The 57,671-nt window shown below is 73.1% G+C and carries 46 protein-coding genes (2 of these 46 only partly in view); 21 read left to right on the forward strand and 25 right to left on the reverse strand.

The genetic code is table 11. The features are described from left to right. The 4 genes from glnA (ACLQ3F_RS10775) to ACLQ3F_RS10790 form a co-directional block, all read left to right on the forward strand. Positions 1-52 carry the final stretch of a type I glutamate--ammonia ligase gene (glnA, locus tag ACLQ3F_RS10775; protein WP_355008887.1) on the forward strand. Its footprint begins 1,298 nt before the window's first position, so 52 of the gene's 1,350 nt are visible here — the last part of the coding sequence; its start codon lies off the left edge, out of view; it ends in the stop codon at positions 50-52. A gap of 89 nt (positions 53-141) precedes the next feature. Beyond that, positions 142-567, forward strand: a complete 426-nt coding sequence (locus ACLQ3F_RS10780) for a DUF350 domain-containing protein (protein ID WP_355008888.1) — start codon at positions 142-144, stop codon at positions 565-567. A 273-nt stretch (positions 568-840) separates the two neighbouring features. Beyond that, positions 841-1,533, forward strand: coding sequence for a helix-turn-helix transcriptional regulator (locus ACLQ3F_RS10785; RefSeq protein ID WP_425848371.1), 693 nt, complete (start codon positions 841-843; stop codon positions 1,531-1,533). A 305-nt stretch (positions 1,534-1,838) separates the two neighbouring features. Next, positions 1,839-2,222, forward strand: a complete 384-nt coding sequence (locus ACLQ3F_RS10790) for a VOC family protein (protein WP_425848373.1) — start codon at positions 1,839-1,841, stop codon at positions 2,220-2,222. Between the two features lie 647 nt (positions 2,223-2,869). Here the strand turns inward: ACLQ3F_RS10790 and ACLQ3F_RS10795 are convergent. Further along, positions 2,870-3,340, reverse strand: a complete 471-nt coding sequence (locus ACLQ3F_RS10795; RefSeq protein WP_425848720.1) for a hypothetical protein — start codon at positions 3,338-3,340, stop codon at positions 2,870-2,872. A 186-nt stretch (positions 3,341-3,526) separates the two neighbouring features. On the opposite strand from ACLQ3F_RS10795, the gene ACLQ3F_RS10800 reads away from it, so the two are divergent. After that, on the forward strand, positions 3,527-4,405 hold the full coding sequence (locus ACLQ3F_RS10800; RefSeq protein WP_425848375.1) for a virginiamycin B lyase family protein: 879 nt from the start codon (positions 3,527-3,529) through the stop codon (positions 4,403-4,405). A 103-nt stretch (positions 4,406-4,508) separates the two neighbouring features. Here the strand turns inward: ACLQ3F_RS10800 and ACLQ3F_RS10805 are convergent, their stop codons facing one another. Next, positions 4,509-5,444, reverse strand: coding sequence for a S66 peptidase family protein (locus ACLQ3F_RS10805; protein WP_425848376.1), 936 nt, complete (start codon positions 5,442-5,444; stop codon positions 4,509-4,511). A gap of 101 nt (positions 5,445-5,545) precedes the next feature. On the opposite strand from ACLQ3F_RS10805, the gene ACLQ3F_RS10810 reads away from it, so the two are divergent. The 5 genes from ACLQ3F_RS10810 to mptB (ACLQ3F_RS10830) are packed head-to-tail and all read left to right on the forward strand — an operon-like array spanning position 5,546 to position 13,875. Further along, positions 5,546-6,313 (forward strand): type 1 glutamine amidotransferase, encoded by a 768-nt coding sequence (locus ACLQ3F_RS10810; protein WP_357206589.1) that lies wholly within the window; start codon positions 5,546-5,548, stop codon positions 6,311-6,313. Further along, complete coding sequence (locus tag ACLQ3F_RS10815; RefSeq protein ID WP_425848379.1) at positions 6,313-9,333, forward strand: bifunctional [glutamine synthetase] adenylyltransferase/[glutamine synthetase]-adenylyl-L-tyrosine phosphorylase; 3,021 nt, start codon at positions 6,313-6,315, stop codon at positions 9,331-9,333. The genes ACLQ3F_RS10810 and ACLQ3F_RS10815 overlap by 1 nt, the downstream gene beginning before the upstream one ends. Further along, complete coding sequence (locus tag ACLQ3F_RS10820; RefSeq protein ID WP_425848381.1) at positions 9,326-10,945, forward strand: hypothetical protein; 1,620 nt, start codon at positions 9,326-9,328, stop codon at positions 10,943-10,945. The genes ACLQ3F_RS10815 and ACLQ3F_RS10820 overlap by 8 nt, the downstream gene beginning before the upstream one ends. A gap of 48 nt (positions 10,946-10,993) precedes the next feature. After that, entirely contained in the window at positions 10,994-12,394 is a 1,401-nt protein-coding gene (gene mptB / locus ACLQ3F_RS10825; protein WP_357206595.1) for a polyprenol phosphomannose-dependent alpha 1,6 mannosyltransferase MptB, read from the forward strand. A 14-nt stretch (positions 12,395-12,408) separates the two neighbouring features. Then, entirely contained in the window at positions 12,409-13,875 is a 1,467-nt protein-coding gene (mptB, locus tag ACLQ3F_RS10830) for a polyprenol phosphomannose-dependent alpha 1,6 mannosyltransferase MptB (protein ID WP_425848382.1), read from the forward strand. A gap of 12 nt (positions 13,876-13,887) precedes the next feature. Here the strand turns inward: mptB (ACLQ3F_RS10830) and ACLQ3F_RS10835 are convergent, their stop codons facing one another. The 3 genes from ACLQ3F_RS10835 to glnA (ACLQ3F_RS10845) all read right to left on the reverse strand — a co-directional run bounded on the left by ACLQ3F_RS10835 (position 13,888) and on the right by glnA (ACLQ3F_RS10845) (position 16,764). Then, positions 13,888-14,871, reverse strand: coding sequence for a hypothetical protein (locus tag ACLQ3F_RS10835; RefSeq protein ID WP_425848385.1), 984 nt, complete (start codon positions 14,869-14,871; stop codon positions 13,888-13,890). Continuing rightward, positions 14,868-15,233 (reverse strand): PadR family transcriptional regulator, encoded by a 366-nt coding sequence (locus ACLQ3F_RS10840; protein ID WP_357206601.1) that lies wholly within the window; start codon positions 15,231-15,233, stop codon positions 14,868-14,870. Before ACLQ3F_RS10840 ends, ACLQ3F_RS10835 begins: the two co-directional genes overlap by 4 nt. A 106-nt stretch (positions 15,234-15,339) precedes the next feature. Then, positions 15,340-16,764, reverse strand: coding sequence for a type I glutamate--ammonia ligase (gene glnA, locus ACLQ3F_RS10845; protein ID WP_355007781.1), 1,425 nt, complete (start codon positions 16,762-16,764; stop codon positions 15,340-15,342). A gap of 262 nt (positions 16,765-17,026) precedes the next feature. On the opposite strand from glnA (ACLQ3F_RS10845), the gene ACLQ3F_RS10850 reads away from it, so the two are divergent. Beyond that, complete coding sequence (locus ACLQ3F_RS10850; protein WP_425848387.1) at positions 17,027-17,425, forward strand: RDD family protein; 399 nt, start codon at positions 17,027-17,029, stop codon at positions 17,423-17,425. A gap of 400 nt (positions 17,426-17,825) precedes the next feature. On the opposite strand, the gene ACLQ3F_RS10855 is transcribed toward ACLQ3F_RS10850, so the two are convergent. Then, a complete protein-coding gene (locus ACLQ3F_RS10855) occupies positions 17,826-18,512 on the reverse strand; it encodes a DUF4191 domain-containing protein (RefSeq protein ID WP_145779624.1) in 687 nt (228 codons plus the stop codon). 207 nt (positions 18,513-18,719) lie between these two features. Between ACLQ3F_RS10855 and ACLQ3F_RS10860 the strand changes: the two genes are divergently transcribed. Both ACLQ3F_RS10860 and ACLQ3F_RS10865 read left to right on the forward strand, forming a co-directional pair. Next, complete coding sequence (locus tag ACLQ3F_RS10860; RefSeq protein WP_167362519.1) at positions 18,720-18,890, forward strand: hypothetical protein; 171 nt, start codon at positions 18,720-18,722, stop codon at positions 18,888-18,890. Then, positions 18,887-22,021, forward strand: a complete 3,135-nt coding sequence (locus ACLQ3F_RS10865; RefSeq protein WP_425848389.1) for a helix-turn-helix transcriptional regulator — start codon at positions 18,887-18,889, stop codon at positions 22,019-22,021. Before ACLQ3F_RS10860 ends, ACLQ3F_RS10865 begins: the two co-directional genes overlap by 4 nt. Positions 22,022-22,060: 39 nt before the next feature. On the opposite strand, the gene ACLQ3F_RS10870 is transcribed toward ACLQ3F_RS10865, so the two are convergent. After that, on the reverse strand, positions 22,061-23,779 hold the full coding sequence (locus ACLQ3F_RS10870) for a hypothetical protein (protein WP_425848391.1): 1,719 nt from the start codon (positions 23,777-23,779) through the stop codon (positions 22,061-22,063). Between the two features lie 53 nt (positions 23,780-23,832). Continuing rightward, positions 23,833-24,828 carry a lipoyl synthase gene (gene lipA, locus ACLQ3F_RS10875; RefSeq protein ID WP_355007777.1) on the reverse strand — a complete coding sequence of 332 codons (996 nt, stop codon included), beginning with the start codon at positions 24,826-24,828 and terminating at the stop codon, positions 23,833-23,835. A 454-nt stretch (positions 24,829-25,282) separates the two neighbouring features. On the opposite strand from lipA, the gene aspS reads away from it, so the two are divergent. Further along, positions 25,283-26,569, forward strand: a complete 1,287-nt coding sequence (aspS, locus tag ACLQ3F_RS10880; RefSeq protein WP_357203670.1) for an aspartate--tRNA(Asn) ligase — start codon at positions 25,283-25,285, stop codon at positions 26,567-26,569. Positions 26,570-26,618: 49 nt separating this feature from the next. Here aspS and ACLQ3F_RS10885 read toward each other — a convergent pair whose 3' ends face one another. The 4 genes from ACLQ3F_RS10885 to ACLQ3F_RS10900 all read right to left on the reverse strand — a co-directional run bounded on the left by ACLQ3F_RS10885 (position 26,619) and on the right by ACLQ3F_RS10900 (position 30,984). Beyond that, positions 26,619-27,011, reverse strand: a complete 393-nt coding sequence (locus ACLQ3F_RS10885) for a VOC family protein (RefSeq protein WP_357203667.1) — start codon at positions 27,009-27,011, stop codon at positions 26,619-26,621. A 47-nt stretch (positions 27,012-27,058) separates the two neighbouring features. Continuing rightward, a complete protein-coding gene (gene lipB / locus ACLQ3F_RS10890) occupies positions 27,059-27,700 on the reverse strand; it encodes a lipoyl(octanoyl) transferase LipB (RefSeq protein ID WP_355007774.1) in 642 nt (213 codons plus the stop codon). An 86-nt stretch (positions 27,701-27,786) separates the two neighbouring features. Next, entirely contained in the window at positions 27,787-29,094 is a 1,308-nt protein-coding gene (locus ACLQ3F_RS10895) for a hypothetical protein (RefSeq protein WP_425848394.1), read from the reverse strand. Between the two features lie 57 nt (positions 29,095-29,151). After that, positions 29,152-30,984, reverse strand: a complete 1,833-nt coding sequence (locus tag ACLQ3F_RS10900) for a DUF2079 domain-containing protein (RefSeq protein ID WP_425848396.1) — start codon at positions 30,982-30,984, stop codon at positions 29,152-29,154. Positions 30,985-31,196: 212 nt separating this feature from the next. Here ACLQ3F_RS10900 and ACLQ3F_RS10905 point away from each other — a divergent pair, with 212 nt between their 5' ends. After that, positions 31,197-32,438 carry an extracellular catalytic domain type 1 short-chain-length polyhydroxyalkanoate depolymerase gene (locus ACLQ3F_RS10905; protein ID WP_425848722.1) on the forward strand — a complete coding sequence of 414 codons (1,242 nt, stop codon included), beginning with the start codon at positions 31,197-31,199 and terminating at the stop codon, positions 32,436-32,438. A 90-nt stretch (positions 32,439-32,528) separates the two neighbouring features. On the opposite strand, the gene ACLQ3F_RS10910 is transcribed toward ACLQ3F_RS10905, so the two are convergent. Both ACLQ3F_RS10910 and ACLQ3F_RS10915 read right to left on the reverse strand, forming a co-directional pair. Further along, positions 32,529-33,428 (reverse strand): TIGR01777 family oxidoreductase, encoded by a 900-nt coding sequence (locus ACLQ3F_RS10910; protein WP_425848398.1) that lies wholly within the window; start codon positions 33,426-33,428, stop codon positions 32,529-32,531. Positions 33,429-33,614: 186 nt separating this feature from the next. After that, a complete protein-coding gene (locus ACLQ3F_RS10915) occupies positions 33,615-34,604 on the reverse strand; it encodes an aldo/keto reductase (RefSeq protein ID WP_357259712.1) in 990 nt (329 codons plus the stop codon). A 56-nt stretch (positions 34,605-34,660) separates the two neighbouring features. Here ACLQ3F_RS10915 and ACLQ3F_RS10920 point away from each other — a divergent pair, with 56 nt between their 5' ends. Next, on the forward strand, positions 34,661-35,056 hold the full coding sequence (locus ACLQ3F_RS10920; RefSeq protein WP_425848400.1) for a MerR family transcriptional regulator: 396 nt from the start codon (positions 34,661-34,663) through the stop codon (positions 35,054-35,056). Here ACLQ3F_RS10920 and ACLQ3F_RS10925 read toward each other — a convergent pair. After that, positions 35,053-35,535, reverse strand: coding sequence for a hemerythrin domain-containing protein (locus ACLQ3F_RS10925; RefSeq protein ID WP_425848402.1), 483 nt, complete (start codon positions 35,533-35,535; stop codon positions 35,053-35,055). The genes ACLQ3F_RS10920 and ACLQ3F_RS10925 overlap by 4 nt on opposite strands. 113 nt (positions 35,536-35,648) lie before the next feature. Beyond that, positions 35,649-36,986, reverse strand: a complete 1,338-nt coding sequence (locus tag ACLQ3F_RS10930) for a low temperature requirement protein A (RefSeq protein ID WP_425848405.1) — start codon at positions 36,984-36,986, stop codon at positions 35,649-35,651. A gap of 152 nt (positions 36,987-37,138) precedes the next feature. Here ACLQ3F_RS10930 and ACLQ3F_RS10935 point away from each other — a divergent pair, with 152 nt between their 5' ends. Next, positions 37,139-38,074, forward strand: coding sequence for an SDR family NAD(P)-dependent oxidoreductase (locus ACLQ3F_RS10935; RefSeq protein WP_425848407.1), 936 nt, complete (start codon positions 37,139-37,141; stop codon positions 38,072-38,074). A 61-nt stretch (positions 38,075-38,135) separates the two neighbouring features. Here the strand turns inward: ACLQ3F_RS10935 and sucB are convergent, their stop codons facing one another. Then, positions 38,136-39,968, reverse strand: coding sequence for a 2-oxoglutarate dehydrogenase, E2 component, dihydrolipoamide succinyltransferase (gene sucB, locus ACLQ3F_RS10940; RefSeq protein ID WP_425848408.1), 1,833 nt, complete (start codon positions 39,966-39,968; stop codon positions 38,136-38,138). A 67-nt stretch (positions 39,969-40,035) separates the two neighbouring features. Then, positions 40,036-41,427, reverse strand: a complete 1,392-nt coding sequence (gene lpdA, locus ACLQ3F_RS10945) for a dihydrolipoyl dehydrogenase (protein WP_355007762.1) — start codon at positions 41,425-41,427, stop codon at positions 40,036-40,038. Between the two features lie 178 nt (positions 41,428-41,605). Here lpdA and ACLQ3F_RS10950 point away from each other — a divergent pair, with 178 nt between their 5' ends. Further along, positions 41,606-41,932 (forward strand): hypothetical protein, encoded by a 327-nt coding sequence (locus ACLQ3F_RS10950; RefSeq protein WP_355007761.1) that lies wholly within the window; start codon positions 41,606-41,608, stop codon positions 41,930-41,932. 48 nt (positions 41,933-41,980) lie between these two features. On the opposite strand, the gene ACLQ3F_RS10955 is transcribed toward ACLQ3F_RS10950, so the two are convergent. Continuing rightward, the gene (locus ACLQ3F_RS10955) at positions 41,981-43,555 is read right to left on the reverse strand and encodes a leucyl aminopeptidase (RefSeq protein WP_425848411.1); all 1,575 of its coding nucleotides are present in this window, start codon (positions 43,553-43,555) and stop codon (positions 41,981-41,983) included. 162 nt (positions 43,556-43,717) lie between these two features. On the opposite strand from ACLQ3F_RS10955, the gene gcvT reads away from it, so the two are divergent. Continuing rightward, positions 43,718-44,848: a glycine cleavage system aminomethyltransferase GcvT gene (gcvT, locus tag ACLQ3F_RS10960; RefSeq protein WP_425848412.1), complete on the forward strand. Its 1,131-nt coding sequence runs from the start codon at positions 43,718-43,720 to the stop codon at positions 44,846-44,848. Positions 44,849-44,972: 124 nt separating this feature from the next. On the opposite strand, the gene ACLQ3F_RS10965 is transcribed toward gcvT, so the two are convergent. The 4 genes from ACLQ3F_RS10965 to ACLQ3F_RS10980 form a co-directional block, all read right to left on the reverse strand. Continuing rightward, positions 44,973-46,271: a DUF2314 domain-containing protein gene (locus ACLQ3F_RS10965; RefSeq protein ID WP_425848414.1), complete on the reverse strand. Its 1,299-nt coding sequence runs from the start codon at positions 46,269-46,271 to the stop codon at positions 44,973-44,975. A gap of 67 nt (positions 46,272-46,338) precedes the next feature. Then, on the reverse strand, positions 46,339-47,112 hold the full coding sequence (locus tag ACLQ3F_RS10970) for an adenosylcobinamide-GDP ribazoletransferase (RefSeq protein WP_357206173.1): 774 nt from the start codon (positions 47,110-47,112) through the stop codon (positions 46,339-46,341). After that, on the reverse strand, positions 47,102-49,036 hold the full coding sequence (locus tag ACLQ3F_RS10975) for a bifunctional adenosylcobinamide kinase/adenosylcobinamide-phosphate guanylyltransferase (RefSeq protein WP_425848415.1): 1,935 nt from the start codon (positions 49,034-49,036) through the stop codon (positions 47,102-47,104). Before ACLQ3F_RS10975 ends, ACLQ3F_RS10970 begins: the two co-directional genes overlap by 11 nt. Before the next feature lie 153 nt (positions 49,037-49,189). Continuing rightward, complete coding sequence (locus tag ACLQ3F_RS10980) at positions 49,190-51,010, reverse strand: serine/threonine-protein kinase (RefSeq protein ID WP_425848417.1); 1,821 nt, start codon at positions 51,008-51,010, stop codon at positions 49,190-49,192. Positions 51,011-51,155: 145 nt separating this feature from the next. Here ACLQ3F_RS10980 and ACLQ3F_RS10985 point away from each other — a divergent pair, with 145 nt between their 5' ends. Next, positions 51,156-51,356: a hypothetical protein gene (locus ACLQ3F_RS10985; protein ID WP_007463228.1), complete on the forward strand. Its 201-nt coding sequence runs from the start codon at positions 51,156-51,158 to the stop codon at positions 51,354-51,356. After that, positions 51,356-52,153 carry a site-2 protease family protein gene (locus ACLQ3F_RS10990; RefSeq protein WP_357206177.1) on the forward strand — a complete coding sequence of 266 codons (798 nt, stop codon included), beginning with the start codon at positions 51,356-51,358 and terminating at the stop codon, positions 52,151-52,153. Before ACLQ3F_RS10985 ends, ACLQ3F_RS10990 begins: the two co-directional genes overlap by 1 nt. Positions 52,154-52,312: 159 nt before the next feature. Here ACLQ3F_RS10990 and ACLQ3F_RS10995 read toward each other — a convergent pair whose 3' ends face one another. Further along, entirely contained in the window at positions 52,313-53,311 is a 999-nt protein-coding gene (locus tag ACLQ3F_RS10995; protein ID WP_355007754.1) for an aldo/keto reductase family protein, read from the reverse strand. Between the two features lie 44 nt (positions 53,312-53,355). Further along, positions 53,356-57,671: the 3' portion of a WG repeat-containing protein gene (locus ACLQ3F_RS11000; RefSeq protein ID WP_425848420.1), read on the reverse strand. The gene runs 598 nt beyond the window's last position; only the last 4,316 of its 4,914 coding nucleotides appear in the window; its start codon lies beyond the right edge, outside the window; the stop codon is at positions 53,356-53,358.

Raw genomic sequence — 57,671 nt, forward strand, 5'->3', positions numbered from 1 at the left:
GTACCGCCGTGAGGTCACCCCGTACGAGCGGCAGCGCTACCTGGCCCTGTAGACGCAGGGGCTGACGCCGTTGCGCGCTGCCGCTATCGTCTCGATCACCGCGCCGGTACCCCTCCGGGCGGAGAGTCGGGAGGCAAGTCGGTGCTGGAGGATCTGTTCAGCGGTGCCTGGCAGAGCGTCGTGTTCGGGATCGTCGGCGTCGGCCTCATGGCCGCCGGCTTCGGGCTCGTCGACCTGCTCACACCGGGCCGGCTGCGAGACCTGATCTGGGTCGAGCGCAACGCCAACGCGGGGTTGCTGCTCGCCGCCAACCAGCTCGGCATCGCCGGGATCGTCTTCACCGCGATCCTGACCAGCTACAGCGACTTCGGCAAGGGGATCGCCTCCACCGTGGTCTTCGGACTGGTCGGGTTGGCGATCATGGCGCTGGCCTTCGTGGTGTTGGACCTGCTCACCCCCGGCAAGCTCGGCGAGGTCATCTGCTCGCCCGAGCCGCACCCTGCTGCCCGGGTCAGTGCCGCCACCCACTTCGGGGCCGCGCTGATCGTCTGCGCCTGCATCGCCTGACGGCCCCTCTCCGCATCACCCGGCGGGCGGTCCGCCCGCGTTCCGTCGTGCATGGCTGGTCGTGCGTGGCCGGGTGGTCCGTGGCCGGTCGTTGGTGGGCGGCTGGGCCTCCGTGGGCGGGTGTCCGTGGGCGGGCGTCTGCGGGTGGGCGTGCAGATCTTGGACAGTTTCCGTCAGGTCGTGACGGAAACTGTCCAAGATCTCTGGCCGGTGGGCCGCTCGCGTCCGCGGGCAGTCGCCGTGGCGTCGTACCTCGGCCGTAGCGTGCCGGGTATGAACCGCACCGATCGCCTCTACGCGCTGGTCGAGGAGCTGCGGGCGGTGTCACCACGGCCGCGCAGTGCCCGCTGGCTGGCCGCGCGTTTCGAGGTGAGCAGCCGGACCATCGAACGGGACCTCGCCGCGTTGCAGGAGGCCGGGGTGCCGATCTGGGCCGAGCCCGGGCGCACCGGTGGCTACGTCCTGGACCGCGCCCGCACCCTGCCGCCGGTCAACCTGACCGCCTCCGAGGCGGTGGCGATGGCCGTGGCGCTGCACCGGCTTGCCGGCTCGCCGTTCGCCGGGCCGGCCGCCACCGCGCTGCGCAAGCTGGTGGCGGTGCTGCCGGCCGCCGACGCCGCCGAGGCACACCGCCTCGCCGACCGGGTGCACCTGATCGGCGACGGGCCGGCCGCGCCCGTCCCGGCCACCGTCGCCGACGCGGTCACCGCGCGGCGGGTGCTGCGCATCCGGTACGCCGACCGCGCCGGCGCCGACTCGACCCGTGACGTCGAGCCACTCGGCTACCTCGGTAACTCCCGACACTGGTACCTGGTCGCCTGGTGCCGTCTGCGCGACGAGCTGCGGTGCTTCCGTACCGACCGGATCCGGAGCGTGTGGGCGCTGCCCGACGTGGTGGCCCGGGAGCTACGCCTGACGGATCTCGACATCCCCCACGAGCGGGTCCGCCCGCTGAGCCTGGTCTGAAGCGGGCTCGGCGCTCGGCGACCTGGTCTGGAACCGGTTGGGCGCTCGGCGACCTGGTCTGGAACCGGTTGGGCGCTCGGCGGCCTGGTCTGAAGCGGGCTCGGCGTTCGGCGACCTGGTCTGAGCGGGCTCGGCGTGGCGGCCTCTTCCGAGACCCGTCCGCAGCGCGGCGGGCTGGGTGGGTCTCGTCACCGAGAAACCCGCCGGGTGATCCGAAAACACCGACAGGACGCTGTCGCCAACGGCCCTAAGACTGCTCCAGACGACGGCCGAGCGGCCGGCACGAATCATTCTGGAGGCAGTAGATGTCCAGGTCCACCACGCCCATCACCTGGTTCGAGATCGGCACCGACCGGCCCGAGGACGCGGAGCGGTTCTACGGAGAGCTGTTCGGCTGGACCTTCGAGGAGCAGGGCTCGCCCACCGGCGGGTCCTACCGCGTGACCGGGGCCGGCGGGGACACCGGGATCGGTGGGGCGATCAGGGCGACCGACGGAACGTCGCCGAACTACGCGGTGTTCTACGCCGAAGTCGCCGACGTGGCAGAGACCTGCCGACAGGCCGAAGCTGCCGGCGGCCGGGTCCTGGTACCAGCCCGTACGGCACCGAGCGGTCTCCGGTTGGCCCACCTACTCGACCCGGCCGGCAACCACCTGGGTGTTTTCACGCCCCCGCCCCCGCAGCCCTGACCTCTTCCAAGGTCCCGCTGATGCCCGGGGTTGGCCTTGCCCCCGGGGTTGGCCTTTCTCCCGCGTTGGCTGGCCCCGGGTTGGCTTGCCCCCCGGGGTTGGCCTTGCCCCCGGGGTTGGCCTTTCTCCCGCGTTGGCTGGCCCCGGGTTGGCTTGCCCCCCGGGATGGGGCGGGTCCCTGGTGGGGCTGGCCTTCCGGGTTGGGCTGGTCCCGGGTGGCTTGGTCCCGGGGGAGGTCTTGGCTCTGAGGCCGTCACCCTGAGCGGGGGGCGATGGCCCGGTCAGCCTGGCGGCACCCGCGCGCGTGATCGACTCGGATTTCATGATGTCGGGGTGTCCGAGCGCGCGGGACACCGCGACATCACAGAAACCGAGTGGATCAAGCTGCGACGGGCCCGATCCAGCCTCGGCGCGGACGGTCGGCACGGGCGCGATAGGCGGCCCGGGTCGGACCGGGCACGACAGGGTGGCGGGTCGGTCCGGGCACGGCGGGTCGGACCGGGCACGGCTGGTCGGACCGGGCACGACCGGCCGGCCCGGGGCCAGACCGGCCTGCCGGTGGCGTACCGAGCCCGGCCCCGGCCTGCCCGTGGCGTAGCGAGCCCGGCCCCGGCCTGCTGATGCCTGCCGGGGCCGGGCTCTTCGGACTACTTGCCGGGCGTACCAGCGCCGTGGTGGCCGCCCATGCCGCGGTGGCCGCCGGGGCCGGGGAAGACGCCGGCCTCGACGGCCTTGGTGATGGCGTCGGCCTGCTCCTGGGTGAGCTTGCCGTCCTTGACCGCCTGTTCCAGGCGCTGCTTGATCGCGGCCTGACGGTCCTCGGCGGACGGGCGCTGCGGTCGGTCGGCCGGCCGGTGCTGTTCGCGGATCTTCTCGAGTGCGGCGGTCACCTTGTCGGTGGGCACGCCAAGCTCCTTGGCGAGCTCCTCGGCGAACGCGCCCTGCCGGTCGGCCTTCGCGCCTGGCGCGGCGTCGGGAGCCGGGGCGGTGCTGGCGCTCGGTGTCGGCGTGGGGGTGTCGGCGGCGAACGCGATCGTCGGGGCCGCGATCCCGACGCCGAGGACGCCGGCGGTGGCCAGGCCGGCCAGCAGGTGCTTCCTGCGGATGGTGCGGGACATGCTGTCCTCCAGAGGTTCGGTCATCCTGCGCTGTCATCACCGACAGTGACCGGGTCGTCTGGGCGGAAGCCGTGGCGACCCTGTCAGCGAGCTGATAATCCCGGGCGGCGGTGGGCGAAATCGGTTGTGTGGTCGCTGGCAGAGCGGTCAGGGTGGACGATCCACCGACGGAAAGGACACTGCGGCATGACCGTCGAGATTCGGGAGATTCCACTTGTCGAGCCGGACGCCGGGCCGTACAGCATCACGCCTGGCCCGGACGGCGCGTTGTGGCTGACGTTGGCCCATGCCGGTGGCATCGCCCGGTTGTCGCCCGACGGCGCGGTCCGGACCTACCCGCTGGACCCGGCCGGCGGTCGTCCGTTGATCATCACGGCAGGGCCGGACGGGGCGCTCTGGTTCACCCGCTCAGGGGACGACCGGATCGGTCGGATCACCGTCGACGGTGAGCAGCGCACCATCGCCCTGCCCGCCGGCACCGGGCCGGGTGGCATCGCGGCTGGGCCTGATGGTGCGCTCTGGTACGCCGGGATGACCTCCGACACCATCGGCCGGGTGGGGACCGACGGCAGCCACACCGCATTCCCGTTGCCGGTGACCGGCGGGTTCGCCTCGATGATCACTGCGGGAGCGGACCAGGCTCTCTGGTTCACCCTCAACCAGGCGAACGCCATCGGCCGGATCGATCTCGACGGCAGGGTGACGCTACATCCGCTACCCACAGTGAAGGCGGGCCCGGTCGGCATCACCGTGGGTGTCGACGGCGTCATCTGGTTCGTGGAGATCGGCGCCGGTCAGCTCGGTCGCCTCGACCCGGGCGGCGAGATCGTCGAGTTTCCGCTGCCGGACCGGGCGGCCCGCCCGCACGCGATAGTGGGCGACCCGGACGGCGGCGTGTGGTTCACCGAGTGGGGTGCCAACCGGATCGGTCACCTAGATCCCACCGGACGGATTGAGGGCTACCCCCTACCCACCCCCAACGCCGAACCGCACGGCATCACCCGCACCCCCACCGGCATCTGGGCCGCCCTGGAAATCGGAGCAGTAGCCCACCTAACCCCCTGACCCCTGATGATCATGAAGTTATTGCCGCGACACGCCGTGCCGAGTGACAACAACTTCATGATCACCGGAACAGCCCAGGGAGTCCCCGGGAGCGCCCCTGGGGTTAGTGGACTGCGGGGGCTGCGGTGAGGGTGGCTGTGGTGGTGTCGAGGGTTGCCTCGGTGCCGATGGGGACTGTGAGTTGATTCGGGCCGTGGCCGATGGGGAGGCCGCCGAGGACCGGTACGCCCAGGTCGCCGAGGCGTTCGGTGAGTACGTCGACGATTGTGGTGTCCCACCCGTCGCCGCAGTCGGTGAACTGGCCCACCGCGACCCCGGCCAGTCGGTCCAACGCGCCGGCCCGGCGCAGGTGGGTGAGCATCCGGTCGACCTTGTACGGGGGTTCCTGCACGTCCTCGATCAACAGCACCGCACCGGTCAGGTCGGGCAGGTCGGGCGTGCCGATCGACGCGGCGATCATGCACAGGTTGCCGCCGAGGAGGGTGCCGGTGGCGCGACCCGGGACGCGTACGCCGAAGGTCTCCTCGGTGGGCACTGCGGTGATCGACACGGGTTCGGTGGTCATCAGCGCCGCGTGCAGGGATTCGGCGGAGCGCAGCGGCGTCCGCTCGTCGCGCCAGGCCGCACCGGGGCCGTGCACCCCGGCCAGGCGGGCGCCCCGCCACAGTGCGAACTGCAACGCGGTGATGTCCGAGAAACCGGCCACCACCTTCGGGTCGCGGCGGACGGCGGCCATGTCGATGGCGTCCACGATCCGCTGGGCCCCGTAGCCGCCGCGGGTGCAGATCACCCCGCGCACGTCAGGGTCGGCGAAGGCCGCGTTCAGGTCGGCGGCACGCAGGTCGTCGGTGCCGGCGAGATAGCCGTGGCGCGCGTACGCGTTCGGTGCCGGCACCGGGCGCAGGCCCCAGCCGGTGAGCAGTTCCATGCCCCTGGCCACCCGCTCCGGCGAGGTCGGCCCGGACGGCGACACCAGCAGCACCGTGTCACCCGGGCGCAGCACGGGCGGGCGTACGGCGGCGGTGTCCTCGCTGATCACAACCGCAGAGCCTAACGACCCGGCCGAGGCGGGAACGCCACCCGGCCGCGCGGCCCGTGCCGGGGCGTGATGCCGTGCGGCGTACCGGCTAGCCTCGACGGGTGGCAACCGCGCTGGTGATCGAGAACGACCCGACGGACGACGCGCGCCGGCTGGGTGAGTGGCTGACCGAGGCTGGGCTGGAGCTGTGGGTGGTGCGTCCGCACGCCGGCGACGAACTCCCCGCCGACCTGGAGGGGTACGCGGCGCTGGTGGTGCTCGGCGGCGACCAACAGGCGTACCCGTTGCCGGACGGCTCGCCTGGCGCGCCCTGGTTTCCCGCCGTGGAGGGCCTGCTGCGCAAGGCGGTCCGGTACCGGGTGCCGACCCTCGCGGTCTGCCTGGGCGCGCAGCTGCTCGCCACCGCACACGCCGGGTTGGTGGAGCGCAGCCCGTCCGGGCCGGAGATCGGCCCCGGCGTGGTCGGGCGGCGCGACGCCGCCGAGAACGACCCGTTGTTCCGGTACGTGCCGTTGATCCCGGACGTGCTCCAGTGGCACGCCGACGAGATCACCGAGCTGCCTCGGGGCGCTACCCTGCTGGCCGCCTCCACCCGCTACCCGCATCAGGCGTTCCGCCTCGGTGACCGGGCGTGGGGGTTGCAGTTCCACATCGAGTGCGACGCCGCGATGATCGCCGACTGGGCCACCGACTCGGTCCAACTCGCCGAGCTGGGCTACGACCCGGAGCTGGTCGTCGCGGCCTGCGCCTCGGTGCTGGCCGACGTCGAGGAGGTCTGGCAGCCGTTCGCCGCGCGGTTCGCCGCGTTGGCCCTCGGCGAGTTGGACGACAGCACGATTCGGCGCGGCCTGCCGCTGCTCGGGCACTGATGAGCCGGCCGACCAGGGCGTCGGGCCGACTGGCCCGGTACGGCTTCGGCACCGCCGAAGGCGATGGTGGCGCGCGCGCCGCGGACCTGCTCGGCCCGGAAGGGCTGCGACTGTGGCGGCCGGTCGAGCAGGAGCCGGTCGACGAGGCCGCAGCGGAGCTGCTCTCCGCGCTGTCCCGGGCCGCCGACCCGGACCTGGCGCTGCGCCAACTGCACCGCATCGTGGAGGCCGAGGGCCGTACCACCGCAGGCGGCGCCGAATCGCCGCTGCTCGCGGACGTGCACGCCGATCCCGGGCTGCGGCGGCGGCTGATCGCGGTGCTCGGCGCGTCGGCGGCGCTCGGCGACCACCTGGTGGCCCACCCCGAGCACTATCGGGCGCTGCGGACCGCAGCGGACGGGCTCGCCCCGATCGCTGAGGGGCGGCTGGAGCCGGCCGACGGCGGCAACCCGGTGGCGGCGCTGCGGACCGCGTACCGCCTGGCGTTGTTGCGGATCGCGGCGGCCGACCTGACCGGCGGTCGCGGCCTGGAGCAGACCATGGCCGCGCTCTCCGCGCTGGCCGACGCGACGCTGTCCGCGGCGTACGAGATCGCGGTCGCGGAGCTGGCGGAGGGGACCGAGCGGCCCCGACTCGCGGTCGTGGCGATGGGCAAGTGCGGCGGCGGCGAACTGAACTACGTCTCCGACGTGGACGTCATCTTCGTGGCCGCCGAGGACGCCGACCTGTCCGCCGCGACCCAGGTGGCGACCCGACTGATCTCCATCTGCGGGCTGGTCGCCTGGCCGGTGGACGCCGCGCTGCGCCCCGAGGGCAGCCGCGGTCCGCTGGTGCGGACCCTCGCCAGCCACCTGGCCTACTACCGGCGGTGGGCGCGCACCTGGGAGTTCCAGGCGCTGCTCAAGGCCCGCCCGGCCGCCGGGGACCTGCCGCTGGCCCAGGAGTGGATCCACCAGCTCGCGCCGCTTGTCTGGCGGGCGGCCGAGCGGCCCGAGGCGGTCGAGGACGTCCGCGCCATGCGCCGCCGGATCATCGACCACATCCCGCCTAAGGAGCTGGAGCGCGAGATCAAGCGCGGTCCGGGCGGGCTGCGCGACATCGAGTTCGCCGTCCAGTTGCTGCAACTCGTGCACGGTCGCGGCGACGAGACGCTGCGTCCGCCCGGCACCATCCCGGCGTTGCGCGCGCTCGTCGCCGGCGGCTACGTCGGTCGGGCCGACGGCGAGGCACTGCTGCGCGGCTACCGCTTCCTGCGCAGCGTCGAGCACCGGCTGCAACTCCAGGGCCTGCGTCGTACGCACACGGTGCCCGCCGAGCCGGGCGCGCTGCGCTGGCTCGCCGCCGCGCTGGGTTTCACTGCCACGCCGGGGCGCAGCGCCGTGGAGAGCTTCCGGGCCGAGTGGGTCACCCACGCCACCGAGGTACGCCGACTGCACGCCAAACTGCTCTACCGGCCGCTGCTGGAGTCGGTGGCCCGGGTGCCGGCCGACGGGTTGCGGCTCACCCCGGAGGCGGCCAGGAACCGCCTGGAGATCCTCGGCTTCGCCGACCCGGCCGGGGCGTTGCGCCACCTCCAGGCGCTCACCGGCGGGGTGAGCCGTACGGCGGCCATCCAGCGCACACTGCTGCCGGTGCTGCTCAGCGAGTTCGCCGACGCGCCGGAGCCGGACCGGGGGCTGCTCAACTACCGCAAGGTCTCCGACAAGCTGGGCAGCACCCCCTGGTATCTGCGGCTGCTGCGCGATGGCGGCCCGGTCGCCCGTCGGCTGGCCCGGGTCCTCGCACTGTCCCGGTACGTCGCCGACCTGCTCGCCCGCGACCCGGAGGCGCTGCGGCTGCTGGCCGAGGAGAACGAGCTGGCGCCCCGCGCGCCCGAGGTGCTGCGGGAGGGGTTCCTGGCGGCGGCGGCCCGGCACACCGACCCGGTCGAGGCCACCAGCGCGGTGCGCGCGCTGCGACGTCGCGAACTGGTCCGGGTGGCCTGCGCCGATCTGCTCTGCCGGGCCGGCGCTCTCGCGCCCAGCCCCACCCGGGCGGACGGCGCGAACCGGCCCGCCCGCAAACTGTCCGACATCACCGAGGTGGGTACGGCGCTCGCCGACGTCACCGACGCCACCCTGGCCGCCGCGCTGCGGGCCGCTCGGGCCAGCCAACCGGCGCCGGCGGGGCTGCGGTTCGCGGTGATCGGCATGGGCCGGCTCGGCGGGTACGAGTCGAACTACCTCTCCGACGCCGACGTGCTCTTCGTCTACGACCCGCCCCCGGGCACCAGCGAGAGCGCCGCCAGCGCCGCCGCGCACGCCGTCGCCGAGGAGCTGCGTCGGCTGCTCGGGGTACCCGCCCCCGACCCGCCGCTGGGCGTCGACGCCGACCTGCGCCCGGAGGGCCGCCAGGGCCCGCTGGTCCGCAGCCTCGCCGCGTACGCCGCGTACTACGCCCGCTGGTCGCGGGTGTGGGAGGCACAGGCACTGCTGCGCGCCCGGTTCGTCTGCGGCGACGCCGACCTGGGCGCCGAGTTCGAGGCGATGATCGAGCCGGTGCGCTACCCGGCCGACGGGCTGACCCGCGAGCAGGTCGTCGAGATCCGGCGGATCAAGGCTCGGGTGGAGACCGAACGGCTGCCCCGTGGCGCCGACCCGGCCACCCACACCAAGCTGGGTCGCGGTGGGCTCGCCGACGTGGAGTGGGCTGTGCAACTCGTCCAGCTCCGGCACGCCGGCGCGATCCCGGAGCTGCGCGGCACGCGTACCCTCGACGCCCTCGCGGCGGCCGAGCGGGCCGGCCTGATCGACCCGGCGGACGCCGCGGAGATGGCCGCCGGTTGGGCCCTTGCCGCGCAGGTCCGCAACGCGTTGATGCTGGTCCGGGGTCGGGCCGGCGACCAACTGCCCCGGCACGGGGTGGAGTTGGCCGGGGTGGCCCGGCTGCTCGGCCGCGACGACCCGGGGGAGTTCCTCGACGAGTACCTGCGCACCGGCCGCCGCTCCCGCGCCGCTGCCGAACGGGTCCTCGATGCCTGACGCGTCCCCGCCCCCGACCGGGCGGAGCGTCGCGGGCTGGGCGGCGGCGACCGGGGTGGCGGTGCTGCTCGCCGTCGCGTTCCTCCTCGCTCCACCGATGGGCACCGACCTCGCCGCCCAGGTGGCGCGTGCCGGGTTCACCGAGCGGTACGGGGCCGCGCCGGTCGATTTCGGCTGGTACGGCGGCGTCAACCAGTACGGCTACAGCCTCTTCACGGCCAGGTTGGGCACGCTGATCGGGGTGCGTCCGCTGGGGGCGGTCGCCGCCGTGGTCGGCGCGGGCGCGCTGGGTTGGCTGTTCACCCGCAACCGGGCCCGCCGACCGCTGCTGGCCGGTGTCCTCGGCGCGGTGGTGCTGGTCGGCAACCTGGCCAGCGGCCGGATCACCTTCGCGGTCGGGCTGGCGTTCGGGCTGCTGGCGCTCTGCACGGTCAGCGCGGAACGCCCACCCCGCTGGCTCCGGCTGACGCTCGCCGCCGTCTGCGCCGCCCTGGCGACGGCGGCCAGCCCGGTCGCCGGCCTGTTCACCGGGCTGGCCGGCGCGGCGCTGCTGCTCAGCGCCCTGCGCACCGGTGACGGGCCGGGCCGCCCGCTGCCCGGAGGCTGGCGGGCCGACCGACCACTGGCCGAGGGGCTCGTCCTGGCCGTGGCGCCCGCCGTCACGCTCGCCCCGATGGCGTTCCTCTTCGGCAACGGCGGCACCCAGCCGTACTCGGCCGAGTCGATGCGCATCAACGTCGCGCTCGCGGTGCTGGTGGCGGTCGTGCTGCCGCGTCGCCGTCGGGTGCTGCGCATCGGCGCGGCGCTCACCGTGCTGCTGCTGATCGGGGCGTACTACGTGCCCAGCCCGATCGGTTCCAACGCGCTGCGACTGCCGATGCTGTTCGCCCTGCCCGTGCTGGCCGGGTACGCCGCCCTGCCGGGGCCGTGGCTGGCCGGTCTGCTCGCCGCGACAGTGTGGTGGCAGTCGCCGGTGATGATCAGCGACGTGACCCGGGCCGGCGCCCCGGAGAGCGCCGAAAGTTTCTACCAACCGCTCGTCGCCGAACTCGACAGGCGGCAGCCGGCCGGGCGGGTCGAGGTGGTGCCGCTGCGCGACCACTGGGAGTCCGCGTACCTGCCGCCGACCGTGCCACTGGCCCGGGGTTGGGAACGCCAGGTCGACAGCGACCGCAACGCGCTGTTCTACGACGGCAGCCTGAGCGCGCAGACGTACGAGAAGTGGCTACGGCACGAGGCGGTGAGCTACGTGGTGCTCGCTCCGGACGCACCCGCCGACCGGTGGGGCCGCGACGAGGCCACGCTGATCCGTGGTGGCCTGCCGTACCTGCGGGAGGTCTGGCGTGACCCGACCTGGCGGATGTACGCAGTGGTCGATCCGACCCCGCTGGTCGGTGCCCCGGGTCGACTCGTCACCGCCGACCGCGGCGCGGTCCGGCTGACCGCCCCGCCCGGGGACGTGCCGGTCCGGGTGCGCTGGTCGCGCTGGCTCACACTGAGCGGCCCGGACGGCTGTCTGCGGCCGGGCCCGGACGGGTGGACCGAGCTGCGAATCCGCGCCGCCGGCGACTACTCGATCTCCAGTGGGCTGGTGCCGACGCGCCACTGCTGACCGTGCCTGCCGTCGGCCTCCCACCGACGGGCTGGCAGCATGTCCGGCGTGCCCTCCCACCTCGCGCGCTGGACCGGCCTGGCCGGCTCGATGCTGCTCGCGCTGTCCGCCTTCCTCGGCGGCGCGTTTCCCGGCGGCCCCCTGCGCAGCACCCCGGTCAGCATCTGGCAGGGGCCCAACGGCCCGCTGATCCTCGCCGCCTGGCTGGTCGGCACCGGCCTGATGGCGTACGCCTGGTGGGCGCTACGTGACGGGGGACCCTCGACGCGCTGGGCCCTGGTCACCGTCGGGCTCTGGCTGCTGCCGTTGCTGATCGCACCGCCTTTCGGCAGCCGGGACGTGTACGCGTACGCCTGCCAGGGCGCCAGCTTCGTCGGTGGCCTCAGCCCGTACGAGCAGGGTGTCTCCGCGCTGCCCTGCCCCTGGCTGGACACCGTCTCGGTCATCTGGCGCGACACCCCGGCGCCGTACGGGCCGCTGTTCGTGCTCGTCGCGGGCGCCGTGGTGAAGGCCACCGGGTCGCTGACCGCCAGCATCGTGCTGTTCCGAGCCCTGTCGCTTGTCGGCGTCGTCCTCACCGCGTGGGCACTGCCGGCGCTGGCGCGTCGGGCCGGTGTGCCGGCGAAGCGGGCGGTGTGGCTGGCGCTGGGTTCCCCGCTGGTCGCCGCGCACCTGATCGGTGGCCCGCACAACGACGTGCTGATGCTCGCCGCGTTGGTCGGTGGGCTGGCCGTGGTGGCGGCGCACCCGGGCCGGCGCGGAATGCTGCTGGTCGGCGGGCTCCTCCTCGGGATCGCGGTGGCGATCAAGGTGACCGCCGTGGTGGTGGTGCCGTTCGCCGCGCTGGCCGCCACCGCCGGGCCGTACCGGATCCGCACGTTGATCCGCGACGGCGGCTGGGTGGTCGGCGGCACCGTCGCCACAGTGGTCGGCGTGACAGTCGTCGGTGGGCTGGACTTCGGTTGGATCGGCGGGCTGTCCCAGGGTGGCGCCGCCATCGCCTGGACGTCCCCGTCGACCGCCGTGGGGCAGACTGTCGGTTACGTCGCGGCACTGTTCGGTGGTCACATCGACGCGCTTCCGGTCACTCGCGGAATCGCCGTGGTCCTCCTGGCGGTGCTACTCGTCTGGCTCTGGTGGCGGGCCCGCACCCGCGACCCGCTGTACCACGCCGGCCTCGCGCTCGCCCTCACCGTCGCGCTCGCCCCCGTCGTGCACCCCTGGTACTGGACCTGGCCGCTGTTCGTGCTCGCGGCCACCGCCCAGCGGACCAGATGGTTCACAGTGGTCGCACTGGTCGCGTCCTTCCTGGTGCTGCCCGACGGCACCGGGCTGCCCCGGTACACCAAGACGGTCGGGGCGCCGCTGATGACGCTGTTGGTGATCGTGCTGGTCATCCGGTTGGTACGGTCGGCTCGGGCGGCCCGTCAGCCGGTCGCCGCCGACTGAGGGAAGGTGCGCCGGTGACCGCTCCCGGTGCCGCTCTCTCCCGGTACGCCGGCCTGGTCGGGGCGGTCCTGCTCGCCGTGGCCGGATACCTCGGCGGGGCACTGCCCGACGCCCCGCTGGGCGTGACACCCGCGTCGATCTGGCGGACCCCGGACGGCCCGGCGACGCTGACCTGCTGGCTGATCGGCACCGTGCTGCTGGTCGGGGCGTGGTGGTCACTGCGCGACGGTGCGCCGTCGACCCGTTGGGCGTACGTCACCGCCGGGCTGTGGGCGCTACCGCTACTGCTCGCGCCACCGTTGGGCAGCCGGGACGTCTACTCGTACGCCTGCCAGGGCTGGACGTACGCGCACGGCGTCGACCCGTACACAGTGGGGGTGGAGGCGGCGGGCTGCCCCTGGCTGGACACCGTGGCACCGATCTGGCGGGACACCCCGGCACCGTACGGCCCGGTCTTCGTCCTGCTCGCGGCCCTCGCCGTCGGCCTCGGCGGCGGGCTCACCGGGACCATCGTGGCGCTGCGCGTGATCGCCGTGGCAGGGCTGCTGCTGGCCGCGCTCTGCCTTCCCGCTCTGGCCCGGGCGGCCGGGGTGCCGGCCCGGCGGGCGGTCTGGTTGGCGCTGGCCGGTCCGCTGGTCGGCGTACACCTGGTGGCCGGCGCGCACAACGACGCCGTGATGCTGGGCCTGCTGCTGTGTGGACTGCTGGTAGTGGTCCGGCGACCAGGTCGGCCGGCGGCGCTGTTGCTCGCCGGGGCGCTGCTCGGGCTGGCCGTCACGGTGAAGGCCAGCGCCGTGGTGGTGGTGCCGTTCGCGGTGCTGGCCGGGATGCCCGACCAGCCCACCGTTCGGGCGCTGCTGCGCCACGCTGGATGGCTGGCCGGTGGGCTGGTCGCCGCGCTGCTGGTCACCTCCGCGGTGTCCGGCCTCGGCTTCGGCTGGGTGGGCGGGCTGACCCACAGTGGCGACTCGGAGCAGTGGACGTCACCACCCACCGCCGTGGGTTTCGTGGTCGACTACGCCGGCGCGCTGGTCGGCCGGGATCCGCAGGCGGTGCCGGTGGTCCGAGCGGTCGCGCTGCTGCTGCTCGTCGGGGTGCTGCTGGTGCTCTGGTGGCGGGCCTGGCAGACCCTGCGCGGCCTGAACGACGCGCGCCCTGAGGTTGAGCGTCCTCCGGTGGTGCGGTCCCGGGTGGCGCTGCACGGCGCGGCGTTGGCGCTGGTCGCCACCGTCGTTCTGTCCCCGGTCTTCCACCCCTGGTACGCGACCTGGCCGCTGGCGCTGCTCGCGCTCACCGCCGCCCGCACGACGTGGTTCGTGCTGCCCACCGCTGCGGCAGCCTTCCTCGCCCTGCCCGACGGCACCAACCTGGCCCGCGTCACCAAGGCACCCGGAGCCCTGGCGATGACCGCCCTGCTCCTGACCGTGCTCATCCACACCCTCCGCACCCGCCGTCAACGGCGTCGGGGGGCGCGGGGCTGAAGTGGGTGGGGGTTAGGCCCGCGCGCCGCAGGTGGGGCAGGGTTGGGTTGAGGGCTGGGGGGTGGAGGCCCGGCGGGAGCGGAGCAGGACGGTCAGGAACAGTACGGCGGGACCGGCGAGCGCGACGGCGACAGCGGTCACTGCCAGTTCCGCGAAGGTGACGGCGCCCTGTGCCGCGCCGAAGTTGTCAGCCAGGCCGGGCACCGCCAGGAAACCGGCGGGAGTGAGCAGTGTGACGAGCGCCCAGCCGCCGCGGGTGTCCCCGCCCAGTGCCAGCCCCATGGCCAACAGGGCCCCGACGACCAGCAACAGTCCGCCGACGGTGGGCAGGAAGACTTCCATGGTGTCGCCGTAGTACATGAAGGTCGGGTCCAAGCCCACGAGGAACTGCGTCGCCAGCACCGCCAACAGTGCGGACAGCGCCGGCGCGAGGCGGATCGCCCGGGAGGGTCGATCGGGCAGGGCGAGCCCCAGCAGGCCCAGGACCACCTGCGGCAGCAGCACCATCAGCGGCGGTCGGAGTGTGTCGAGCGCCGCGGCCGCAGGTGGCAGCGCGATCGTGAGCACCAGCGCGAGGGTGATGGCCCGCCGGGCGACCCGGCTCGGCGCGACGGCGATCACCACCGCCGCCAGCAGCCATGCCGCCCACGCGACGACACCGAGCGAGACGAACGGGCCGACGTGGGGGACGCCCCACTCGGCGGGCGGCGGGTGCAACTCTGCCGTACCCCAGACACCGGCCAGGGCGCTGGCGCTGACCAGGGCCAGCAGCGCCGCGAGGCGTACCCCGGGGATCAGGTCGGTGACGCCCGCGGCCCGCAGCCGCTGGCGGAGGCCGCCGCGCATCAGGTCCGCGGCGTCCGCCGGTGCCGGCCAGCGTTGGTCAAGGGCGGCCAGGTCGAGGTAGGTGCCGACGATTTCGGCGCCGCGCGCGCGCCGGTAGTCGGCGGGGTACGCGCGCAGCAGCCGGAAGTAGCGGCGTTCCAGGTCGTTCATGCCAAGCCTCCGGCCGTGCGTGGGGTGGTCGGGAGGGCGGCGCGAGTCCGCTTGGACAGCCGGGCGGTGGCGGCTTCGACGTTGCGGCGCAGCCGCTCGGTCTCGGTGCTCAACGTGGTCTCACCAGCGGGGGAGAGGCGGTAGTAGCGGCGCAGTCTGCCGTCCACCACCTCCTCCCGGTCGACCTCGACGAGGCCGGCGTCGACCAGCCGGTCGAGCGCCCCGTAGAGCGTCCCGGGGCGTAGCGACACGCGGTTGTCGGAGAGAGCGGCGACCTCACCGATCAGCCCGTATCCGTGCATCGGTTGGGCGGCCAGCGCCGTGAGGATCAGGAAGGTCGGTTCGCGCAGAGGCGTGTCCACCGGAGCAATATATCGGACGCGAAGGTATGCCGGGGGGCTGCACACAGCGAGCCGGGCCGGCTCCGCAGTGAGCGGAGCCGGCCCGGCCGGTGTTTCGAGCGACTGCTCAGCAGTCGTAGTACATGGCGAACTCGTGCGGGGTCGGGCGCAGACGCACCGGGTCGACCTCGTTGGCGCGCTTCCAGTCGACCCAGGTGGAGATCAGGTCGGGGGTGAAGACGCCGCCGTCGAGCAGGTAGTCGTGGTCGGCCTCCAGCGAGTCGAGCACTGCCGACAGCGAGCCCGGCACCTGCTTGACGTCGCCCCACTCTTCCGGCGGGAGGTCGTAGAGGTCCTTGTCGATCGGCGTCGGCGGCTCCATCTTGCTCTTGATGCCGTCCAGGCCGGCCATCATCATAGCCGAGAAGGCCAGGTAGACGTTGGCCGACGGGTCCGGGACGCGGAACTCGACGCGCTTGGCCTTGGCGTTGCTGCCGGTCACCGGGATGCGGGTGCAGGCGGAGCGGTTGCGCTGCGAGTAGACCAGGTTGACCGGCGCCTCGTAGCCCGGCACCAGGCGACGGTACGAGTTGATCGTCGGGTTGGTGAAGGCCAGCAGCGACGGCGCGTGGTGCAGCAGACCGCCGATGTACCAGCGGGCCATGTCGGACAGGCCGGCGTAGCCGGTCTCGTCGTAGAACAGCGGCTCACCGTTGAGCCAGAGGCTCTGGTGGGTGTGCATGCCGGAGCCGTTGTCGCCGAACAGCGGCTTGGGCATGAACGTCGCGGTCTTGCCGTTGGCCCAGGCCTCGTTCTTCACGATGTACTTGAAGAGCTGGAGCTGGTCACCGGCGTGCAGCAGGGTGGAGAACCGGTAGTTGATCTCGGACTGGCCGGCGGTGCCCACCTCGTGGTGCGAGCGCTCCACGTTGAAGCCGGTGTCGACCAGGCGGCGCACGATCGAGTCACGCAGGTCGGCGTAGTGGTCGACCGGCGGGACGGGGAAGTAGCCGCCCTTGTACGCGGTCTTGTAACCGCGGTTGCCGCCCGGCTCTTCGCGACCGGTGTTCCAGGCGCCCTCGATCGAGTCGATGTAGTAGAACGACTGGTGCGCCGAGGTCTCGTGGCGGATCGAGTCGAAGATGTAGAACTCCGCCTCGGCGCCGAAGTAGGCGGTGTCGGCGATGCCGCTCGCCGCCAGGTACGCCTCGGCCTTCTTCGCCACGTTGCGCGGGTCGCGGCTGTAGGCCTCGCGGGTGAACGGGTCGTGAATGAAGAAGTTGAGCGCGAGCGTCTTCTGCGCGCGGAACGGGTCGATGAACGCGGTGGCGACATCCGGGAGCAGGAGCATGTCCGACTCGTGGATCGCCTGGAAACCGCGGATCGACGAACCGTCGAACGCGAGGCCGTCGGTGAAGAGGTCGTCGTTGACGGACTCGACCGGCAGGTTGAAGTGCTGCATCACGCCGGGCAGGTCACAGAAACGAACGTCGACGAACTTCACGTCCTCGTTCTTGAGGTATCGCAGCAGTTCCTCGGGATTGGCGAACACACATCCTCCTGGCACGTCCACGGGGTGGCTAGGCTTCTGGCGACGCTAGGGCCGGGGGGTTGCCCGGCCGTGTCTCCGTTGTTTCTGCCGTGTTACGTCCCTCGCGGAGCGTCAGTGGCGCCCCGTCCACGCCTCCGGCCCGCCAGGGACGCCGTACCGACTGTGCCAGTGTAATGACATCTGATCGCTTTGGCCTGAATCGGCACGCAGTGGCGGCGGCACCCGGCAAGCCCTCATCCCGGCGCGGATACCCTTGACCGCTGTGACCAATCCGCACCTCCCGGCAGCGCCGGCCACCGATCCCACCTTCACCGCGCCGAGCCTCGGTCGGCGGTTCGGGGCGCTGATCATCGACTGGGTGCTCTGCCTGCTGGTGTCCAACTTCTTCGCCGACCCGGTACGCGACGGCTGGGCCCCGGTGCTGGTGTTGGTCCTGGTGTACGGCATCTTCCTCGGCCTGTTCGCCCAGACTCCGGGCATGTTCATCACCAAGATCCGCTGCGTGAGCTGGAACGACGGTGGCCGGATCGGCGTGCTCCGGGGGCTGATCCGTGGCCTCCTGCTGGCCCTCGTCGTCCCCGCGCTGATCATGGACGAGCACCGACGCGGTCTGCACGACCGAATCGCCGGCTCGGCCATCGTCGACGCCCCCCGCGCCTGACCCGACCCCTCTCTGCGCCCCCGAAAGCGGCGGAGCCCGCCTCAGCGATCCCAAGATCGTGCTCGATCATTGATGTAGTGGCATCCACACGCCCGGAGACCACTACATCCAGGTTCGAGCACGATCTTGGTGCCGCCCGATCCCGAGCCGCCCGCAGGTGCCTCGTCGCCAAGATCCGCGCAACATCGGGGATGTTGGTGTCTCCCCGCATGGCGGAGGCAGCAACATCGGGGATGTTGTGAGGATCTTGGGCGCGGGGCGCGGGGCGCGGGGCGCGGGGCGCGGGGCGCGGGGCGCGGGGCGCGGGGCGCGGGGCGCGGGGCGCGGCGCGTTCGACGCCACGACGCGAAAGAGCCGGACCCACAAGGGTCCGGCTCTTGTCGGCGTACGTCGAAGGGGGTCAGCGGCCCCGCGACTGGCGGAAGGCGCCTGGCGGCCGCATGTTCTTCGGGATCGCGCCCTTGGGCATCTGTGGCCGGGCGGTGAGCGCCTTGAGTCGCTTGTCCAGCGAGTTGACGTCCTTGCCGGAGAGGGCGCGGGGCAGGCGCAGCAGCGTGGTCCGCAGCTTGCGGATCGGCAGCTCGCCCTCCTCCTGCCCGATCACGTAGTCGTGCAGGGGAGCGGAGCCGATCACCTTGGACAGCCGCCGCTTCTCCTGGCCGAGCAGGCCGCGCACCCGCTGCGGGTTGCCCTCGGCCAGCAGAATCACGCCCGGGCGGCCGATCACCAGGTGGACCATGTCCATCTGGGTGGTCGAGCTGACCGCCGGGGTGACCCGCCAGTCGCCGCGCATGTTCTCCATGATCTGCGCCGCCGCGCCGGGTTGCCCCTCGGCGGCGTTCATCATCGCCTTGTTGGACCGAAGGTTGAGCACGATCAGCACCGCGAGCAGGATGAACAGGATGCCCAGCGGCAGCCAGATCCAGCCCCAGAGGATGACCGCGACCACGGTGAGCGCGAGCGGGAGCAGCACCGCTGCGGCGACCAACGGCGCGAACCACCGGTCCTGCTTGGCGGTGAACTGGAACACCATCCCGATCTGCTTCAGCCGCTGGCCGAACGAGACCTTCTCCTGGGGCTTTGCCATGCCGCAGAGTCTAGTGGTCGCCGCCGGCCCGGTTGATCCGCGTCCGGGTGCCGGGGCAGCTGAGTACCTTACGTCGCCGTGAGCGCCCGGAGTGGCCGGGTAAGGAGGGTGTGGGCGGGGAAGATGAGGCACCGTGCCCATGCCCGGGTGGGGCCTTCGCGCGAAGAGTCGTCAGCAGAAGACGACGACGCCACGAAGGAGCCCGACATGTTCGGCAACGACGCAGATTTCCTGCTCACCCTGCACCGTACCCACGCCGCCGAGCTGCGCGCCGACGCTGCCGCGGACCGGCTCGCCCGGTCGCTGTCCCGTCCGGTCAGCCGCGGGTGGCTGGGCCGGCGCAGGCAGGCCGGTCGCACCGGCGACGCCCGCCGGTGACCGCGCTCAGCGTGGCCGCCACGTCCACCGCGCCTGTAGTGGCCGCCACGTCCACCGCGCCTGTAGTGGCCGCCACGTCCACCGCGCCCGGCGGGGCTGCCATGTCCACCGCGCCCGGCGTGGCCGCCACGGCTACCGCGCCCGTCGGGCTGGCCACTCGAGCCGATCCGACCCCGCCGCCCGGCCGCCGGCCGATCGGCGGGGCCGGCGGGGTGGGCCGCCATGGCATGCTCGAACACGTGACCGTACGCGCCGCCAGCTCCGTCCTCGTCGGGCGCCACCGCGAGACCGTGGCACTACGGGACGCGCTGGGTCGGGCGCGGGCCGGGGAGCCGACCGCTGTGCTGGTCGGCGGCGAGGCTGGTGTGGGTAAGACCCGGCTGCTGGAGGAGTTCGCGGGCTGGGCCACCGAGGGCGCGGCGCGGGTGCTCGTCGGCCAGTGCCTGGAGCTGGGCGAGGCGGGTCTGCCGTTCGCGCCGTTCGCCGCCGCGTTGCGGGCGGTGCTCCGCGCCGACGGCCCCGAGGTCTTCGCCGGTTACGAGGCGGAGTTCGCTCCGCTCCTGCCGGAGCTGGGCCGTGCCTCCGCGGCGCTGACCACCCCCCGCGCGGTCCTGCTCAGCGACGCCCCGCGCGGCTACCTGTTCGACCTGGTCGCCGAGCTGTTCCAGCGGCTGGCCGATGCCCGCCCGCTGGTCCTGATCATCGAGGACCTGCACTGGGCCGACCGTTCCACCCGCGACCTCATCGGTTTCCTCGTCCGGGCGGCGAGGCCGGGCCGGCTGCTGCTGGTCTGCACCTACCGCACCGACGAGTTGCAGCGCGGGCACCCGCTGCGCCCGTTCCTCGCCGAGCTGGATCGGGCCCGGGGTGTGGAGCGGGTCGAGCTGGCTCGCCTGGACCGCGACGGCACCGCCGCGATCCTCGCCGACCTGCTCGGTGCCGAGCCGCCCGCCCGCGCCGTCGACGATGTCCATGGCCGTACCCAGGGCAACCCCTTCTTCATCGAGGAGCTGGCCGTCGCCGGTGACCCGATCGGCTGCGCGGCGCTGCCCGAGACGCTGCGTGACCTGCTGCTGGCCCGGGTGGACCGGCTTCCGGAGCCGGCGCAGCGGGTGTTGCGGATCGCCGCCGCCGGCGGCACCCGGTTCGCCCACGACCTGCTCGCCGAGGTCGCCGGGCTGCCCGAAACCGAGCTGGAGGACGCGTTACGCGCCGCCGTCGCCGCCCAGTTGGTGGTGGCCGACCGGGACGGTGACTACGAGTTCCGACACGCGCTGGTCCGCGAGGCCGTCCACGACGAGTTGTTGCCCGGTGAGCACGCCCGGCTGCACGCCCGCTTCGCAGCCGCCATCGAGGCCCAGCCGCATCTGGTCGCCGCCGGCCGGGCCCCGGCCGAGATCGCCCACCACTGGTACGCCGCGCACGACCACCCGCGCGCCCTCGTCGCCGCACGAGCCGCTGCGTGTGCCGCCGCCGACCGCTACGCGTACGCCGAGCAGCGTCGACTGCTGGAGCGGGCGCTGGAGTTGTGGGAACTGGTGCCGGACGCCGCCGACCTGCTCGGCATGGACCATCTGGCGTTGCTGGAGCAGACCCTGGCCGCGGCGGTCACGGCCGGCGACTTCAGCCGGGCCATCACGCTGACCCGGGCCGGCCTGGCCGAGGTGGACACCGACGCCGCACCGCTGCGTGCCGCCCGCCTGCTCAACCAGCGGGGTCGGCTGATGGCCCTGCTCGGCAAGAGTGACGGCCGCCGGGAGCTGGATGAGGCGTACCGGCTGGCCGCCGGCGGCCCCCGTGACGTGGCGCGGGTTCGGCTGCTCGCCGACATCGCCGCGCACATGGTCAAGATCGACCCCGGACAGGCGGCCCGGGTGGCTGCCGAGGCTGCCGTGGACGGCAAGGCGCTCGGCGAGGACCTGGCGCTGCTGCACACGCGGATCGCCCTGCTCTGCCACGGCGAGCGGGACCTGGAGCGGGGGTTGGCCGAGCTGAGCCAGGCTGAGGCCGTCGTCCGCGAGTCCGGGGACTCCACGGCCCTGGTGCTCGCCCGGGTGTACCAGTCGGACGTGCTCTGCGAGTTGGGCCGCTACGCCGAGTCCGCGGAGGCTGCCGAGGCCGGTGTGGCCGAGGCGCGACGGGTGGGGATCAGCCGCTCCACCGGGGCGTACCTGCTCTCCAACCGGGCCGAGGCGCTCATCGCGTTGGGTCGGTGGGACGAGGCCGAGGCGGTCTGCGGAGAGGCCGCCCGGATCGACCTGTCCGGTGTCACCAGTCTGCACTGGATCCAGTTGGGCGCCGGGCTGCGGCTGGCCCGCGCACACCCGGGCGCCGACGAGCTGGTCGACAAGGCGCTCACCTTCCTCAACCGACCGTACCTGTGGCCGAACCACCGCCTGCCCCTGCACGAGCTGGCGATCGAGGCGGCGCTGGCCGCAGACGACAAGGTCGAGGCGGTACGCGCGGCCCGCGTCGCGGTGGCCGACGAGAGCCTGCCGCGCCTGCCCCGGGAGGGGTGGCCGGTGCTCAGCGCCGCCGCGCGTACCGCGGCGCGGGTGGGTGACCGGGAGTTGGCCACAGCGGTGGCGGCGCTCGCCACCGACCTGCCGGCGCGGCACCCGGCGGCCCGCGCGCACGCCGCCCAGGTCACCGCGCTGCTCGCGGTCGGTGACCAGGCGCTGCCGGCGTGGCGTGCGGCGGTCGACGCGTGGCGGGCCGACGGGCAGCCCTACCCGTTGGGCAGGGCGCTGCTGGCGCTGGGCGAGGCGACGGCCGCGGCCGGGGAACGCGACGAGGCGGCGACGGCGGTCACCGAGGCCACCGAGATCGGCCGGCGGCTGGGCGCGACCCCGCTGGTCGAGGCGGCCGCCACACTGGCGCGGCGGGTCGGCCTGCGCGCCGGGGGCGGAGCCGGAGCAGACCTGTTGACCGCCCGGGAGCGGGAGGTGCTGCTCCTGGTCGCTGAGGGGCACAGCAACAGCCGGATCGCCGAGCGGCTGTTCATCTCGCCGAAGACGGCGAGCGTGCACGTCTCCCGGATCATCGCGAAGCTGGGTGTGACCAACCGGGTGGAGGCCGCCGCCCTGGCCCACCGCCTCGGCCTGCTCACCGAGGCTGGCGGGCCGCGCTGACGCGCGCCGAGGCCGCCGGGCCGACGTGGGCCGCTGAGGTCAGCGCGGCAGGTAGATGCGCCAGCCCTCGATGGTGACCAGGTCGAGGCTGCCCGGCGTGGCTCGCTGCCGTTCGTCGAGCACCTCCGCCAGGGGTGAGCCGGCCGGCGCGACCCAGGCCGGTGCCGCCGCGCTGTCCACCTCCCGCCGGTACGCGGGGTAGCGGTCGAAACCGGGGCGCAGGGTGTCGTCGACGACCGCGCAGACCACCTGCTCCGCGCTGGCGAAGGTGAGCCGGTTGCAGGTCCAGTAGCCGGCGCGCACGTGCCGTACGCCGAGCTGGCGCAGGGTGCTCACCAGCTCGGTGTGCAGGGCCTCGGCGGCCCGGGTCGCCGGTACGGTCTCCGCTGCCCGCCAGGTGGCGTGGGCCGCGGTGCCCAGCGTGGCGGCGAGCACCACCACAGCGACCGACCGGGCCAGCGTCGACCCGACGTCGCGTCGGCCGGTAGCCGCCCGACGCGGCCCGTGCCGGGCCACCGTCCACACCGGCCAGAGCAGCGCCGGCAGGGAGATGAGCAGGCAGGACAGGTAGCGGGAACTCTCCACGGGGGTGAGCCCGGCGGAACTGCTCACCGTGTACGCGCCGAGGGTGGCCACCGCGGCCAGCACGAGCGCCAGCCGTGCCGCCGCGGCCACCCGAGGCGACACCGCGTCGTTGCCCACAGCGGCAGAGCCAGCAGGATCGGGTTCGCAGGTGCGCAGGGCCCGCCAGGCGGTGGCGGCGGCGATGGCCAGCAGCAGCGGCAGGGCGAGCGCCCACCACAGTTGCCAGGTGGCGCACTGCCCGGGAGCGCAGAAGCCCATGCCCAGCCCGGGGCCGAGAACCAGGCCGCCGTGCAGCCGGTCCGGCCAGCCCGCGCTGGCGTTCGTACCGCTGGCCGCGAGCACGGCGTGCAGCGGGTTGCGCCCGGTCAGCAGGCTGTGCAGCAGCAGTGGGGCCGCTCCCAGCACGGCCGCCGCCCCGAGCAGCGCCCCGGCGGCACCCCACAGCTCCCGGCGGCAGAACCCGACGAGGACCGCGCCGGTCGCCGCGACGTACGGCAGCACGAGCGGGTCGACCCAGAGCATCAGCCCGGCCAGGAACCCCCACGCGGCCCAGCGCGCCAGCCGCCAACCGGGCCGCCCGGTGTCGGCCGTCCGCCCGTCGGGGTGCCCGGTGTCGGCCGTCCGCCGCTCCGGTCGACCGGTGGCGAGATCCACTGCGAGCAGGGCCAGCGCCGCCCCGGCCGTGTTCATCTCGGGGTAACCGCCGCCGGCGATCAGCTGGTTCTTGACGATCCGGTCGGAACCGAGGGCCAGCAGCGCCACCATCAGCAACCCGAACCACCGGTCCCCGGTCAGCCGCAGCGTCAACCGCCAGGCCAGCAGCAGGAACAGCGCGTACAGGGCCAGCGTGGGCAACCGCAGCCCGAGCAGCGACGGCCCACCGGCGAGGGCGAACACCGGCGCGGCCAGGTACGCCTCCAGCGTGCCCATGTACTGCTGGCCGTAGAACCAGACCGGGAAGTCCTCGCCTCCGGCGATGTGCAGCGCGGCCAGCCCCATGGTGGCCTCGTCGCTGTTCGTCGGCGGGGCGGCGTGCAGCAGAAGCCAGAGCCGGTAACCCACCCCGGCGAGCACCACCAACCCGGTGAGCCAACCGACCAGGCCGGAACGCGCGCCGGGTCGCGGGCGCGGCGAGTCCGCGCCGCGCGGCTGCTCGCGTACGCCGACGGTCATCACAGGATCATGACACCCGGACGCCGAACGGCCGTGCGGCGCTGCCGGCGGAGTCAGCTGGCGGTGGCGACCGAGGCGGCGGCGCGGGCGTCGATGGCCTGCTTGTAGAGCCGGCCGGCCCGGTACGACGAACGCACCAGCGGCCCGCTCATCACCCCGGCGAAGCCGATCTCCTCGGCCTCCTCGCGCAGCTCCACGAACTCCTCCGGCTTGACCCAGCGGGTCACCGGGTGGTGCCGGGGCGAGGGGCGCAGGTACTGGGTGATGGTGATCAGCTCGCAGCCGGACTCGTGCAGGTCACGCAGCGCCTGCGAAACCTCGGCCCGCTCCTCGCCCATGCCCAGGATCAGGTTGCTCTTGGTGACCAGGCCGTCGGCGCGGGCCTGCCGGATCACGTCCAGCGAGCGGTCGTAGCGGAACGCCGGCCGGATGCGCTTGAAGATGCGCGGCACCGTCTCCACGTTGTGGGCCAGCACCTCGGGACGGGAGCTGAAGACCTCGGCCAACTGCTCGGGGACGGCGTTGAAGTCCGGGATCAGCAGCTCGACGCCGCAGCCGGGCTGAAGGGCGTGGATCTGTCGGACGGTCTCGGCGTACAGCCAGGCACCGCCGTCGGGCAGGTCGTCACGGGCGACACCGGTGATGGTGGCGTAACGCAGCCCCATCGAGACCACCGACTCGGCGACGCGACGCGGCTCGTCGGCGTCGAACTCGGCCGGCTTGCCGGTGTCGATCTGGCAGAAGTCGCAGCGCCGGGTGCACTGGTCACCACCGATGAGGAAGGTGGCCTCCCGGTCTTCCCAACATTCGTAGATGTTGGGGCAGCCGGCCTCCTGGCAGACGGTGTGCAGCCCTTCGCGCGAGACGAGCCCGCGCAACTGGGTGTACTCCGGGCCCATCTTGGCCTTGACCTTGATCCATGGCGGTTTGCGCTCGATCGGCGTCTCGGCATTACGCGCCTCGATCCGCAGCAGACGCCGCCCCTCGGGGGCGGCCGTTGCGGTGCGCGCTGCCTGGCCGGTCGTCGGCGCGGAGTGCTCGATCGTCACGAAAATGAGCCTACGCCGGACGGCAGGTGTCTATGTGCGTCAGGCGACCGGCGTCACGCCCCGAACGTTGTGACGCCGGACACCGGGGTGTCGAAAATGTGCGTCACACGAGCGGGATTCGGGTGCTACGGTCACCGCCAACAGCGACGACGGAGCCGAGTAGCCCCCGACCCGCCAGTGCAGAGAGCCGCCGGTGCTGAGAGGCGGTCTGGCGCCGGGGCGCGAAGACCCTCCCGAGCTGCGGGAAGAACGGCCGCGGGTCCCCCCGCGCCCAGTAGAGCCCGCCCGGCTGGCCCCGGTCATCAGGCGACGAACGAGGCCCCCGCTCCGGCGGGGGCGAAGGTGTGGTGGCACCGCGAGGTTCCCGCTCGCCCACACCTCCCTGGGGCTGATGCGACGCTTTCGCCACCCCGGGGCGGCGACGGCGTGGCGATCGACCGAGGAGCAGCCCGCCATGCAACGAACCCTGTCCCAGCAACTGCCCGCCAGGATCGGCACGACAGTGCGGATCGCCGGCTGGGTGCACCGCCGCCGACTGCTCAAGTCGGTGGCCTTCCTGATCGTGCGGGACGCCACCGGCCTGGCCCAGGTGGTCGTCACCGACCCGGCCGTCCGCGCCGAGCTGGAGAAACTCACCGAGGAGACGGTCGTTGAGGTCACCGCGACGGCCACCGCGAACGGCACGGCGCCCGCCGGGGTGGAGCTGACCGACCCGACGGTACGTCTCCTCGGGTCGCCCGCCGAGCCGCCGCCGTTCGACCTGTACCGGCCGGCACTCACCGCGAGCCTGCCCACCCAGCTCGACAACGCGCCCACCGCGCTGCGGCACCCCACCCGTTCGGCCGCCCTGCGGATCTCGGCGGCCGCGGTGGCCGGCTTCCGGGCCGCACTCGACGCTCAGGACTTCGTGGAGGTCCACACGCCGAAGGTGGTCAGTTCCAGCACCGAGAGCGGTGCGAACGTGTTCGCGCTGGACTGGTTCGGTCGACCCGCCTACCTGGCCCAGTCACCGCAGTTCTACAAGCAGTTGATGGTCGGCGTCTTCGAACGTGTCTACGAGGTGGGGCCGGTCTTCCGGGCCGAACCGCACGACACGGTCCGGCACCTCGCGCAGTACACGTCGCTCGACGCGGAGCTGGGCTTCGTCGCCGACCACCGGGACGTGATGCGCGTGCTGCGCGACACGGTGGCCGGGATGCTCGGGACCGTGGACGAGCGGGCCGCCGGCGCGCTGGCGACGCTCGGCGTCACGCCGCCGCAGGTGCCGGCGGAGATCCCGGCGGTGCACTTCACCGAGGCGCTGACGATCGCCGGGGCGCCCGCCGACGAGCCGGACCTCGCGCCCGCCCACGAACGGGCGCTGGGGGAGTGGGCCCGGCGCGAACACGGGTCGGACTTCCTCTTCGTCACCGGCTACCCGATGGCGAAGCGACCCTTCTACACCCACCCGGACCCGGCGCGGCCCGCGTACTCGAACGGTTTTGACCTGCTGTTTCGGGGTCTGGAGCTGGTCACCGGCGGGCAGCGGTTGCACCGGCACGCCGACTACCTGGCGGCGTTGGCGGCCCGGGGTGAGCCGGTCGAGCCGTACGTCGGCTACCTGGACGCGTTCCGGCACGGCATGCCGCCGCACGGTGGCTTCGCCATCGGCCTGGAACGGTTCGTGGCCCGGCTGGTCGGCGCGGCGAACGTCCGCGAGGTCACCGCGTTCCCCCGTGACCTGCATCGCCTGACCCCGTAGGTGGGAGCCCTGCCGGCCCACTCGATCCGTGGAGCGGGCCGGCAGCGGCTCAGGCGGGGCCGAGGAGGTCCCAGAGGTTGCCGGCGACGTCGCGGAAGACGGCGACCCGGCCGTACGGTTCGGTGCGCGGCGGTTTGACGAACTCGACGCGCTCCTCGACCATCCGGCGGTAGGTGGCGTCGAAGTCGTCGACCTGAAGGAAGAAACCCACCCGGCCGTGGGTCTGGTCGCCCACCGCGGCCTCCTGCCGCTCGCCGTCGGCACGGGCCAGCAGCAAGCCGGTTCCGCCGCCCGGCGGACGGACCACCACCCAACGCTTCGGCCGCCCGTCATTGGTCAGCGACGGGGCGTCCTCGGCCAGCTCGAAGCCGAGCACCCCGGTGAAGAAGGCGATGGCCGGGTCGTACTCGGTGACGACGACGGTGACGAGATCAATCTGCACCAACCGAGGGTAAGCCGCCCGTCGGTCACCCGACGCGCGGCCGACTCTCAGATCGTGACAAGGGTGGAGAGCCGGCGCTCGACCACCGGCAGCACGTCCGCGACGCTGATCGGCCGACCAAGCTCGGCGGTGAGCGAGGTGACGCCAGCGTCCCGGATGCCACACGGCACGATCCGGTCGAAGTACGTCAGGTCGCAGTCGCAGTTGATCGAGAAGCCGTGCAGGGTGACGCCCCGCGCCACCCGGATGCCGATGGCCGCCACCTTGCGGGCCGGCCCCCTGTCGTCCTCGGGCACCCAGACCCCGCTGCGCCCCTCGACCCGGCCGGCGGTCAACCCGAACTCCGCGCACACGTCGATGAGCAGCTCTTCGGTCCGGCGCACGTAGGCGACCACGTCCACCGGGTCGGGCAGGCGCAGGATCGGGTAACCGACGAGCTGCCCCGGCCCATGCCAAGTGATCTTGCCGCCACGGTCCACGTCGACGACCGGGGTGCCGTCCATGGGCCGGTCCCACGGTTCGGTGCGCTTGCCCGCTGTGTAGACGCTCGGGTGCTCCAGCAGCAGCACTGTGTCGCCGCGCTCGCCAGCCACCACCGACTCGTGCAGGCTCCGCTGCTCGTCCCAGGCGGCCTGGTAATCGAGCAGACCGGCACGGACGGCCGTCAGGCCGGGGGTCGTCGTTGTCACGGCAACCAGCCTAGTCCCGTCCGGGGCGATCATCCCTGGTGAGCCCCCTCACGAGGACCACGTCGGTGCCGCTCGGCGGCTCGTTGTCACGCCGGAGCAGGGCCCGTCGCAGCGCGGTGGCGGCAGATCCGGCGGACGATGAGAGCGATCACGAGCAGCGTCGGCACGGCCAGCGTCAGGTAGACCCAGAGCGGGGCGGCGAACGGTGACGGCCGGGGCTCTGACCCACCGAACGCGGCCCGGGTCAGCAGGTCGCCCGGCACCATCAGGTCGGTCGACCCGACCGGCGTGGTCACCAGCACCTCGCGACCGCCGTCGGGCGACAGCGCGGCGAGAGTGGCCTGCCGGTCCGTGTCCGCCTCCGTTCTGTTGACATACCGCAGGAGCGGGTCGTCGCCGCGCCAGCCGACGATCCCGCTGACCGAGGTGCCGGCCGGCAGGGCCTTGCCGACGGCTTGGCCGGTGGCCGTGTCCAGGAACTCGATTCGCCAGCTGCGCGCCGCCAGCTGCTCGGACGTGCACCTGGGCCCGGCGCAGCCGTCGAAGGCGAGCAGCGCGAGCCGCCGGCCGTCGGGATGCCAGGCGGCGGGGCCGGCCAGCATCCGCCGGTCGCCCAGGTCGACCTGCCAGCGAGGACCGCCGCCGGTCGGGTCCAGGACCACAAGTCGCTGGCGCTCGGCGAGCCGGGCAGGCACGTCCGGCGAGCCGGTGACCGCCAGCAGGTCGCCACGGGGTGACCACGCCGCCTCGTTGTGGGCGGCGAAGGTGCCGGCCGCGACCACCTGCTCGGTGCCCTGGTACGGGTCGACGACGAGCAGGTCGTCGGGCTTCTCCGGATCGTTGAGCTGCTGGTTGTCCGGCCCGTAGCTGATGACGTGATCGTCGTTGTTTCGGGTGCCGAGCACGCGTCGCCCATCCGGTGACCAGGCGAACGGGTGCAGCCCGGGTTTCACTGTGCGGCGCTGCCGGCCGGTGGTGAGGTCCAGCAGCTCGCCGGTCTGCGGCCGCAGGTAGTGGCGCCCGTCGGGGGAGAGCAGCCCGTGCCCCTCCGCCATGCCGATCGGGATGAGCCTGTAGGCGCCGTCCCGGGCGACAAGCACGCCTGTCGACTCGAAATAGCGGGTGCGGTCGGTGAAGAACACCAACGCGGCCGGACCGGCCGGGCGTTGCCCCACTGTGGCTTGCCACAGCCACGGATCGCGCACCCGGCTCGGCACCACCCCGGCCGTGCTGTCGGTGACAGCGCCTCCGCCGGCCGTGCTGTCGGTGAGAGCGCTGCTCGCGGCCGTGGCGGGGCTGTCAGCGGCCGTGGCCGCTGGCGCGCTGAGCGCGACGAGCCCCAGCGCGAGCCCGACAATGGTGGCACGCCGCAGTCGCCCGCCGGTCGATTCCATCGGCCCATTAGACGCGATGACGGCCGGTCGCGATGCCCCGACCGGCCGCGTCGCGGACTACCGATCGGTGGGCGGGATGCGCCAGAGCCAGACGTCGTCGACCCGTTGCGGCTCGCCGAACAGGGCGGTGGCGGTACGCAGCAGCGCCTCCTCGTCGACCTCGAACTTCGCGCCGTGCACCTGGTCGGCGAGCACCACCGTCTCGATCCGCCAGTGCCGCAGGTCCGCTTGGACCTCCCGGATGGTCCCGTCGGTAACGATCGGCACCAGCCCCGTGCGGCCGGCCTGGTCCATCAACGCGCTCAACGTGCGCGGCACCGGGCCGATCCGGCCCCGCCCGTCCGGCCCACCGGGGCCGAGAAAAAAGCCGCCGGGGATCTCGAACTCGCCCTGCCGGTGCGACAGCGCGTACGCCTGCCACCGCTGACCGTCCGGGTAGATGTCCACGGTCAGCGGCACCGGGGTCAGCACCCCGTCCGGCGAGACGTAGTCCTTCCAGGTGCCGGAGGTGATGAACCGCGGGATCGGCTCCCGCTCGTCGGTCAGCAGCGGGGTGGGCAGCAGCGGCACCAGGGCCGCCGCGAAGCCGAGCACCCAGGCCAGCTCCGTGGGGCGGTACCGGGGTGGCGCGGCGCGCAACTGGTCGACGGTGTACGCCAGCACCAGCCCGATCACCGGCGCGACCACCAGCGCCAGACGGGCGGGCAGCGCGGCGTTCACCACCGGCAGTTGTCCGAGCAGGTCGAACGGCATGGGGAGGTCGGTGCGTCGCCCGTCGACCTTGGCGATCGGGCCGAAGGAGAGCACCGAGAAGATCAGCGCCAGAACGCCCAGCGCCCAGAGGGTGGCCCGGCGGCTCGGGTCGGCCCGCCGCCAGAGCAGGACGAAACAGACCACGGTGAGCACCAGCAGCGGAATGCCGAAGAAGGAGTTCTCCTCGGTCGGGTTCGGCGCCAACGAGGTGCCCAACCCGGCCTCGCCGGCCAGCGAGCGGCGTGGGAAGGCGGCGAACGCCGCGATGTCCTCGGAGTGGATCGCCGGGTCGAAGCCGGTGCCGTGGAACCGCTGCGGCCCGGCGAAGTGCAACCACAGGGGGTACGACAGCAGCACGCCGGCAACCACGGCGGTCACCCCGAGCCCGCGTACGAAATTGGGCAGCACGGCACGGGCCTCCGCCCGGTTGGCCGGGTGCAGCGCCCAGATGGCGACGAACACCCCCAGCGCCAGCGCGGTGAAGAAGAGCCCTTCGGCGGCGATCGAGAAGGCCACCGCCACCAGCACGCCGAGGATCACCCCGTCCCGAAGCCAGTGCCCGGCGCGGCGTAGCGCGAACAGCCGCCAGATCAACAGCGGCACCAGCCAACCGGCGGTCCAGTTCAGGTGCGCGTTGGCGTGCGACACCATGCCGGGGGAGTAGGCGATGAACAGGGCGCCGACCCCGGCGGCCAGCCGGCTGCGGACCAGGTGCCGGGAGAGCAGCCAGTACCAGACCAGCGCGGTGGCGAGCAGGTTCAGGGTGAGGATCACCAGGAACGTCGCCGGTGGCCCGATCAGGTACGTGAGGGGGGCGAAGACCACCGCGTACACAGTGATCGAGGTGTTGACCGCGAGGTTCACGCCGTCCGGGACGTTGATCAGGTACGTGAAGAGCGGGTTGTCCCAGTGGGTCACCGCGTGCCCGCCGAAGGCCAGCAGCCACTCGAAGAGCGCCTGGTCGCTGGAGTTGACGGTGATGGTCCGGGTGTTCGGGTCCCGCCACAGCCCACTGGTCACCCAGACGGCGAGCGCGAGCGCCACCAGCACGACGATCAGGTCGGCCCGGCGGTCCCGGACGGTGCGCTGCGGTGACGCGGGGGCGGGCCCGGTGGCCAGCGACGGGGAGGACGGCACGCAGCGGACGTTACCAACCGGACCTGGACGGTCCGGTCAGACCGGCGGTTGTCGTCGGTTCCGGTACGGCGTCGGCGGGCGGGGTTCGGCGTACACAGCGTCCGTCGTGAATGTGTGAGTCGGCCCCATGTCATAGCGGCGACACATCGTCGTAACGTCTCGGCAACTCGACAGTGACCCAGTTCACAGTCCGCCCCTTCCAGGAGGCCGCCGTGCGCCGCTCCTCGTCCACCCTCACCAGGCTGCTCGGTGCGGTCGCCGGGCTCGCCCTCGCCGTCACGGGCGCGGTCGCCGTCGCCGCACCCGCCCAGGCCGCCACCCTCACCCAGGTCACCGGGTTCGGCTCCAACCCCGGCAACCTCGCCATGTACGCCTACCGGCCGGACAACCTGCCGGCCAACTCCCCGGCGGTCGTCCTCCTGCACGGGTGCACCCAGAACGCCTCCGGCTACTTCGCCAACTCCGGCTGGCAGAAGTACGCCGACCAGTGGAAGTTCGCCCTGATCGTCGCCCAGCAGCCGTCCGGCAACAACGCCAACTCCTGCTTCAACTTCTTCGAGGCCGGAGACACCACCCGAGGCCAGGGTGAGGCGCTGTCGATCAAGCAGATGGTCGACCACGCCAAGACGAACTACGGGGTGAACGGCTCCCGGGTCTACGTCAGCGGGCTCTCCGCGGGCGGGGCGATGAGCGCGGTCATGCTCGCCACCTACCCGGACGTCTTCGCCGCCGGATCGATCATCGCGGGCATCCCGTACCGCTGCGCCACCAGCATGGTCAACGCGTTCAGCTGCATGAACCCGGGTGCGGACAAGACCCCGGCCGCGTGGGGCGACCTGGTGCGGGGCGCGTACTCCGGTTACACCGGCCCGCGGCCCCGGGTGGCGATCTGGCACGGCACCTCGGACACCACGGTCACCCCGCTCAACGGCACCGAGTCCCGCGACCAGTGGACCAACGTGCGAGGCGTGTCGCAGACCCCGACCAGCACCTCGTCGCTGCCCGGCAACACCAGCCTGGAGGTGTACGGCAACGACGACGTACGCCTCTACCGGATCTCCGGAATGGGCCACGGCACCCCGGTCGACCCGGGCTCGGCGGCCGAGCAGTGCGGCACCGCGGCCGCGTACTTCCTGGACACCATCTGCTCGACGTACCGTGACGCGCTCTTCTTCGGTCTGAACGGCGGCGGGACCAACCCGACCCCGACCCCGACGGCCACCCCCACGCCGACGCCGACCGCCACGCCCACGCCGACCCCGACGGCCACCCCGACCACGCCGCCGACCTGCGTGACGGCCAGCAACTACGCGCACGTGGCGGCCGGTCGGGCGTACCAGTCCGGCGGCTACGCCTACGCCAACGGCTCCAACCAGCGGATGGGCCTCTACAACACGTTCTACGCCAGCACCCTCAAGCAGACCGCCCCCAACTACTGGGTGATCGGCTGCTGACCCCACCCGCCCGCCTTCGTTGATCAAGAGGTTTGCGTCATCCGGAAGCCGGATCCTGACGCAAACCTCTTGATCAACATTGCGGTCGGGTTAGGGGGTCAGGGCTGCTTTCAGGGCAGTGTCGAGAGTGGGGTGCTGGTAGGGGTAGGCGGCTCTGGTCAGGACTCCGGGGAGGACCCGGGTGCTGGTGAGGGCCTCGTGGGAGAAGCCGCCGAGGGCCACCTTGAGCGCCAGCGCGGGAATCGGGATCACCGCCGGCCGGTGCAGTTGCCGGGCCAGCTCGCGGGTGAACTCCGCGTTGGTGACCGGGTTCGGCCCCACCACGTTGACCGGGCCGGCGATGTCGTCGCTGTCGAGCAGGAAGCGGACAGCGTCCAGCCAGTCGGCCATCGAGATCCACGGCAGCCACTGCCGGCCACTGCCCAACCGGCCGGCGATGCCGAGCTTGAACGGCAGCAACTGCGGCTTGAGCAGGCCGCCATCGCGGTGCAGCGGCAGGCCGGTACGCAGCCGGACCACGCGTACGCCGGCGTCCTCGGCCGGACGGGTCGCGGCCTCCCACACCCGGCAGACGTCGGCCAGGAAACCTTCGCCGGCCGGGGCGTCCTCCTCGACCGCCCGGTCGCCCGTGTTGCCGTACCAGCCGACGGCGGACGAGTTGAGCAGCACCCGGGGTCGGCCCGTGGCGGGCAGCCCGGCGATTGTGGTCGCCAGCGTGGTGGTGGTGTCCACCCGGCTGGTGCGGATCAACCGCCGGTAGTCGTCGTTCCAGCGTTTGTCGCCGACGCCCGCGCCGGCCAGGTTGACCACGGCGTCGGCCTCGGCGACCACGGCCGGGTCGAGTTGCCCGGCGGCCGGGTCCCAGCGCCGATCCTGCGGCCCGCCCGGCGCTCGACGGACCAGCCGGGTGACCTCGTGTCCGTCGCGGACGAGCAGGTCGGCCAGCCGGGTGCCAAGGAAGCCGGACGCGCCGGCCAGAAGGATCCGCATACCCCCATCTTCGTCCAAACCCCCGCCCCCGGACGCATCTGCAGCCCCCCACCCCTCGCCGATCTTGCACTTTCGGTCGTCGTTCTGCCCTGCTACGCACTTTTATCGGCACAGAAAGTGCAAGATCGACGGGGCGAGGGTGAGGGTGAGGGCGGGAGCGAGGCCGGGGCGGGGGCGGGGGGCGCGTTAGGGGGTGCGGAGGTCGGTTAGGAGGCGCTCCACCTCGGAGTAGGACTCGGGGCTCAGGGGGCCCAGCTCCAGGGTGGAGAGGTTCTCGTCGGCCTGGGCGACCGTGCGCAGGCCGGGGATCGGCACGGTACGGGGGCTGCGCGCCAGCAGCCAGCCCAGCGCGCCCTGGGCCAGGGTGCGACCGTCGGCGGTGAGCGCCGCGCGGACCTGGTCGACCCGGGCCGCCCAGCGTGGCGTCGGCCGGCCGTCGGTGAACCATTCCAGCCACTCCGGTGCCCGCCCGCGCACATCGTCCGCCCCGACCGCCCGGGTCGACCCGGTGAGCAGCCCCATCGCGAGCGGGCCGCGGTTGAGGCTGGCCAGGTCGTGCTTGTCGCAGACCGCCAGCACCGCCGCGTTGTCGCGCAGCACCGACTCGTCGTGCTGGATCGCGGCGCAGTGCGGGCCGGCGGCCGCGAACGCCTCCGCCGAGGCGGCATCGTCGGTGCTCCAGCCGTACGCCCGGATCTTGCCCTGGTCGACCAGGGCCTCCAGGGTGTCGACCAGATCGAGCGCGGCGGGCACCGGCAGATCGTTGAGGTGCAGTTGGTAGAGGTCGACGTGGTCGGTGCCGAGCCTGCGAAGCGAGTCTTCCAGGCTGCGCACCGCGAAGGCCGGGCTGGCGTCGGTGCCGAGCGCCCGCCGGGTGCTCTCCTCGCTGACGTTGCCGAACTTCGTGGCGATCACCACGTCGTCCCGGCGGCCGGAAAGGGCCCGGCCGAGGACCCGCTCGCTGTGGCCGGCGCCGTAGTTGCTGGCCGTGTCGAACAGGGTGACCCCCAGGTCGAGTGCGCGGTGGATGGTGCGGATGGACTCGTCGTCGTCGACCTCTCCCCAGCCGAACGGCTGCCCACCGTCACCCCAGAGCGGGCCACCGATGGCCCAGCACCCCATCCCGATCGCGCTCACCTCGATGCCGCTGCGTCCCAGCGTTCGTGTCATCGTCATGCGCTCCACCCTCCAACCTGGAGCGCGCTCCAGGTCAAGCATTAAAATCTCGCGGCATGAGCGGTTACGCCCCATCGGAGGCCGCCCGCCGCAGCGGCTTCAGCCTGGACACCCTGCGGTACTACGAGAAGATCGGCCTGCTCGCCGACGTGGAGCGGACGGCCGGTGGTCAGCGGGTCTTCACCGACGACGACCTCGGCTGGTTGGAACTGTTCCGGTGCCTGCGCGACACCGGGATGCCGATCGCGCAGATGCGCCGCTACGCGCACCTGGCCCGCGAGGGTGACCACACCGTCGACGAGCGCTGTGAGCTGCTGCGACACCACGCGGTGCGGGTCGAGGAGCAGATGGGCCTGCTCCAGCGCCAGTACGAGCACCTCCGGGAGAAGATCCGCTTCTACGAGCGGCTATCCCCTGTCGCCCCGGGCTCGGAGGCCGAGCAGGCCGGCTAGAGGGAACCGGGCGCGGACAGGCCGAGCAGGTCCTCTGTCGTTCCGGGTCGACCGGTGAGCGCGTTCAGGGCGGTGACCAGCCGCTTCTCCTCGTAGCGGAAGTGCGACTCCAGCAGGGCGGCGAGCCCGGCCAGCTCGGCGCGTACCTGGGCGACCGGCACCGTCGCGTCGCCGCCCAGCAGTGCCTCGACCCGTTCCAGGATCCCCGCCACCACCTCGTGATCGGTGATCAGGTTGTCGATGACCGGGCGCAGCTCGGGGGCCTCCTCGGCCAGCAGCCGGAACGCGCCGGCGTCCTCACCGGTGTGGTGTCGGCCGAGCGCGGCGCAGAAGGTGAGGCAGTGCGCGCGCAGGTCCCGCGACGGGGTGTCGAGGCTTGACTGCAGTCGGGCCAGCTCCGCGCTGAGCCAGAGGTGGATCTCGATCATCTGATTGCCGACGGCGGCGAGCCGGCCGGCCGGTGAACTGGTTGGGTGCACGTGTCGTCCCATGCTGTCCCCGCGCCTCCATGCCCACGGCGGCCTTCGGGCCGGGTGCACTGCGACGCTGCGCCGAAGTCTACGGCCGGCCGGCCACGCCCCAAACCCGGGAATCACGGAGTGGTCGGTTCGTCGTTCTCCTCGACGTCGTGCCAGCGCGCCCGCCAGGCGGCCTCATGGGCCTCGTGGCTGGTCCGCTCCTGGAAGACGGCGGCCCGCAGGGCGTGCCGCGATTGCGCCATCACCACCACCTCCACGGCCACCAGCGCCACGCAGATCACTGTCGCGAGGATGAGCGCGCCCAGCGCCGGCAGGTGCTGGCCGACCGGTAGGGCCGCCGCGAGAATTACTATGACGCCGATGCGGGTCCAGGTGACGGTGTGCAGGGTGCGTAACTGGAAGAGCAGGTTGACGGCGAAGTAGCAGATCAGACCGCCGAAGAACATCGGTATCGCCGGTCCCTCGATCTTCTCGGCGATCCCGCCGGCCGGGTCGGTGATCTTGTGGAGGATCTCCTCGTTGCCGATCGAGAAGAGGATCACCCCGGCGATCATCGGCAGGTACGCGTACGCGTACGCGTCGCGGGCCATCGCCACCCGGGGGCCGCCCTCCGCCGCGTGCAGGGCGATCCGGGCGGCCGGCCCGATGAAATCGAAGTGCGCCCACCAGAGGGCTGCGGTGACCACGATGCCGAGCGCGGCGGCGGCCACCGCTGGCCAGGTGACCGGCTTGCCGAGCAGGTTGCCGCCCACCCCCGTCGAGATGATCGACTCGCCCAGCGCGATGATCAGGATGAGGTCGTAGCGCTCGGTCCAGTGCTCGGCGCTGGTCACCCCCCAGCCCCAGGTACCGACGATGAAGCCGGTGGCGTACTGCACCACCACCACGGCGATCCACAGCCCGTCGCGGACCAGGGCAGCCCGGTCGGGGTCGGTGATCTGCGGCGGGATGAGCGCGGCGGCCAGCAGCAGCACGATGCTCACCGCCAGCTCCGGAGCGAAACGCCGCAGTTGCCGCCGCTCCTGCGGGCTGTCCCGCACCACGTGCTGATAGAGGATCCAGTGGATGCCGCGGACCACGACGTAGCTGATCGCCACCAGCATCGGGCCGGCGGCGCTCCCCTTCGGGTCGCTGAACGCCTGCGGGAGCGCCAGCGCGAACGCGAACAGGGCGACCATCGCGATCACCATGAGCACCGGGACGTAGCCCTCGCCGAGCCGGACCCGGGTGGCGACCAAGCTGTGCACCACCCAGATCCACCAGAGCACGGCGAGCACCAGGCTGGCGTGCAGCAGTTGCCGACCGGAGATGTTCGCGGCGGTGGCCCGGGTGATGATGAAGAACGAGAAGACGAAGACCAGGTCGAAGAAGACCTCGAACTTGTCCACCCGGGCGCCCGGGGCGATCGGGACAGCCGGTCCCAGCTGTCCACGCCGCCGGTAGCCGCCCACGATCCCACTCTGGCAGCGTCCGGGCTGGTCGGAGGCCCGAACGGCGAGGGTGACGGGCTCGGCGTTACCTCCGGCCCGGGTCGGGGAAACACCGGGGCCACGGCCTCCCGCAGCGGGCCGGTCGGTCCGCCCACCCCGGACAAGGATGGACAATGACGACCAACAATCCGATCACCACTTCGTTCGCCCATCACTCCACCGCGATGGACGTGATCCGGGGCGTGGACCTCGCCGGGCGGCGGGCGATCGTCACCGGCGGGTCCTCCGGGATCGGCGTGGAGACCGCCCGCGCCCTGGCCAGCGCGGGCGCGGAGGTCACCCTGGCCGTCCGGAACCCGGACGCGGGTCAGCAGGCCGCCAACGACATCACCGGCACCACCGGCAACGATCGGGTCCTGGTCGCCCCGCTCGACCTCGCCGACCAGGATTCGATCGCCGACTTCGTGGCCAACTGGGACGGCCCCCTGCACATCCTGGTCAACAACGCCGGGATCATGGCGGCACCGCTGTCCCGCACACCGCAGGGCTGGGAAATGCAGTTCGCCACCAACCACCTGGGGCACTTCGCGCTCGCCAACGGGCTCCGCCCGGCACTCGCCGCCGGCGACGGGGCCAGGATCGTCTCGGTCAGCTCCGCCGCCCACCTGCGCTCACCGGTGGTCTTCGAGGACATCCAGTACGACAAGCGGGAGTACGAGCCGTGGCAGGCGTACGGGCAGTCCAAGACGGCGAACGTGCTGTTCGCCGTGGAAGCGACCCGGCGCTGGTCCGACGACGGCATCTACGCCAACTCGCTGATGCCCGGCGCGATCCAGACCAACCTGCAGCGCTACGTGAGCAAGGAGGAACTGGACCGGATGCGGTCGGGCAACGCGGCGGCCTGGAAGACCGTCGAGCAGGGTGCCGCCACCTCCGTGCTGGTCGCCGCGTCACCGCTGCTCGACGAGGTGGGTGGGCGCTACTTCGAGGACTGCCAGGAGGCCGCCCCCGCCCAGCCGGGCCAGCGGACCGGGGTCGCCGACTACGCGCTGGACTCGGAGGCCGCCGAGCGACTCTGGCAGGTCTCCACCACCCTGCTCAAGAGCTGAGTACCAGAACGGGAAGGGCGCCCCGGTCGATGACCGGGGCGCCCTCTCGTCGTTCAGCGGATCAGGCCAGGCCCAGCTCCGACTCGAAGTTGCCGGCCTCCAGCCGCTCCTTGACAGTGGTCAGGAAGCGGGCCGCGTCGGCGCCGTCGATCAGCCGGTGGTCGTACGACATGGCCAGGTAGACCATCGACCGGATCGCGACGACCTCGCCCAGCTCCCGGTCGTTGACCACGACCGGCCGCTTGACGACGGCACCGGTGCCGAGCATCGCCGACTGCGGCGACGGCACGATCGGGGTGTCGAAGAGCGCGCCCCGGCTGCCGGTGTTGGTCAGCGTGAAGGTCGCCCCGGCCAGCTCGTCCGGGCTGATCTTGTTGGTCCGGGTCCGCTCGGCCAGGTCGGCGACCCGCTTGGCGATGCCGCCCAGGTTGAGGTCGCCGGCGTTGTGGATGACCGGCGTCAGCAGACCCCGCTCGGTGTCCACAGCGATGCCGAGGTGCTCGGCCGCCGGGTAGGTGATCGTGCCACCCTCCAGGTCCATGCTGGCCTGGACGATCGGGTGGATCTGGAGCGCCTCGATGGCGGCGAGCGCGAAGAACGGCAGGAACGACAGCTTCACGCCGTGCCGCTGCACGAACGAGTCCTTCGCCTGCGCCCGCAGCTTGGCGATCCGGGTGACGTCCACCTCGACCACCGTGGTGAGCTGCGCCATCTCGTGCAGCGACTCGTGCAACCGCTTGGCGATGGCCTTGCGGATCCGGGGGAGCTTCTCGGTGGTGCCCCGCTTGCCGCTCGGCTGCGGCTTCGCGGCCGGTGTGGCCGCAGCCGCCGACGGTGCGGCCGACGGGGCCGGTGCGGCGGCGGGAGCGGCCTTGGCGGCCTTCGCCTTCTCGGCCGCCTCCAGCACGTCCTGCTTGCGGATCCGACCACCCACGCCGGTGCCGTTGAGCGCGGCCAGGTCGACGCCGTGCTCACTGGCCAGCTTGCGCACCAGCGGGGTCACGTACCCGGCGGCCTCCTCGCCGGCGCCCGGTGCCGGAGCGGACGGACGTGCCGGCGCCGAGGTCGACGCGGCCGGCTGCGCGGCCTGCTCGGTCTTCGCCGGCTGCGCCGAGCTCTCGGTCTCCGCGGCGGGCTCGCTGTACGAGGCGCCCTGCGTCGGCTCCTCGACCTTCGGCTCCGGCTTCGGCTCGGCCTTCGGCGCCGGCTTGGCCTCCGCCTTCGGCTCGGGCTGCGCCTGGGCGGGGGCCCCGCCGGCAGCGCCGATGATCGCCAGGTCGGCGCCGACCGCTGCGGTCTCGTCCTCGGCGACCTTGATCTCCAGCACCGTGCCGGCGACCGGCGACGGGATCTCGGTGTCCACCTTGTCGGTGGAGACCTCCAGCAGCGGCTCGTCGACCTCGATGGTCTCGCCGACCTGCTTGAGCCAGCGGGTGACCGTACCCTCGGTGACGCTCTCGCCCAGGGCGGGCATCTTCACCGCGGTGCCCTCGCCCGACGAGGCGGCGGCCGGAGCCGGCGTCTCGGCCGGGGCCTCGTCCTGGGCCACCTCGTCGGCGGTGCCCTCGGCGGCGGCCGTCGGCTCGGCGGCCGGCTCGACCGACTCGGCCGGGGCCTGCTCCTGCGGGGCTGCCTCGCCGCCGCCGGTCGACTCGCCCTCACCGGCGATGACGGCCAGCTCGCTGCCGACCTCGGCGGTCTCGTCCTCGCCGACCACGATCCGGCTCAGCACGCCGGCAGCGGGTGACGGGATCTCGGTGTCGACCTTGTCGGTGGAGACCTCAAGCAGGGGCTCGTCGACCTCGACCGTGTCGCCCTCCTGCTTGAGCCAGCGAGTGACGGTGCCCTCGGTGACGCTCTCGCCGAGCCGGGGCATGGTGACCGATACCGGCATGTTCTGAGACTCCTTCATTCCCCTGGTGGGATCTTCGCCCGTCGCCGGACGCCGCGGTTGTGGATGATCAGGCGTGCGCGTGCAGCGGCTTGCCGGCAAGGGCCAGGTGCGCCTCGCCCAGGGCCTCGTTCTGGGTCGGGTGGGCGTGCACGAGCTGGGCGACCTCCGCCGGGTACGCCTCCCAGTTGTAGATGAGCTGCGCCTCACCGATCAGCTCACCCACCCGTGCGCCGATCATGTGTACGCCGACGACCGGGCCGTCCTCGACCCGGACCAGCTTCACGAAGCCGGTCGTCTTGAGGATCTGGCTCTTTCCGTTGCCACCGAGGTTGTAGTTGTACGTCTTGACCTTGTCAGCGCCGTACTGCTCCTTGGCCTTGGCCTCGGTGAGGCCCACCGACGCCAGCTCCGGGTCGCAGTACGTGACGCGCGGGATGCCGACTTCGTCGATCACGGCGGGGTTCTGGCCGGCGATCTCCTCGGCGACGAAGATGCCCTGCTGGAAGCCGCGGTGCGCGAGCTGGAGGCCGGGCACGATGTCGCCGACCGCGTAGACGTTCGGCACGCTGGTGCGCAGCCGCTCGTCGGTCAGCACGAAGCCGCGGTCCATCTTGACGCCCTGCTCCTCGTACCCGAGGTTGGCGGTGTTCGGGCCGCGACCCACGGCGACCAGCAGCAGCTCCGCCTCGACGGTCTCGCCGCCCTGGATGGTCAGCTTGACGCCGCCCTCGGTCTTCTCGACCTTCTCGAACGGCTTGCCGACCTTGAAGTTGATCTTCCGCTTGCGGAACGCCCGCTCCAGCGCCTTGGACGACTCCTCGTCCTCGGCGGCGACCAGCCGGGGCAGCGCCTCGACGATCGTCACGTCCACGCCGAAGGACTTCCACACGCTGGCGAACTCGACGCCGATCACACCGCCACCGAGCACGATCACCGACGACGGCACCCGGTCCATCGTGAGGGCGTGGTCGCTGGTGATGATCCGCTCGCCGTCGACCTCCAGGCCGGGCAGGCTCTTCGCGTACGAGCCGGAGGCCAGGACGATGTTGCGGCCGGTGTAGCGCTTGCCGTCCACCTCGACCACGTTCTTGCCGACCAGCTTGCCGGCACCCTCGACGATCGTGATGCCCTTGTTGCCCTTCAACATGCCCTGCAGGCCCTTGTACAGGCGGGCGATCACGCCGTCCTTGTACGAGTTGACGCCGGCCATGTCGATGCCGATCAGCTCGGCCTTGACCCCGAACTGCTCCGACTCACGGGCCTGGTCGGCGATCTCGGCGGCGTGCAGCAGAGCCTTCGTCGGGATGCAGCCGTTGTGCAGGCAGGTGCCGCCGAGTTTGCCCTTCTCGACCAGCGCGACCTTCAGGCCCAGCTGGACGGCGCGCAGCGCGGTCGCGTAGCCGCCGCTGCCACCTCCGAGAATGACAATGTCGAAGGTCGCTTCGTTCGGCTCGCTCACGTCCAACTCCCAGGTCGCGTCGCTGCATCGGGGGTCACAGAGGTGTAACACGGACACACCCCACCTCGGTCATCTTGTCACCACTGGGCACAGGGTGCGTACCGAGGTGCCCAACGACACGTCATCGACACGTACCCTTGGCACCGTTGTCGATGACGCTCGGTGGGGGAGAGAACCGGTGGGCTTGTTCCGGCGCCGCAAACAGGCGGCTGTGCCGAGCCATGACCGTGCTGCCAGTCGTGGGGATCTGGACCATTTGGAGAATTTCATCCGGAGTCGGCGCGGCGTCGAGGCGTACATCGAACCCCGTACGACGGTGACCGAGACCACCGTCATCCTGATCGCCGACGACGGGGAGTGGACCCGTCGGCGCATCGACGGCCCGGACGGAGCCCGGCGCTTCGCGTACCGGATGGGCATCCCGGTCTACGACGTCCGGCTGATGGGCTACCCGCAGCGGATGCGCGACTTCAACGAACGCCGCAAACGGCGCCCCGAGCGGTAGTGAAAGGGGCCCCCGGCGTCGACCGGGGGCCCCTCGCTTTCCGTTCCGTCAGCCGTTGGCGGCGACATCCTCGACGAGCTGCACCAGCGTGCGGACCGGAACGCCGGTGCCGCCCTTGGTCCAGTAGCCGGTCGGCTCGCCCGAGTGGTAGCCCGGCCCCGCGATGTCGATGTGCGCCCACGCCACGTCGTCGGTCACGAACTCACGCAGGAACACGCCGCCCTGGAGCATGTGACCGGCCCGGTCCATCCCGGCGTTGACCTGCGAGATGTCCGCCACATCCGACTCCATGCCCTTACGGACGTCGTCGGGCAGCGGCATCGGCCAGGCCGGCTCGCCGACGGCGTCGCCGGCCACCTTCACACGGTCGCACAGCTGCGGGGTGCCCATCACGCCGGCCATCCGCTTACCAAGCGAGATGACCTGACCGCCGGTCAGGGTGGAGGTCTCGAACAGGTAGTCGGTGCCGTCCGCGCAGGCACGGGCCATGGCGTCGCCCAGGATCATCCGGCCCTCGGCGTCGGTGTTGAGCACCTCGACCCGCTTGCCGTTGAACATGGTGATCACGTCACCCGGCCGGTAGCTGGTGCCCGACGGCATGTTCTCCGCCATCGGCAGGTACGCGCTGACCGCCACCGTCGGCTTCAGCGCGGCGATCGCCAGCATGGCCGCGCCCACCGCGGCGGCGCCCGCCATGTCGGACTTCATCTCCCACATGCCCTGCGCCGGCTTGATCGAGATGCCGCCGGTGTCGAAGGTGATGCCCTTACCGACCAGCGCGACCCGCTTGCCGTTGCCGCCGTCCTGCGGGGTGTAGGTCAGCTTCACCAGCCGCGGCGGGGCCTCCGAGCCCTGCCCGACCGCGACGATGCCGCCGTACCCGCCAGCGGCCAGCGCCGCCTCGTCGAGCACCTCGACGCCGAGGCCCGCCTCGCGCGCCGCGCTGGCGACCGCGTCGGCGAACGACGGCGGACGCAGCTCGTTCGGCGCGGTGTTCACCCAATCCCGGCTGACCCGGACCGCGCCCGCCACCGCCTGCGCCCGGACGACCTCCGCCTGGGCGCTCGCGTCGGCGGCGTCCGGCACCGCGATGAGCACCTCGGCCACCGGCTCGCGCCGGGTCGGCTGGGGCCGGGTCTTGTAACCGGGGAACCGGTACCCACCCAGCAGCGCGCCCTCGGCGACCGCGCGCAGCTCGGCCGACGCGTCCGCGTCGTCCGGCAGCGGCAGCGCCAGCGCGACGGTGGGTGCGCCCGCCAGGGCCCGGATCGCCGCACCCGCGGCCCGGCGCAGCGTCTCCGGGGCCGGGGCGGCACCCGACGGCTCCGGGCCGAGCCCGACCGCGGTGACCAGCGGGGCGGTCACGGTGCCCAGCGTGGCCAGCTTGATCACCTCACCCGGCCCGCCGGTCGCGCCGAGCAGCGCGAGGGTCTCGGTCAGCTTGCCGTCGAACGCGGCAGCGATGCTCTCGGCGCCGCTGGCGAGCAGCAGGGTGCCGGCGAGGCCGCTGGTGGCGCCCTGCTCTCCGGTCTGGCTGTGCACGCCGATCACGATCGCGTCGACGGCGAGCTCCGCCGGGTCGGTGTCGACCAGGCTCAGGTTGGTGGTGCGGGGTGAAGTCACTGAAGCTACTCCGGGCGGGCCGGGCCGGTCGCGGCGTCGCGTACCAGCGGTGAAGGTCTCCGGCGGAACCTACCCGCCGGACGTCATGGCTGTCCCGCCGACAGCGCCAGCGGGCTCCCGCCGATGCTAACCAGCGACGTTGCCCCCGGTAAGTTGCCACCCATGACCGACGTGACCTCCGACGCTGCCGCGACCCGGCTGCGCCGTTCCCCGCTGCACGAGCGGCACACCGCCGCCGGAGCCAAGTTCGCCCCCTTCGGGGGCTGGGAAATGCCCCTGGAGTACGCCGGCGGCGGGGTGCTCAAGGAGCACACCGCTGTGCGTACGGCGGTCGGGGTCTTCGACGTGTCACACCTGGGCAAGGCCCGGGTGAGCGGCCCCGGCGCGGCCGACTTCGTCAACTCCTGCCTCAGCAACGACCTGGGCCGGATCGGCCCGGGCCGGGCGCAGTACACGCTCTGCTGCGACGACGCCACCGGCGGTGTGGTGGACGACATCATCGCCTACCTCTACGCCGACGACCACGTCTTCCTCATTCCGAACGCGGCGAACACCGCCGAGGTCGTGCGCCGGTTGCGCGCCGCCGCTCCCGCGCAGGTGACAGTCACCGACGAGCACGAGGCGTACGCGGTGCTGGCAGTGCAGGGTCCCCGCTCGGCCGAGTTGCTGGCCGCCCTGGACCTGCCCACCGAACACGGCTACATGAGCTTCTCCGCCGCGACCCTCGCCGGGGTGGAGCTGACCGTCTGCCGCACCGGCTACACGGGTGAGCTGGGCTACGAACTGGTGGTGCCGGCGGAGGACGCGGTCGCCGTCTGGGATGCGCTCTTCGCCGCCGGCGCGGCGTTCGAGCTGCGGGCCTGCGGGCTGGCCGCCCGGGACACGCTGCGGACCGAGATGGGGTACCCGCTGCACGGGCAGGACCTCTCCCTGGACATCAGCCCGGTGCAGGCCCGCTCCGGCTGGGCGGTCGGCTGGAACAAGCCGGCCTTCTGGGGCCGCGACGCGCTGCTCGCCGAGAAGGCCGCCGGCCCCCGGCGTACGCTGCGCGGCCTGGTGGCCGTCGACCGGGCGATCCCGCGGCCCGGCATGACCCTGCACGTGGGCGACACCCAGGTCGGCACCGTGACCAGCGGCACCTTCAGCCCGACGAGGAAGCAGGGCATCGCGCTGGCCCTGCTGGACACCGACGCCAACCTGACCGACGGCGACGAGGTCGAGATCGACATCCGAGGCCGCCGAGCCCCCCTGACCCTGACCAAACCCCCCTTCGTAACCCCCTCAGTGAAGTAACCCGGATCGCCCGGGCCCAGATGCTGTTGATCATGAAGTTATTGCTACGACACGCCGACAGCGGTGGCAATAACTTCATGATCAACATGGCTGGGGCTGGGGCTGGGGCTGGGGCTGGGTGGGGTTAGGGGGTTTTGGGGGTTGGGGGTTCGCCGGAGTCCAGGACTGCCTGGGTCCAGCCGCCTTCGATGACGCCTGTGGCGTCCAGGACGGCCCAGTCGACCACGTTGGACGTCTCCACGACCACGGGGGCGCCGATGCGGACGCTCTGGTCGGTGTTGGCGTCGCTGGCGCTCACGCCGACGATGCGTTCCGGGGTCTCCCACGAGGTGACGCCCGCCCAGACGTACTCCGGGCCGTCGTCTCCGGGCAGGCCGTACTTCACCACCAGTTGTGACTCGGTGGGGAGAAGGCCAGCGACGAACCGGGCCCGAGCGTCATCCAGCGCGGCCCGGGCGGTGGCGACCGCACGGCTCATCGCGTCACCGGAGCGGGCGTAGCGCACGTCCGGCTGGATGCCGGAGAACAGGGTCGCGCAGGCGGCGGCGTAGTAGCGCCCGTCCGGGCCGGGGTGCCCGGCCGGCGGGCGCAGGCTGAGGAACGAGTCGGCCTCCGGGTCGGTCGCCGGGTCCAGTTCGAGGCGTAGCAGCACCGGGGCGGTGGCGCCGTGCTGCTCCGGGTTGCCGTACGCCACAGCGATGTCGTGCCCGGTGACCGTGGCCAGCACCGGGAGCTGCACGAACGCTGGCACCTCCTCGCCGGTGAGCCCGTCGGTCCAGTCCCGCAGCAGTCGGCGGGCCGCCCCGGTCATCACCGCACCCCAGGCCCGGGTGAGGTGGTCGGGCACCCCCTGGGTCTGCAACTCCAGCAGACCGAAGCGGCGCAGCCCCTTGGTGGTGAACCAAAGGCCCTCGGTGTCCGACGAGTACGGCACCAGCACCCAGTCGACAAGTCGGATGCGGCCCTGCTCGTCGGGGAGGGAGCGCAGCGCGGTCGCCGGGTCGAGGAACTGGAGGCCGAAGACGTCCACCACGTCGCTGTCGACGGATTCCGCCACGGCTGCCGCGACCGCCCGCGCGGCCCACTCGTGCGCGGGTGGCCAACCGGGCCGGTACTCGGCCTGTACGACCACCAGGTGTGTCGCCGCCGCCAGCCGGTCCAGTTGCTCCTTGGTGGCACCGAACGCGGTGAGCAGGTCCGGTGGCAGTTCGGGGAACTCGGCGATCGGCCGGGTGTCGACGCTCATCAGCGGGCTGTCGAGCATCTGCCGGGCCAGCCCGTGCACCGGCTCGGCCAGTCGGCCGGTCAGGGCCGCCACCGCGGTCTTCGCACTGACCTTCGGTAGCCCCGCCATCGGCACCAGGTAGGTCGCGCTGAGCGACTCCGGCACCGGAACGGGCAGGAAGTCGTCCGTGATGAGCATTGTGGGTTCCCCCGGTGGCCGCGCCGGTGTTGTCGAGCCGAACGCTACCCGGCCCGCCGGGCCCGGTTCAGCCGGACAGCACCAGACCCAGGTAGACCAGCGTGGTGACCACCTCGACGGTCGCGCCGAGGACGTCGCCGGTGATCCCGCCGAGGCGGCGTACCACGTGGTTGAGCAGCGGTAGCGCGACGGCGGTCGCGGCGACGACGGCCAGCGGCCCCTGCCATGGACGGCCCGGCACCGCGGGCACCGCCAGCAGCACGACGGCGACCGCGCCGGCGGCCACCGCCACCGGGCCGACCGTCCCGGCGACCAGCGCGCCCAGCCCGTCGGGCCGCGCCGCCGGCACGCCCCGCCGGCAGGCCACCGTGACACCGAGCCGCCCGGCCGCGGTCGCCGCGACCACCGCCGCGAGGCAAGCCGGCCAGGACCGACCGGCGAGGTCGGCGAGCGCCGCCGCCTGCACCAGGAGTACGACCACCAGGGCGACCACCCCGAACGGGCCGACGTCCGGCTTCTTCATGATCTCCAGGGCTGCCGCGCCCCGCCGGTAGGAGCCGAGCGCGTCAACTGTGTCGGCCAGCCCGTCCAGGTGCAGCCCTCGGGTGAGCAGCGCGGCGACGCCGACGGTGACGCCGGCCGCCACCAGCGGCGGGGCGAGCGCCCCGGCCAGCAGCAGCACACCGGCCAGCAGGGCGCCGAGTAGCGCGCCGACCACCGGGGCGAGAGCCATCGCCGTGCCCGCGACGGGTCGGTCGATGCGCCCGGCCCGCACCGGCAGCGTGGTGAACGTGGTGACCGCCAGCCGGGCTCCCGCGAGCAGCCGTGGCTCAGCCGGCACGCCAGCCCGACGCCGGCTGCTCGTCCACCCCGGTGCTGGCGGGGCCCGGCCCGGCCGGCACCGGCTCGGCGAAGTCGGGCTCGGTCGAGTCGGGCTCGGTGAGATCCGGGTCCGCGTAGCTCGGGTCGGTGGACTCCGGCTCGTCGGCGGGCGGGTCGGTGTCGTCGGTGCCGCCCAGCGACGGGTGCACCGGCAGCGCGGCGGACAACGCCAGCACCGAGCGCAGCAGCGGCAGCGCGACCAGCGCGTTGGCGCCCTCGCCGAGATCCATCCGCAGGTCGAGCAGCGGGGTGAGGCCCAGCACGTCGGCGGCGAGCCGCACGGCCGGGTGCCCACCGTGGTCGGCCAGCAGGCACCAGTGCCGGGCCTGCCCGGCCAGGTCACGGCTCACCATGGCGGCGGCCAACCCGACCGGACCGTCGAGCAGCACCGGCACCCGGCGGGCGGTGGCGCCGAGCAGCACGCCGGTGGCCACCGCCACGTCGCCGCCGCCCAACTCGGCCAGGATGTCCTTCGCGCCGCGAGACGAGCGTCGGGTGCGGTGCAGCGCGTCGCGCACCGCCGCGCACCGGATCATCCACGCCGCGTCGTCGATCTCGCCGGAGTCGGTGATCACCCGACCCAGCACGGCGGGCGGCTCAGCGCCCGCGGTCGCCGCGAGTACCGCCGCGGCCGCCGCCTCGGTGCCGGCGCCGCACGCGGCGAGCACCAGCAGTTGTACGCCGGCGTCGGCGGCCTGCTCGGCCAACCGCCAGCCGTAACGCAGCGCGGACTCCACCTGCTCCGGCGCGAGGGCCTGCTGGTCTTCGATCGGCGCGGAGGCCGGGGTGTCCACCACCTGGAGACTCGCGCCGCTCTCGGCGGCCAGCCGTGCCAACGCGCCCTTACCGGCGCGGGCCTGTGCGGCGCGGCGTGCCGACTCACCGGCGACGGTGCCGGCCGCCGCCCCGCCGGCGTGGTCGCCGTGCAGCAGTAGCACCCGCGCCGAGCCCCAGGCGGCGGGGGTCGAGGTGCCCTGGGTGGCGGCGGCGAAGCCCACCACCCGGTCCAACACGCCCAGCCCGGCGCCCGGTACGTCCAGCGTGGCCAGTCGGTCGACCGCCTGTGGGCCGGCGTACTCGTCGGGCATGGGCAGCTCCATGCCGGGCTGGATGACCAGCCCGGTGGACACCATCGGCAGCGCCATTGTCGGCGCGGCCCACGGGTTGCCCGGTTCCGCGGTCGGGGCGGCCGGCGGCGTGGGGGTCAGCACGTCGGGGAGTTGCACCTCGGGGGTGGGCTCGGTGTCGGCCAGGCTCGCCACGACCGGTGCCGCGGCTGCGGTCGGCGACGCGGTCACCGTGGCGGGAGCGGACGGTTCGGTGGCGGTGGCGGTGGCGGGCGACTTGAGCCAGACCGGCTGACCGGCGACGACCAGGACGACCGCGTCGCAGGCGTCCGCCACCGCGCGGTTGGCCGCGCCCAAGGCGTCGGTGAACGCCCGGCCCAGCGGGGTGGTCGGCACCAGCGACAGCCCCACCTCGGGGCTCACCAGCACCACCCGGGCGGCACACCCGCGGATCGCCTCGGCCAGCTCGGCGATGGTCGCCACGTCGTCGGCGGGCTGGTGGTCCGGGTCGAGCAGCACCGTCACCCAGCCGCCCAGGTCGTCGACGAGCAACAACTCGTTGGGCTCGGCGGACTCGAGCACGTCGGCCAGCCGGCGCGGATCCTCGGTGGTCTCCTCGGTGGTCCAGCTGCCCGGCCGTCGGGCGCGGTGCGCCGCCAGCCGGGTCGCCCACTCGGTGTCCTCCGGGTCGCCCTCGGGCGCGGTGGCGACGTAGCGGACCACCGGCGCGTCGCTGACCAGGGACTCGGCGAACTCGGACTTGCCGGACCGGATACCGCCGAGCACCAGGACCGTGTTCCACCCGTCTACGGACATGCCCGTACCTTAGTTCTCATCCTTCGGGCCCGGGCACGTCGCCCCGACCCTGCCGAAGATCGAAAGTCCGTTCCGCCTCCATTGCGGGGAAGCGCCCAGTTCCCCCACCCGAAGGCGGCACGACCCCGGCCCGCTGCACTGCCGGCGCGGCGGTCAGTCGCAGTGTTCGAACCCGCTGCCGTAACTGACGCCGCCCGTGGTGCCGCCCCACTTGACGCACGTCCCGGCGGCGGTGGCCCGCACCGGCCCGGCGTAGTAGTCGAAGGACCCGCTGTCAGTGCTGCGGGCCTGACCCTGCACCTCCAGGTACGCCGACGCGGCGGACTTCGCGCCGACCGCGGTGTCCTTGAGGGTGACCACGCAGTTGGTCCCGGTGCCCGAGTGGTACAGCAGGAAGACCCGGCCCTTGCGCTGCCCGTCCCCGCCGGTCAGCGTCGCCGAGTCGATCACCTGGTAGCCGCTGCCGCACGCCTGGGCGGCCGTGTACGGGTTGGGCCGGCTGGACGGGGTGCGGCTGGGCGTCGGTCGGCTGCTGGTCGTACCGGTCGGCGTACCGGTCGGCGTACCGCCCGGCACTGCGGCGCCGGTGGGGTCGCCGCTGGTCGTCGCCTCGGCGGGAGACCCGGTCGGGTTGGCCGTCGCGGTGCGACCGATCCCCGGCGTTGCGCTGGGCCCGGGCCCGGTGGTGGTCGCGTCCCCGGGCGGCAGCGGTGCGTCGGAGACCGCCGCCGACTCGCCGGCCAGCGCGGGTGGCTGGTCCGCCGAACCCGACTTCGCTTCGGGCCGGAGCGCCACCACGGCCACCGCGACGACGAGCGCGACGAGAACGGCCGCACCTGCCCCGACCAGCAGCGGACGGCGTCGGCCCGGCGGCCCGCTCCCGAGCGCGTCCTCCCGGGTCGGCTTCGGCTCGGTCGTCGCTTCGACCGCGACGCTCGCCGGTGGGCGTGGAGCGGCGGGCCCTGCCGACACCGACCCGGCGGGCGGCGTCGCCGGGACCGACGGTGCGGAAGCCAGGCCGGCTGGCGGAAGGGGAGTCGGGCCGGCCGGCGGTACGGGAGTCGGGGCGGCGGGGGCCGCGACGCCCGGGGTGGGAGCGGCCAGCGCCCACGGTGGGCGGGCGGAGACCGGAATGCTCGCCACTGTCGCGTCGCGGGCATCGGCGGCGGCAGCGGCCAACTCAGCGGCGCTGCCGAACCGGTCCTCCGGGCGCTTGGCCAGCGCGCGGGCCACCACCGCGGCAACCGCCGGTGGGGTGTCCGCCGGCAGCGCCGCCGGGTCCTCCTGGGCGTGCCGCAGCGCCACCGCGAGCGGGTTGTCACCGTTGAAGGGCGGCTGCCCGGAAAGGCAGAAGTACGCCACCGCGCCGAGCGCGTAGATGTCGGTGGCGGCCGAGACCGGCTGCCCGGTGGCCTGCTCCGGAGACATGTACGAGGCGGTGCCGAGCACCATGTTCGCGGCGGTGAGCCCGGCCATGTCGCGGGACCGGGCGATGCCGAAGTCGACGAGCACCACGGTGCCGTCGCCCTTGACCAGCAGGTTGCCCGGCTTCACGTCCCGGTGCACGATGCCGGCGAGGTGTGCGGTGTGCAGCGCGTCGGCGGCCTGGGCCAGCACCGACATGGTGGTGGCCGGATCCAGCCGCCCCACCGCGCGCACCCGGGTGGACAATGGCTCACCCTCGACGTACTCCATCACCAGGTAGTCGACCTGGCTGCCGTCGTCGAGCACTGCCTGCCCGACGTCGTGCACCGGCACCACGCCGGGGTGCCGCAGCGCGGCCAGCATCCGCGCCTCGGCCCGGAACCGGGCGGTGAACTCCGGATCGGCGACCAGCGACGGCAGCAGCACCTTCACGGCGACCTCGCGTTCCAGCAGGACGTCGGTGCCGCGCCAGACCGCTCCCATCCCACCCGTCGCCACCCGCTCGCCCAGTCGGTACCGGCCGCCGAGCAGCACTCCCCGTGTCAGCACCGAGCCACCGTACCGGCCGGCGTCGATCGGATTGATCCACCCCGTCGGCCCCTGCCGGGGCGAGCGAGCGGCCGTTGCGCGCCGGGCCGACTACGCTGGCGAGGGTTCGTCCCACGGGGACTTCAGCGGCGAGGGGAGACGCGGCATGGCGTGGAGCTGGCGGTACGAGGGCACGGACGGCCAGACGGTCGAGGGACCGGCGGAGTCGTTCGGCAGCCAGGCCGACGCCGAATCCTGGATCGGTCAGACCTGGCGGGAGCTCGCGGCGTCCGGCGTCACCTCGGTCGCGCTCGTGGAGGACGACCGGGTGGACTACCGGATGAGCCTGCTGCCCACGGCCGAGTGATGGCCTACGACCGCCCGGGCGGTGACGGGCTGGTCCTCGGCGTGCCCAAGGCGGCGTTCCGTCCCAGCCCGGTCTTCCTCGGTCTGGTCGCGCTCTTCGCGGTCAGCGGGGTGCTGACCTGGAACGGGTACGGCAGCGTCCGGTTCAACGTGTTCCTCTTCGTGGTGTCCGGCTGGCTGGTGTCGCTCTGCCTGCACGAGTACGCCCACGCGGTGGTGGCCTACCGGGCCGGCGACCGGGACATCGCCCATCGCGGCTACCTGACGCTCAACCCGTTCAAGTACACCCACCCGTTGCTGTCGATCGTGCTGCCGGTGGTGGTGGTGCTGCTCGGCGGCATCGGCCTGCCGGGTGGCGCGGTCTGGGTGGACCGGCACGCCATCCCGGGTCGACTGCGGCACACCCTGGTCAGCCTCGCCGGCCCGGCGACGAACGTGCTGTTCACGCTGCTGTTGGTGGCGGCCGTGCAGGTCGGCACCCGGTCGGATGGTCCGGTGGAGTTCTGGGCCGGGGTGGCGCTGCTCGCCTTCCTCCAGCTCACCGCCAGTGTGCTGAACCTGCTGCCGGTGCCCGGCCTGGACGGCGGCAACATGATCCAGCCGTGGCTCACCCCGCAGTGGCGCAAGATGTACGACCTGTTCGCGCCGTACGGCTTCATCCTGCTCTTCGCGCTGCTGTGGAACCCGCGCATCGGCGGCTGGTTCTTCGACGCGGTCTTCGCTGTCGGTGACCTGCTCGGTCTGCCGTCGTGGCTCTACGCCACCGGCCTGGAGCTGATCCGCTTCTGGCAGAGCTGACCGGGCCCGGCGACCGGGCGGAGCTGACCGGGCGGAGCTGACCGGGCGGAGCTGACCGGGCGAAGCTGACCCGGCCCGGCGACCGGGCGGAGCTGACCGGGCGGAGCTGACCCGGCCCGGTCGGCGCGAGGGATTCGCGCCGGCCGGGCCGGAACAACGTCAGGGACGCTGCGCGGGGGACTCGGTCTTCGCCGCGTCCCGCTCGACGATCGGCTCGACGATGTCGTCGATCGCCGTGAGCAGGTCGGCGTCGAGCTTCACCCCGGCGGCCTTCACGTTGTCGTGCACCTGCTCGGGGCGGGACGCGCCGATGATCGCCGACGAGACGTTCGGGTTCTGCAACACCCACGCCACGGCGAGCTGGGCCATGCTGAGCCCGGCCTGCTCGGCGAGGGGCTTGAGCTGCTGGACCCGGGTCAGCACGTCGTCGTTCATGAACCGGGAGATGAAGCCCGCGCCCGACTTCTCGTCGGTGGCCCGGGAACCGGCCGGCGGCGGCTGGCCCGGCAGGTACTTGCCGGACAGCACGCCCTGCGCCATCGGCGACCAGACGATCTGCCCGATGCCCAGCTCCTCGCTGGCCGGAACGACCTCGGTCTCGATGACCCGCCAGAGCAGCGAGTACTGCGGCTGGTTGGACACCAGCGGAACGTGCAGCTCCCGGGCGAGCGGGTGAGCGGCGCGCAGCTGGGCGGCGGTCCACTCGGAGACGCCGATGTAGTGCGCCTTGCCGGAGTGGACGACGTCGGCGAACGCCTCCATCGTCTCCTCCAGCGGGGTGCTGTAGTCGTAGCGGTGGGCCTGGTAGAGGTCCACGTAGTCGGTGCGCAGTCGGCGCAGCGAGCCGTTGATCGACTCCATGATGTGCTTGCGGGACAGGCCACGGTCGTTGCGGCCGGGCCCGGTCGGCCAGTAGACCTTGGTGAAGATCTCCAGGCCCTCACGACGCTCGTTCTGCAACGCCCGGCCGAGCACGTCCTCGGCCCGGGTGCCGGCGTACACGTCGGCGGTGTCGAAGGTGGTGATCCCCGCGTCGAGAGCGGCCCGGACGCAGGCGAACGCCGCGTCCTCCTCGACCTGCGAACCGTGGGTGATCCAGTTGCCGTACGAGATCTCGCTGACCATCAGGCCGGAACGGCCCAGGTGTCGGAATTCCATGTACCGACCCTAGCCCCAGTGGATCAACACCGGCGACCGGCGACTCAGAGCACCGGGTTGGCGTCGGTGAGTAGCCGGTCGATCTCCTCCAGCACCTCGGCGCGATCGCGGTGCACCGGATCGATGAGCGGCACGCCGCGCCGGTCCAGCGCGCCCCACCGCCCGTTGTCGCTCTCGACCAGGAACGCCACCGGGTGGATGACCAGCATCGGGTACGCCGGCGGGACCAGCACCGTGCCGGTGCGGTCCACCACGCCCCGCCGACCCGCCACGTCGACCACGGCGAGCCCCTCGTCGGTGAAACCGTCGATCTTCTGGCCGTCGGCCAACTCGGTGACGAAGCCGTGGTAGCGGGTGGGCACGATGACCCGACCGGTCCGGTCGACCGCCCCCCAACCCTCGCGCCGCACCGCGGCCAGCCCACGCCGGAACGGTCGTACCTCGGCGAAGTTCGGCGCGACCTGCACCGCCCCTGTCGCGTCGATCGCCGTCCAACCACCCTCGCCGACCACCCACGCCAGGCCGTCGCTGAACGGCTGCGCGGCCCGGAAGGACGGCGGGATCACCGTCGTACCGAGCAGGTTGATCAGCGACCAGCGGTCGGTGTCCGGCCGGCGGACCCAGGCCAACCCGTCGTGGAAGGGCTGCGCCTCGGCGTACCGGGCGGGGACGACCACGTCGCCGTCCTGGCTGGTGTAACCCCACAGCGACCCGTCCCGGTCCGGCAACGGGTGCCGGTCCCGGTCGAGCACCTCGTCCCGACCCCGGGGGTACGCCCCGAAGCCATCCGCCTCGGCCCGGACGGTGACCGCGTCGAGGGCGACCCGGACCCGTTCCAGCAGTTCGGCGTCGCCCGCGCCGCGCAGGTCGAGCGCCTTCTCGAAGTGCTCGCACGCCTCCATGAGCCGCCCCTGGTCGTAACACGACCGCCCGGCGTGCTCGTGCAGCGCGGCCCGTAGCCGGTCGGGCAACTCGACCGAGTTGGCCTGGGCGAAGAGCTGGTCGGCCTCGGCGAAGTTGCCACGCCAGCGCAGCACGTGGGCCAGCCGGGCCTGGGCCAGCGCGGTCCGGCGCAGCTCGCCGGTGGCCTCGGCGTAGGTGAGGGCGAGCCGACCGTCGGCCAGCGCGTCGTCCAGGTCGCCGAGGATCCGCGAGGCCACCGCCCGCAGGCTGAGCAGCCGGGCCCGGGCACGGTTGTCGACCGCCGAGCCCAACTTCTCGGTCAGCCGCCGACGGATGGCCCGCAGGTCGTCCGGCTCCGTCAGCTCCTCGCGCAGGGTGACCGGGTCCAACCGCCACCGGTACGCGGCCAGGACCTGCTCCGGGTCGCCCGGGTCGGCCAGCGACGGGCGGGTCACCACCGGCGGTGCTTCGTCGGGTGGCGCGGACACCTGCTCGTGCTCCCCGTCCCAGCCGCTCCTCGGGCCGGGTACGGCCGACGCCGGCGGCGCGGACGTCGGCGCCACCGACGCTGGCGGTGCGGACGTCGGCGCTACCGACGCTGGCGGTGCGGACGTCGGCGCTATCGACGCCGGCGGTCCGGAGACCGGCGCTGTGGCGGGCGGTGCTGTCGAGGCCGGTGGCGCGGAGGCGGGCTCTGCCGCGGGTGCCGGCGGTGCGGAGACCGGTGCTCCGGAGTACGGCTGTGCCGGCGCGGGTGGCGCGGATACGGGCGCTACGGAGTACTGCTGCGGTGAGACGGGTGGTGCGGAGACCGGAGCTGCGGTCGACGCCGGCGGTGCGGAGACGGGCGCGGAGGAGAGGGGCGGCACGGAGACGGGTGCCGCGGGTGGCGCCGATACCGGCGGGGCCGGAGGGACGGAGACCGGCGTGACCGAGGCGGGCGGTGCGGAGACCGGTGTGACCGAGACCGGCGGTGCGGAAAGCGGCGGTGCGGAGACGGGAGGTGCCGAGACGGGCGGGCTCGTGTCGTCCGCAGCCGTGACATGCGTCGCCGCGTCGCCCCGCCACTCGTCGGCTGGCGAGCCGTCCGCCGGGCTCGCGCTCGGGTCGTCGATCGCGTCCGTCGGCTCGGCCGGTGGCGCGAGTTCGTCCGTCGGGTCGTGCTCGACCGGGTAGGTGTCCGCGCTGGGTGACGCGGCAAAGGGCTGCTGGTCGGCCTCGCCCTCGGCGTCGAGGTCGGCTTCGGTCCGCTGGTGGGGCATCGCGACGACAGGTACGCCGGAGACGGGCTGGTCGCCATCCACAGGGTCTGTGTCGAAGCCGGGCTGCGGGTCGTCGTCCAGGTCGTCCGCCCAGAGCCGCGGGGCACCGGAGACCGGGTGGGCGGGCGGCGCGGAGACCGGGTCGAACGCGTCGTCTGGTGCCGACCCGCTGGCGTGCTCGTCGTCCACACCGAGCTGGGTGTCGGCTGCCGGCGTCGACATCTGCGCGTCCGGTGTCGCGGAGCGGTCGGGGTCGCCGGCCTCGTCGTCGACCTGGTCGAACGACCGCTGGTCCGTCGCAGGCTCGGCCTGGTCGGATTCGGCGGGCTGAGCGGGGCTGAACCACGCCTCCGGTCCGCGGGCACCCGGGACGTCGTCCGGCTCGTGAACGGGCGCCACCGGCTCTTCCGCGGGCGGCGGGGGTACGTAGCGGCGCGGCGTACCGGGGGCCGGCGGGAGCACCGGCTCGACCTCCGCCGCCGGTGGCTTCGGGGCCGCCGGGATCGGGTCGGACGGGGGCGGGTCGGACCGGGTCGCCGGCGGCGGCGGTGCCTGCCAGGTGGGTGGCGGGGCCACCGACGGACGGGCGTCCGCCGTCGGTGCCAGTCGCTCCGGTGGGTACGGGCGCTGCTGCGCGGCCGGTCGATCCGGCGCGGCCGGTCGATCGGCGGGTTGCGGCCGCTCCGCCGGGGGCGAGCGGTCCGGTGAGGTCGGGCGGCGGTCGGTCGGTGGGGTGCCGGCCAACGGGTCGCCGACCCGACGGCGGTCCGGGCCCGGCTCCTCGCCGCGCCGCTGGTCCGCCGGACGGTCCCGGCTGTCCGGGCCGGGGTAACGCGGCGGCGGAGCGGGATGCGGTCCGGATGCCGGTGGCGGTTCGGCCAGCGGCCGGCGTCCCGATGCCGATGGGGCGTCCGAGCGCTCGTCGGCGCCGGGCGGGTCCACCGGCGCGGGCAGGTACTCCAACCGCAGGCGCGCGGCGGGTGGCCCCGAGACCGGCCGGTCGGAGGCGGGTGAGACCGGGACGGCTGACACCGGTCGGTCCCAGGCGGGGGAGACGGGTGCTGGCGACACCGGTCGTTCCGGGGAAGCGGGGGCGGCTGACACCGGTCGGTCCCAGGCGGGGGAGACGGGTGCTGGCGACACCGGTCGTTGCGGGGAGGCCGGGGCGGCTGACACCGGTCGGTCCCAGGCGGGGGAGACGGGTGCTGGCGACACGGGCCGCTCCGGGGAGACCGGCATGGCGCGGTCGGAGGCGGGCGGCGCCGTGGCGGCCGGGCGTACCTGTCGCTCGTCGTACCGTGCCGGAGTGGCCGCCGGGCGCTCGTCAGGCCGGGACGGCGTGGCGGCCGGCCGGTCGGGCCGGGCGGCCGGGCGCGGCGACATGCCCGGCTCGGCGCCGCGGTACGGGTCGGCGCCGCGGTACGGGTCCGTGGTGCGGTGCGGGTCAGGGCTGCGGTACGGGTCGGGGCTGCCGTGTGGGTCGGTGCGGTGCGGGTCCGTGGTGCGGTGGCCGGGCTCCCGGGTGCGGTCCGAGGTGCGGTCCTGGCGCACCGGACCGGGTGCTGGCCAGGGCAGACTGCCGTCCGACCGTTGGCCAGGCTGCGGTCGGGGCTCGCGGTACGCGTCCTCACGGGGTGCGTCCTCGCGGTACCCGTCGTCGCGGTACCCGTTGTCGCGGTACCCGTCCGGGCGGGCCTGCTCGCGGGATCGCCGGTCCGGGTACGCCTCGGCGCGGGCCGCCGCCTCACGGGGCTGCTGCCGGTGCGGGTCGGTGTCGGGTCGCCGCCGGTCGTCGTCGAGGCGCGGTTGGTCGGTCAGGTCCGGCTCGGGGCGACGCCGTCGCCCACCGTTGGGTGAGGGCGCTGCGCCGATCCCCTCGTCCGCGCGGTAGCGGGGATCTGGGCGGCGCAGGTCGTCGGCGGCCCGGTCCGGGTACCCGTCGGCGCGGTATCGCGTGCGGCCGTCCACTGATGCCCACGGGTCGACCCCGTCGGCGACGCGGCCGTCGGCGACGCGGCCGTCGGCGACGCGGCCGTCGTGGTCGCGGGTGGGTCGGACGCCGTACCCGTCGGCGGTGTGCCGTTCGTGACCAGCGGCGGGCCGTTCCGGCGTGCCGCGCCGACGTGGTGTGTCGTCCGGCTCGGGCACCCAGCCGGGTTCGGGTCGGGGCGCGGGGGAGACCGGTGGAGATCCCC

This window comes from Micromonospora sp. DT15 (assembly GCF_049841475.1).
Classification (GTDB): domain Bacteria; phylum Actinomycetota; class Actinomycetes; order Mycobacteriales; family Micromonosporaceae; genus Micromonospora.

Bases quoted from the DNA above. Each gene is read 5' to 3' on its own strand.
- ACLQ3F_RS10785 (WP_425848371.1), top strand. From the start codon at position 841: ATGAACCGCACCGATCGCCTCTACGCGCTGGTCGAGGAGCTGCGGGCG.
- ACLQ3F_RS10790 (WP_425848373.1), top strand. From the start codon at position 1,839: ATGTCCAGGTCCACCACGCCCATCACCTGGTTCGAGATCGGCACCGAC.
- ACLQ3F_RS10795 (WP_425848720.1), bottom strand. From the start codon at position 3,340: ATGTCCCGCACCATCCGCAGGAAGCACCTGCTGGCCGGCCTGGCCACC.
- ACLQ3F_RS10800 (WP_425848375.1), top strand. From the start codon at position 3,527: ATGACCGTCGAGATTCGGGAGATTCCACTTGTCGAGCCGGACGCCGGG.
- ACLQ3F_RS10815 (WP_425848379.1), top strand. From the start codon at position 6,313: ATGAGCCGGCCGACCAGGGCGTCGGGCCGACTGGCCCGGTACGGCTTC.
- ACLQ3F_RS10820 (WP_425848381.1), top strand. From the start codon at position 9,326: ATGCCTGACGCGTCCCCGCCCCCGACCGGGCGGAGCGTCGCGGGCTGG.
- ACLQ3F_RS10835 (WP_425848385.1), bottom strand. From the start codon at position 14,871: ATGAACGACCTGGAACGCCGCTACTTCCGGCTGCTGCGCGCGTACCCC.
- ACLQ3F_RS10855 (WP_145779624.1), bottom strand. From the start codon at position 18,512: ATGGCAAAGCCCCAGGAGAAGGTCTCGTTCGGCCAGCGGCTGAAGCAG.
- ACLQ3F_RS10860 (WP_167362519.1), top strand. From the start codon at position 18,720: ATGTTCGGCAACGACGCAGATTTCCTGCTCACCCTGCACCGTACCCAC.
- ACLQ3F_RS10870 (WP_425848391.1), bottom strand. From the start codon at position 23,779: ATGACCGTCGGCGTACGCGAGCAGCCGCGCGGCGCGGACTCGCCGCGC.
- aspS (WP_357203670.1), top strand. From the start codon at position 25,283: ATGCAACGAACCCTGTCCCAGCAACTGCCCGCCAGGATCGGCACGACA.
- ACLQ3F_RS10895 (WP_425848394.1), bottom strand. From the start codon at position 29,094: ATGGAATCGACCGGCGGGCGACTGCGGCGTGCCACCATTGTCGGGCTC.
- ACLQ3F_RS10910 (WP_425848398.1), bottom strand. From the start codon at position 33,428: ATGCGGATCCTTCTGGCCGGCGCGTCCGGCTTCCTTGGCACCCGGCTG.
- ACLQ3F_RS10915 (WP_357259712.1), bottom strand. From the start codon at position 34,604: ATGACGATGACACGAACGCTGGGACGCAGCGGCATCGAGGTGAGCGCG.
- ACLQ3F_RS10920 (WP_425848400.1), top strand. From the start codon at position 34,661: ATGAGCGGTTACGCCCCATCGGAGGCCGCCCGCCGCAGCGGCTTCAGC.
- ACLQ3F_RS10935 (WP_425848407.1), top strand. From the start codon at position 37,139: ATGACGACCAACAATCCGATCACCACTTCGTTCGCCCATCACTCCACC.
- sucB (WP_425848408.1), bottom strand. From the start codon at position 39,968: ATGCCGGTATCGGTCACCATGCCCCGGCTCGGCGAGAGCGTCACCGAG.
- gcvT (WP_425848412.1), top strand. From the start codon at position 43,718: ATGACCGACGTGACCTCCGACGCTGCCGCGACCCGGCTGCGCCGTTCC.
- ACLQ3F_RS10965 (WP_425848414.1), bottom strand. From the start codon at position 46,271: ATGCTCATCACGGACGACTTCCTGCCCGTTCCGGTGCCGGAGTCGCTC.
- ACLQ3F_RS10975 (WP_425848415.1), bottom strand. From the start codon at position 49,036: ATGTCCGTAGACGGGTGGAACACGGTCCTGGTGCTCGGCGGTATCCGG.
- ACLQ3F_RS10985 (WP_007463228.1), top strand. From the start codon at position 51,156: ATGGCGTGGAGCTGGCGGTACGAGGGCACGGACGGCCAGACGGTCGAG.
- ACLQ3F_RS10990 (WP_357206177.1), top strand. From the start codon at position 51,356: ATGGCCTACGACCGCCCGGGCGGTGACGGGCTGGTCCTCGGCGTGCCC.
- ACLQ3F_RS10995 (WP_355007754.1), bottom strand. From the start codon at position 53,311: ATGGAATTCCGACACCTGGGCCGTTCCGGCCTGATGGTCAGCGAGATC.